Here is a 54,607-nt window from a genome sequence, read left to right as displayed (position 1 = left end):
AGGTCCCCTGCCGGGCCCGGCGCCGTCCTGACGGCGGTACGGCCTCGGCCCCCGCCATACCGGGCGGCAGCCCCCTGCCGTCCGTGGCCGGGCCGCCCTGGGCACCGCGTGCGGCGTCACCGTGCTGGGGGTGCGCCCCCGGGGTGCCGCCGTCCACCGCTCCCGGGCCCGCCGCACCCTGCGTGCCGTCGCCGGCGGCACCGTGCGGAACACCGGCTTCGGGGCCGCCCGGATGCGCGCCCTGCTCCGCACCCGAGTGCCGCGCCCGCCGCCGGCCGGTCGGCTGGGCCCCACCCGCCTGGTCCGGCACCGCCGCGCCGTGCTCGCCACCACCGCCGCCGAGCGGCTCACCGGACCCGCCGGTACCGCCCCCGCCGCCGGAGGGGCCCTCGCCGCCCTCGTGTCCCTCGTCGTCCGGCCCCTGGGAGCCGCTGCCCGGGTCCGCCGCATTGCCCTGGGTGCCGCGCGCACGCGCCGCCGGTACCGGCATCACCGTGGTCTCATTGCCGGTCGGCACGTCCGCCCCGGCCGTCGCACCGTCCGGGGACGTGCCGTCCGCCGCCACCGGCAGCTCCAGCACATACGAGCTGCCGCCCGCGCCGGGCCCGCCGCCGGGCACCTCATGCGTCTGCATCAGCCCGCCGTGCTGCCGCACGATGCCGCGGACGATCGGCTCATGGACCGGGTCGCCGCCACCGAACGGGCCGCGCACCTCGATCCGTACGACATCACCGCGCTTGGCCGCCGCCACCACGATCGTCGAATCGCCGGGGACCGGCCCCGAACGCCCGCCCGCGGCGGCCTCACCGGCCGGCATCCGGCCCGTCGAGTCCACCCCCGCGACATCCGCGATCAGATGCGACAGCGCCTGAGCGATCCGCTCCGCGTCGACCGTCGCCTCTATCGGCGGCGCATGCACCGCGAACTGCGCCCGGCCCGGACCGATCAGCTCGATCGCGCCCTCCACACCCGCCGCGACGACACCGTCCAGCGAAACCTTCGTGCGGTTGAGCTTCTCCTTGCCGGCGTCCAGCCGCTGATAGCTCAGCACGTTGTCCACCAGCGTCGTCATCCGGGCGTGCCCGGCCGCGAGGTGGTGCAGGATCTGGTTCGCCTCGGGCCAGAGCTGGCCCGCCGGGTCGGACGCGAGCGTGCCCAGCTCGCCCTTCAGCTCCTCCAGCGGCCCGCGCAGCGCCTGGTCGAGGACGGCCAGCAGCTGGGTGTGCCGGGCCGCCAGCGCGTCGAAGGCCCGGCGGTCGGTGAAGGTCATCACCGCGCCGACGAGCTGATCGCCGTCCCGCACCGGCGCCGTCGTCAGATCGACGGACACCGCCCGTCCGTCCTTCGCCCACAGCGCCTGCCCGCGCACCCGGTGCTTGCGCCCCGACTTGAGGGTGTCGGCCAGCGGGGTGTCCTCCCACGGCAGCGGTGAGCCGTCAGCCCGCGAGTGGTGGATCAGCGGATGCAGCTCCTTGCCGCCCAGCTCGCTCGCCCGGAACCCCAGGATCTGCGCCGCGGACGGATTGACGAGCACGACCTTGCCCTCGGCATCGACCCCGACCACACCCTCGGCCGCGGCCCGCAGAATCATCTCGGTCTGCCGCTGCTGGCGGGCCAGCTCGGTCTCGGTGTCCAGCGTCCCGGTCAGATCCCGGACGACGAGCATCAGCAGCTCATTGCCCGTATAGCCATTGCGGTGATCGGCGTACGCGGCCTCGAAGGCCGACTCGTACGGGGTGCGGCCGTCCTCGAGATTGGCACTGGTCACCTCGACCAGCAGCTCGGTCCCGTCCGTACGCCGCGCGACCATCCGCGTCGGCTTCGTCCGGCCCTCTGCCGTCTCCTCGTCCCGGCGCCGCATGGACCCCGGGATGCGCTTGGAGTCGAAGGACGGCAGCAGATCGAGCAGCCCGCGCCCCACCAGGGCCGTGCCCGGCGCCTCGAAGGTCTCCAGCGCGATGGTGTTGGCGTTGACGACCGTGCCGTTGCAGTTGACGAGCAACAGCGCGTCGGGGAGGGCGTCGAGTATGGCTGCGAGGCGAGCAGCGCCTCGGGATGGCCTGCTGCTCACGACGACGCTTCCTCCCTGTTACCGCACCTTGCCGACCCACCGTGGCAGGTCGCTGGAATGGAGTCTACGGGCACTTGCCCGGGACGCGGAGGCGGATGACGAGGAGGTAATGCCACGGCCCTGTGCGACTCGCCGCACGCCCGACATGTGCCCCATCGTCCTGACCTGGCCCGCTACTACGGCATGAACCGGGTCATGAACTCGTCGAAGGGAGCAGGGGTTCGAAGCTGCTCCAGCGGCTGATCTCACACCCATTGGTGCGTCGGAAGTCCGCGTTGACGGGGCGCCCCGCCCAGGTCCCGGTGACATGGGCGGTGGCCGGGCCCCCGTAAATCATCGTGCAGTTCACGCCCTGCGGCACGGGGGCGAAGGGGTCCCGGCCCCACCGCGTCATCCCGTCCAGCTTCTTGCAGGCCTTCTTGGCGTTGGGGTGGTTGCCGCGTGCGGGGTGGCAGTACAGCTCGAAGGTGCCGTCGGTGGCCGCCGAGCCGGTGCCGCGGACGGTGAGCGTGAGGTGATCGACGGAGGAGAGGTCCGGGGCCGGGGCGCCCTGGCGGGTCGGCGGGCGGTGGCTGGCGGGGGCGGGCTGAGCGGCGGGGCCACGTTGCCCGGCCGGGGCGTCGTTGCCTGCCGGGCCGGGCTGTGTGGCGGGGGCGTGGTGGCCTGCCGGCGCGGGCCGGGCGGCTGAGGCGTGGTGGCCCGCTGGGCTGGGTTGGGCGGCCGGGGCGTGGTTGCCGACGCCGGTGATGCCGTCGCCGGACCGGACGTGCGGCAGCGGGATCGGGGCGGCCGACGCGGCGGGCGCCGCCAGGGCCAGCGCGGTGGCGGCGGAGACGACGGACACGGCGGCGGTGGTGGCAGCGGCGGCGGAGAGACGGGCCACGGCCGTGGTGGCGGAGGTGGCAGGGGTGTCCAAGAGGCGGTTCACGGCCGTGCTGGCGGCGGTGGTGGAGAGACGGGCTACGGCCGTGCTGGCGGCGGTGGCGGCCGCGGTGAAGAGGGACGACGTCCGGCGGTACGGCATCACAGGCTCCAGAGGCGAGTGCGGGGCGGTACGCGGTACGTACACGCCGGGGGCGCACGACAACGCATGCCGTCGCGGCCCCGACACCTCTAACGCGCCGCCGCCCCCGACGTTGCGCTGCAGGAACGTCTTTGCCGGGTGGCCCACGCGCCTAGTACCGTAGGGGGCGATTGGTGACAGCCCTTGAGGCTGTGCCATTATCTGGACACGCCACAGCGTGCATGCGCGCGTGGGGTGTGTGGAGGCGTCGCCTAGTCCGGTCTATGGCGCCGCACTGCTAATGCGGTTTGGGGTTTACCCCCCATCGAGGGTTCAAATCCCTCCGCCTCCGCTCCTCTTCGTTCAGGCCCCGGTCTCCACCAGACCGGGGCCTGAACGCTTTCCGGGGTTCTGCCGGTGTGCGCCATCTGGTCCCTTGCTGGGGGCGGGGCAGCGGTCGGGCGGCTGGGTGGTGTGGGCGAGTGGCGGCGGGGCGATTGAGCTTCCCGATGATCCGGTGATCCGGTGTCTGGTCCCAGGCTCGGTGATCCGGTGTCCGGCACCAGGCCCGAAGATCTGGTGTCCGGCGCCAGGCTCGGGGATCTGGTGTCCGGTGTCCGGTGTCCGGTCCCAGGCTCGGCGACCCGGCGGCTAGCCCCACGCCTGGCGGCTGGCCCCACGCCCGGCGGCCGGCCCCACGCCCGGCGGCCTGCTCAGCCCTCGGTGTCGGTGCCACCTGGCCCCACGCCCTCCGCACCCCCGCGCCGCCCGGCCCCAGTCCTCGGTGTCGCCTGCCCCCTGTCGCCTGTCCCCGCGCCGCCCGCGCCGCCCGCGCCGCCCGCGCCGGTCACCCGACCGGCCCTCCGCGGTTCACACCGGCGGCACCTTCGCCGGTCACGTCGACGGAGGTACGCACGCCGGGCGGCGCACGGGCGGCGCCGTCCGCCGGACCGCGCGCCGACTGGCCGGGAAGCCACCGAACTCAACCGCGACGTCGCCGACGACCTGATCTACCACCACTCCCGCCACGTCAACCTCCTCGGCGCCCGCCACGGCCGCCACCACGGCTTGGACGTCGACCCGGAGCTGCTCTACGCGGGAGCCCTCTTCCACGACCTCGGCCTCCCCGGGAAGTTCCGCACCTCTCAGCTTCGCTTCGAGCTGGACGGCGCCGATGAGGCCCGCACCTGACCTCAGAAGTGGCGCGCGTCACAGCCGGCGACGAATTCGGCGTCGCGAAATCGGCTGCGACACCCTCCCCACGGAAACCCGCGACGCCATCGTCGCCACCCACCCGCGCCCCGACTTCAACCGCCGGATCCTCCACGCCTTCCACGCCGGCCTGACCCACCGCCCCCGGATCACGTTCGGCAATGTGAAGACCGATGCCCTGGACCGCTCCGAAGAGGGCTACACCCGCCCGAACTTCGTCCGGATCATCGAGGGCTTCCCCTGGCCCGAGTGCCCCCGAAACCCCCGCCACAAGGGCGTTTCCCCAGGTCAGAGGTGCTACGGGCAATGGATTTCGCCTCACGGCGCAGGTCATGTAATGTTGTTCCCGCAACGCCGACCGGCAAGAAAAACCGCCGGAAAGCCAAGCGCTCGTAGCTTAACGGATAGAGCATCTGACTACGGATCAGAAGGTTGCAGGTTCGAATCCTGCCGAGCGCACAGCAGGTCAAAGCCCCCGCCGGGTAATCCGGACGGGGGCTTTGTCGTGGCGTACAGCAGCGAAGTACAGCAACCGGGTCAGCCGGTGCCACCCATCGCTTCGGAGAGCTTGCCCAGGGCCGAGCGGACCTCTTCCTCACTCGCCTCGGCATAGACCTCCCTCGTCATCGCGATCTGCGAGTGCCGCAGGATGCGCTGAGCCACCTTGGGGTGCACGCCGAGGGCGACCAGGAGCGAGCTGCAGGTGTGCCGGGTGTTCCGCAGCGGAATGACCCCGAGGCCGGCGCGGCGGGCACGGAGAGCGAACATCCGCGTCAGGTTCCCCGGCTCGATCGGGGTGCCGTACTTCGTCGTGAAGACCAGCCCGTGACTGTCCTGCCAGAGATCACCGGACGCTTTCCGGTCCCCGATCTGCTGAGCGTGTCGCATCCGGAGGGCTTTGAGGCAGAGCGCCGGCAGTGGCAGGAAGTCGTCCGACTCCTCGGTCTTGGTCTCCCGGTGGAGGATCTGACGCCCCGCCCGCTGGATCTGGTGTTCTACGTACAGCTCGCCCGCCTCGAAGTCGATCGACTTCCAGGTGAGGCCCAGCACCTCCCCGCGGCGGAGCCCGAGGCACAGCACGAGGACCCATGCCGCGAACAGGGGATCTTCGTGGGCAGCCCCGTCAGCGAGGAACTTGCCGGCCTCGGCGACCGGCCACGGCTTGATGCGGCGGCGACGCGGCTTGGGCACCTTCACCAGGGAGGCCACCGTTCTTCCCGATCTCCTCTTCCTTGTTGGCCAGTTCCTGAAGACGGTCACCTCTACAGCTCAGCGGCTAGTAGGGCCCCGGCCCGGCTGGAGGTTGGTTTCGGCTCTCACCGTTGGGTGGCGGGAACCCGTGCGGCGCGAGCGGCACATGTGCGGTGCCTGGTGCGGTGGCAGGTGGCCACGAGATTGGCGATACGCCTCCGCGGTTAGCGTGCCGACGGCGACAATGAAGCCCTTGCTGGTGCGGCTACCGGGGGGCGACTCATGGTCGAACAGGTGTTAGCGATCCTCACGCAGATGGCGAGCGGAACAGCCGCAGTGGTCGGGGCCGAGGTGGGCCAGACCGTGTCGACGATCGTGCGCGATCGCCTCGGGACGACCGATCGGGGCCGTACGGCGATCAGCACCGTCGACACCAGCCCCACCGACCCGGCGGCCGTCGCGGAACTGAGGAACGTGATCGAGGCGGAGGTGGCCGCTGACCCGCAATTCGCCGAGCGGATTGCCCTGGCTCTGGTTGGTCCTCCGCCCGCGTCCGAGCCACGCATCAATGCGGGCATCTCGTTCGCCAACAGCCCGGTACGGGGCCGGCCCATCATCTCCATGGCGGGTGTGAGCATCAGCAATACCCGCAATGTCCGTTTCTCCCTGCTCGCCGCGGCTCTCGTGCTGGTCGCGCTGGTGGCCCTGGGGCTCTATGGCGGGGTGCGGCTCTTCAACGGCGACGGTTCCCTCGAACAGGGCGGAGCCGGGTCCGGAAACTCTGAGATGGCCATCAAGGACGCAGCGCTGGCCAAGAAGATCTTTCCCGGCCTGGACAGCCTGCCGACCGGCTGGAGCGTGCGGGCGGGAAATCCCAAAGAGGTGAAGTGTGGAAAGGGGCGTGCGATGTGCAAGGACTCGCTGCTCGACGTCCAGACTTCCTACACCCCGGGCTTCGACTTCGACCAGGCGCAGATCGAGGTGGTGACCTACAAGAGCGTCGGAGCCGCTACCGCCGGATACGCCGAAATCAAGCGGCAGAACGCGGACTTCGGGTCCACGCCGAAGCCGGTGGCCATGTCGAACGTCGGCGGAGACGAATCCGCCGCGGTCGAATGGGCCAACAGTCCGACGCCCGGTATCACCGAGGCGACCGGCGCGTTCGCGGCGGTCCGGGTGGGGACGGTCGTCATCAATGTCGTCATGCTGGACAACGGCGCCGGCGGTACGGACCTGCGCATCCTCCAATCCTTCGCCGCGACTACGACGGCCCGCGCCCAGCAGGCACAGAACGGTGAGGCTCCCAGTGCCGTCATGACGCACAACTAGCTGTTCTGTCCGGGGTGGTTGTGGACGGTGAGGCCGGTTTCGGCTGCGGGATCTTGAACGGGTGAGGGCCTTCCGGGTTCGGTGTGGATTACGACGTCTACACCGACCGAATGGCCCTCGTGCCCCGTCCACGTGGACATCACGCAGCTTGGCAACGGCTCCTGCTATAAGTCACGACTTCCCCCGAATCTCTTTGTGCCGATTGGTCGCGCCGGCGAATCGAAGCTACATGCGGGAATTTATGGAAGTGCGTCTGGTATGCCTGTTATTCAGATGGCTGTAGGGGGTCGTGCGAATCGAATGGCTGACACGGCGTGGGCGAACTTCGTCGAGCCGGGGCACCCGCATCGACGTAGTTTGCGGCTGTACCGACGTGGGTCGTGACCCTCGTCGATTGCGCTGCCCTGTCCGATCGAGTACGGGGCGATGCCTACCGACAGCCACAGTCGGCGAGGAATCGGCGGGGCTTCTGGTGTTTCTTGTGACGGCAGTGGTTGATGGCAATGCCTCCAGCGGGCGGAGTAAGACGGCTACCGGAACACCGGCCGTGGCGTCGTGGTCCTCCGGCCCGCTGAGGTCACCGTCGCCGGCCGGGGCAGTACGTGTTGTTGGGCGCTGTGTCCACGCTCCTGTGGTTCGGTCGGGAGGCGGCGGGGGGTTTGGGGCCGGGGCCTGAAGAGGGCTTCAGGGCTTCAGGTTGTGTTCAGGTTCGGGGCGGCACTGTGGTGAATGTCGGAAGGGCGCGACAGGGCCCGCCGACGGAACGAAACCGCGACACGATCCGGAGGAACGTCCTCATGAAGGCCACCGCCAAGCGCACGCTCACCCCCCGCGCCGTCGTCCTCGCCACGGCTGCCGCTGTCGCACTGATCGGCGGCACGGGTGCCGCGACCGCCTTCGCGGACGACGACGGCGGCCCGGCCCCGCAGTCCTCGGTCCAGCTCTCCCAGAACGAGCGCCACCTGGACGACACCGCCAAGGACCGCGCGCAGGTCAAGGCCGACAAGATCAGCCAGTCCGAGGCCACCGCCAAGGCTCTCCAGGCCGTCCCCGGCACCGCGACCTCTGCCGAACTCGACAACGCGGACCGCAACGGCTCCCTCATCTGGGAGGTCGACGTCTTCGGCAAGGACCACAAGAGCCACGACGTCACCATCGATGCCGGCAACGGCAAGGTACTGAACAAGCACACCGACCGTGACGACGACGCCGCCCAGGACGCCGCCGAGACCCAGGCTCTGCTCAAGGGCGACAAGATCGGCCACGACAAGGCCACCGACAAGGCCTTGAAGGCGGTGCCCGGCACCGTCGTCTCCTACAGCCTCGACGACAACGACCGCAACGGCTCCACCGTCTGGGAGGTCGACGTCCTCGGCAAGGACCACAAGAGCCACGACGTCACCATCGACGCGGCCAGCGGCAAGGTCCTCAACCAGCACGTCGACCAGGACGACCAGGGCGACAACGACGGCGACGACGGCGACGACGACTGATCAGGGACCAGATGCCTGGCTGAAGCCCGTTACTTCGAGGGTGATGCGACAACAACTTGTCACTGAGCCACCCCCTGAATCCCGCTGATGTCGTCACGCACAGAAGGCCGAAGCCCCCGCCGGGTCATCCGGGCGGGGGCTTCGGCGTGCCGTACGGCAGGGTTGGTAGTGGTCGATCAGGCCTGCGTGTTGGTTGGGCCGGGCGGCTCGGTGGGATTCGGCGTGGTCGAGCCGGGGGCGCCGTCCGTGCAGCAGGAAGGAGGCCGTGCGGGAGGCCAGACGGCTGAGGGGGGTCTTCATCGGTCCTCCGTTCGTAGTGCCCTGTACTTCGAGTACTTCGAGTACTTCGAGGGCACGGAAGGCCGGGCGAGCGTGTAGCGGTCTGAGCCAGACTTGAGGTGCACGGCGGGACTTGCTGATCGCTGGTGGTGCGTGCAGTGGGTCGGGGCGGGGGTGACTGGGTGACCGTGCCTGGCTGGCAGTCAACTTGGCGTTGTGGGTGTGTTCTTGTGCGGTGCCGGGGTGCCGCTGGGTGGTTTCGGGCGGGGCGTCGCGCGGGTCGGGAAGGGGGTGGCCGGGCCTGTGGAAAACCCGGTGGCCGGGGAGGTGCGCTTCTATGATGTGGGCCTGGAGCGGCGGCGACGGAAGGGGCCGGAGCGGGTGGAGGTCAACCTGTCGTTCGGAGGGGGCGCGGCGGATGCCGAGGAGGCCGGGCTCGCGGAGTCGGCGGCGTCCTTGTACCGCTGGCTGGTGGCCGAGCCCGAGCTGCGTGGTCAGGTGGAGGTGTCCCTCGGGCCGAGGCGGCCGGAGCCGGGGCACATGGGCGGGGCGCTGGACATCGTCAATGTCGTGCTCGCCAACAGCATTGCTCTGGGCAGCCTGATCACCGCAGTGGCCACCTGGCGGGGCTCGCGCCCCCGTCCGCCGCAGATCCGGCTTGAACGGGACGGTGTGGTGGTGACCGTGCAGGACGGCTCTCCCGAGACGGTCGAGCGGATTCTGCGGGTCTGGAACGAGAGCGGTGCGCCCGCTCCGGCACCGGCGGACACAGACAGCGAGTAGCCGTGGCCCTCTTGTCGGACCCGGCCCGCTCGGAGGCCGTATTGGTGGGCGTGCATGACTACGTCAACCTGGAGAAGCTGCCCGCGGTCGCCCGGAATCTGGTGGGGCTGCGGAAGGCGCTGACCGATCCCGCGGTGTGGGGGCTGCCTCCCGAGGCGTGCACGGTGCTCTCGCAGCCGAATAGTGCCGGGCAGGTGCTCGACACGGTGCGGGAGCGGGCCCGCACGGCCCGGGACACCCTGCTCGTCTACTACGCCGGGCACGGTCTCACGGACCTGCACACCGACGAGCTCTATCTCGCCCTGCCCGATTCGGACCGCGAACGCGAGTACACCTCGCTGCGGTACGAGTATCTGCGCCGGGCGGTGCTGGATCCGCAGGCGGGTGCCCGGCGGACGGTGGTGATCCTCGACTGCTGTTACAGCGGACGTGCCCTGCTCGGGAAGATGAGCGCCAGCGAGCACATCGCGGACCAGGCCGTTGTCGAGGGGACCTGCCTGCTGACGGCCTCCGCCGAGACCCGGCCGGCGCTGTCCCCGCCCGGGGAGACGTACACGGCGTTCACCGGTGAGCTGATCACGACGCTGACCGAGGGCGTTCCGGACCGGCCGGATCCGCTGGACATGGACACCCTCTACCGGCATCTTCGCGGGCGGCTGGCGAGCAGGTCCCGGCCGGTGCCCCAGCAGCGCAATCGCAATACCGGAGGCCGTATTGCGATCGCCCGCAACCGGGCCGTACCGGAGGGGGCCGTATCGGAGGGGGCCGCCGTGCCGCCGTCCCTGGCCGATGTGGAGAGCCTTGCTTCCCGGCGGAGTGAAGCCGAGAAGCGGATCGCGGAGATGGAGCGGCGCGCGGAGCTGTTACGCGTGGAGACCGAGGTGCTGCGTCAGGAGGCGGAGCGCCGAGCCCTGCAGACGGTGGAGACCGCGCAGCGGCTGGCGAACGCCCTCGCCGCCGCCCCCGACCGGGAGGTCCAGCCGTTCTGGTTCGCCGTCCCGGTATCCCGTCCGCTCATGGGCCAGGACGGCTCCCTGGAGCCGACGGGGGAACTGGTGCCGGGGATCTGGTACCTCGCCGTCGAGCAGCGGGGCAAGGCTCTCGTCGTGCAGACCGAGGACGGTTGTAGGGGGCTGTTGCTCGACGCGGACGGGATCGAGCGCGGGTTCTACGTGGACCACGGGGCGGCCGGGGAGCCGGGCTTCGAGCCGTTCTGGTTCGCGGTCCCGGTGGCCCGCGAGATGCTGAGCGAGGACGGTTCCCCGGAGCCGGTGGCGGAGCTGGCGCCGGGGCTCTGGTACCTCGCCGTCGGGCAGAGCGAAGGGGCCCTCGTGGTGCAGACCGAGGACGGTCGCAGAGGGCTGCTGTTCGAGACGGACGGAATGCAGCACGGGGGCAGCGACGTGGCGGAGAGCCATGCCCGGCAGACCCTGCGCAAGGCCAAACGTCTGGCCGGGGCCGTGGCGGCCTCGCCGGAGCCGGGCTTCCAGCCGTTCTGGTTCGCGGTCCCGGTGGCCCGCGAGATGGTGCGTGAGGACGGCTCCCTGGAGCCGGTGGCGGAGCTGATACCGGGGACCTGGTACCTCGCCGTCGAGCAGCGGGGACCGGCGATCCTCGCGCAGTCCGCGGACGGCCGCCGGGGGTTGCTGCTCGACACCGAGGGAATCCAGCGGGGCTGATCGTCGGTGCTTGGGCGGGCACGGGGCTGATCGTCGGTGCTTGAGTGGGCCCGCACCCCGGAGCGCGGGGGACGCCTGGGTGCCGCGAGTGTGAGCCACTGCGACCGCTGCTGCGGCCGCGACGTCTGGTGGGTGGCTGAGGGGTGCGGGTGCCCCGTGGCAGGGCCCATCGGCAGGGGCGTGCGTCGTCAGCCTGTGACGTCCAAGACGGCGGTCAGGTGGTCGCGGACGTGCTGGGCCGTGCGGAGGGCGTCGAGGTCGGCGACGTCCACGGTGAGGACGTGCCAGGGGGTGGCGGCGAGCAGGCGGTGGGTCAGGGCGGTTTCGTGGCGCAGGTGGGCTACGGCCGAGGGGAAGTCGTGGACGGAGCGGGTCCCAGGGGAGCCGGAGAGCTTGGTGAGATACCAGTTCTCCCAGTCGGGGCCCTCGCGGTCGACGGCGCGCCGGAGTGCGGTCGCGGGGTCGTCCGCCACGTAGACCACGGTCACCCGGGCCGGTTCGACGGCGGTGGCCAACTCGCGCAGGAACCGGGCGATGGCGGGCTCGTCGTGGCCCCAGGCCACCAGGGACGGGACGAAGGGGATCAGGGCGTCGGTGACCAGGACGTCGATACCGGCGGCGCGGGACTCGGTGACGTAGGCGCGGGTGGCGGCGATCAGGGTCTCGGGGCGGACGCTGTGGGCGCCGCCGGCGAACTCCTCGGCCACGGGTCGGAAGGCGGGACGGGTGAGGATGTCGGCCTCCTGGAAGTGGTCGACGGTGGCTCCGGTGCTCCTCATCCAGTCGGCCAGGGAGCGACAGAGGGTCGACTTGCCGACCCCCGGGCTGTTGCCGGCCACCGCAATCAGCTGGGTGCGGCCTTCCGGACGGGTGGGTGCGGTGGGGTCTGTGAGGCGTGTGGGCTGTGTGGGGTGTGTCGACGTCATGGGGTCAGTTTTGCAAGGGCGGGCCAACCACCGTGTGCCAGGCGGTAGTTGGGGGTCGGTGGGGTGACGGTCGGAGAAACGATTAGGCATTGACCGGGGAGTCGCGTAGTGTTCATTTCACCGACGCGGGGTGGAGCAGCTCGGTAGCTCGCTGGGCTCATAACCCAGAGGTCGCAGGTTCAAATCCTGTCCCCGCTACTGACGCCGTAGGCCCAGTGGAATCACTTCCACTGGGCCTACGGCTTTTTGTGCGTGCGGTTCATCCGTGGACCGGTGGCGGCGGGGCCGTGTAGTGGGCGGCCGGGCCGGTGCGCGGCGGGGGCAGCTGGGCCAGGTCGGGGTGGAGGAGCAGCTCGTCGTCGTAGTCGCTGCTGTTCTGGTGGCGGAACGGGAGCGGCTCGGTGGTGGGGAGGGTGCGAAGGCGCTCGCGCAGTCGGGTGGCGGCGGTCGCGTAGGCGGTGGGGGTCATGCGGTCCGCGCCGGGGACCAGGAGGGGCGGGACGACGGAGATCCCGGTGTACCAGAGGGTGCCGTGCTGGAGGGGGAAGAGGAGGTCGTTGAGGTCTCCGTTGACACCGCGCGGGCCGAGGGTGGCGGCGCGGGCGCCCGCGGTGGTGATGACCATGGCGCGCTTGCCGGCGAGTTTGCCGTCGCCGTAGCGCTGGGGGCGGCCGGTGGCGGGGTCGGTGATGCCGAAGGCGAAGCCCTTGACGAAGACCCGGTCGAACCAGCCCTTGAGGATGGCCGGCATTCCGTACCACCAGAGGGGGAACTGGATGATCAAGGTGTCGGCCCAGGCGAGCTTGTGCTGTTCGGCGCGGATGTCGGGGGCCAAGTGGCCGTCTGTGTAGGCGAGTTCCGAGGCCTCGCCGACGAGCAGGCGATCGGCCGGGTCGTGGTCGTAGTCGGCGGCGTCGACCACCGGGTTCCACTTCATGGCGTACAGGTCGGAGACGCGGTGCTGGTGGCCCTGGGCGTCGAGGGCACGGAGACCCTCGGCCTTGAGGGCGCCGCTCAGGGAGCGCTGGTCGGGGTGGGCGAACAGCCAGAGGACCTTCATGCAGTCCACTCTCCGCGGGGGCGGTGCCCCGTACGAGTGGCCCGATGGCCATAGTGTGCAAGGATCGGGCCATGGGTGGAGTGGAGAGCGGGAGCAGTCATGGCGGTAGTGGTGGGTCCGGGCGGATGCGTGCCGTACCGGGGAGCGGGCGGCGGCACCGGGTGGCGGTGCTGGTGCGGGACGGGATGCTGCCGATCGAGGTGGGCATCGTGCACCGGATCTTCGGGGAGGCCCGGTCGGCGGACGGCGAGCCGCTGTACGAGCTGGTGACCTGCGCGTTGGAGCCCGGTGAGGTGCGGACGGACACGGACTTCACGGTGAATGTCGCGCACGGGCCGGAGGCGCTGGCGGAGGCCGACACCGTGGTCGTACCGGCGTCCGGGACGGACTACGACCTGGGTGCGGAGCGGAGTGCCGGTCGGCTGAGGCCGGCGATGGCCGAGGCGCTGGGCCGGATCCGGCCCGGGGTCCGGATCGCGTCGATCTGCACGGGGGCGTTCGTGCTGGCCGCGGCCGGGCTGCTGGACGGGCGGCGGGCAACTACACACTGGCGGTCGGTGGACGACTTCCGCCGGTTGTTCCCGGCCGTCGAGCTGGATGCGGAGGTGCTGTACACGGACGAGGGCGAGGTGCTGACGGCAGCCGGGGTCGCCTCCGGGATCGATCTGTGTCTGCACATGGTCCGGTGCGACCACGGTGCGGCGGTGGCCAACGATGTGGCGCGGCGGACGGTAGTGCCGCCACACCGGGAGGGCGGGCAGGCACAGTACATCCGGCGGCCGATGCCGGAGCCGCAGATCTCGTCCACGGGGGCGGCGCGGGCCTGGGCGCTGGAGCATCTGGACCGGCCGCTGAGCCTGCGGGAGCTGGCGGCGCGGGAGTCGATGAGCGTACGGACCTTCACCCGGCGGTTCCGGGAGGAGGTCGGCATCTCGCCGCTCCAGTGGCTGACGCAGCAACGGATCGAGCGGGCCCGGCAGTTGCTGGAGGAGACGGATCTGACGGTGGACCGGATCGCGGCGGAGGCGGGCTTCGGGACGGCGGCCTCGCTGCGTCAGCATCTGCAGTCGGCGTTGGGGGTGTCGCCGCGGGCGTATCGGAGCACGTTTCGGGGGCCGGGGGGTGGGGGCGGGCTGGCGGCTTGAGGGGAGAGGGGAGTTGGCGGTCTGAGGGGGCGGTGGCCTGAGGGGGTGGGCGGGGCGGTGGTGGCCCGGCCCGTGGGGGCTCGTTGGTGGGGCGGGGGATGGTGCTTGGGGGCGCGGGACCCGGGTGGGTGTGGGTCCCGAGCTGTCGCGGAGAGCCGGAGAGCCGGAGAGCCGGAGAGCCGGGGGCTGGGGGCTGAGGGGCGTGGCGGTGCCGGGTGCGGGCGGGTGGGGTTGTCAGTGGGTGGTCGTACGCTGGCGGTGTGTGGCGATGTACGGGACCGCGCTGGTCGGGCGGCGGGCCGGGGTCGGGGCCGGAGGGGCGGTTCGGACAGCGGCTCGGCTGGCATTGCGCCGAGCGGGGCGAGGAGCGGGTGAGCCTGCTCCCCGCGGGCAAGCGGCTGGCCTTCGCCGCGCAGGGCGAGCGGCTGTGTCTGGGGGTGCGGCGGGCCGGCCGCTGGATCGTGTGCCCGTACAGTGCGGTGCTCGACGGTGCGAGTGCCAAGGATCAGTGTGCGCGGTGCGCCCAGTTGGACCGGTCGCGTTCGGTGGCCGCGGACACCATGGCCGACGATCCGCGTCCGTACGGCGTCTATCTCGCGTACTTCGGTCCCGGTCTCCTCAAGGTGGGGATCACGGCCGCTGAGCGCGGTCCGGCCCGGCTGGTGGAGCAGGGGGCGGTGGCGTACGCATGGCTGGGGCGGGGGCCCCTGATGGCGGCGCGGCGGGCGGAGGCGCTGCTGGGGAGTGCGCTGTCGGTGCCCGACCGGTTTGCGAAGGCGGCCAAGCGAGCGGCGCGCGGGGCGCTGCCCCCGGTGCCGGAGCGGGCCGCCGAGCTGGCTCAACTGCATCGCACAGCACGGGAATTGCCGGGCTGGCCGGAGACGCTCGAACCGGTGGAGTTCGCCTGTGCCGACCATACGGAGCTGTTCGGGCTGGACCGGATTCCGGGTGAGGTGGCGGAGCTGGGCGGGATGACGCCCGGGGCGGAGATCGTGGGGGAGGTGCTGACCGGGGTGGGGGCCGATGTGTATCTGCGGTTGGCCGGGGCCGGGGTTGAGGCCGGTGCCGGTACCGGGGCCGGGGAGCGGGAGAGGGGTGCTGGAGCTGGTGGGGTTGCCGGTGTGGTGGCGGTGATGGATGCGCGGCTGTTGTCGGGGTGGGTGCTGGGGCCCGCCGTGGGAGAGGCGACGACGGTGCCGGTGCGGGCCGCGGCGCGCGGGGCGGGGGAGCGGGAGGGGAAGGGGGGCCAGGAGGGGTTGTTCTGAGGTGGCTGCATGGGGGGCATCTGCCGGGCCGGCATTGTCCGGCTTGCCGGGGCCCTTGCCGGGGTCCTTCGGGGCCCTTCGGGGCTGGTGGTGCGGTCGGCGTTGCGCGGAAAGGGGCTGAGAGGGGTTGTTCCGGGCCGGGCGGGGGCGTTTGGATGCCAGGGTGCAGGTAGAGGGTGGGCTGGTGGGCTCAGCGGGCCGCTGCGTGGGCGAAACGGGTCCGTGGGACATGCGGGTGCGTGGGCATGCGGGCGCGCTGGTCGTATGAGCGGGCGGGACATACGGGCGCTTGTCATGCGGCGCGCGGGCCATACGGGTGTGTGGGCCACACGGGTGCGCGGGCCACACGGGCCGGGCGGCCCTCCGGGGTGCCGGGTTGCTCCGTTGCCGGTTGCCGGTGTTGGGTGCCGTGTGCCGGGGGCGCGTTCGGCAGGGAGGCGTCGGATCCGGATATCTGCGATGGGTCGGGCCGTGCCGGTCGGGGCCGTAGGGGCGAGGCCGTAGTGGTCGAACCGTAAGGGAGGGGCCCGGCGTGGCGGAGGGTGATGAGCGGGTCGGCGCGTTCTGGCGGGAGTTGGGGCTGCCGGGGCTGATCGATGTGCATACGCACTTCATGCCCGAGCGGGTGATGGCGAAGGTCTGGGCGTACTTCGACTCGGCCGGGCCGCTGGTGGGCCGGGCGTGGCCGATCACGTACCGGTTCGAGGAGGACGAGCGGCTGGCGGTGCTGCGCGGCTTCGGCGTACGTGCCTTCACCTCGATGATCTATCCGCACAAGCCGGGGATGGCGCAGTGGCTGAACGGCTGGGCGGCCGACTTCGCGTCCCGTACGCCCGACTGTCTGCGGACCGCGACATTCTTCCCGGAGGACGGCGCCGCGGAGTATGTGCGTGCCGAACTCGCCGACGGGGCGCGGGTCTTCAAGGCCCATGTGCAGGTGGGCGGGTACGACCCGGCCGATGTGCTGCTCGACCCCGTATGGGGAGCGCTCGCGGAGGCCGGGGTGCCGGTCGTCATCCACTGCGGCTCGGGCCCGGCCCCGGGCAAGCACACCGGACCCGAGCCGATCGCACGGCTGCTGGCCCGCCACCCCCAACTGCGGCTGATCGTCGCGCACATGGGGATGCCGGAGTACGCCGACTTCCTGGACCTCGCACAGCGCTATCCGGGCGTGTATCTCGATACGACCATGTCGTTCACGGACTTCGCCGAGCGGATCGCGCCGTTCCCGCGGGCGGAACGAGGCCGGCTCATGGACCTCGGTGAACGGGTGCTGTTCGGCAGCGATTTTCCCAACATCCCCTACGGGTACGCGCATGCGCTGGAGGTGCTCGCCGGGCTGGAGCTGGGGGAGGACTGGCTGCGCGGGGTCTGTTACGGGAACGCGGCGCGGTTGTTCGGCGTGTGAGCGGGGCGGCGGGCTGTGCGGGCCTCCTTCAGGGTGCCGTGAGGGGTGGGAGGGCTGTGGTGGACGCCTCATGTTCAAGGTGGCGTGCGCGATGGAGGAGTTGAAAGCCGCTCAGTAGGTGCAGGACGGGAACTTCAGGGTGCGGGTGGGGCCGCGGCCGCGGCCAGATGAGACAGGGCCACGCCCAGATCGGCGAGGGTGGCCTCGTCCGACACACGTTCCGTAGCGGGGTCGATCTTCGGGCCGATAGCGGGGATTTCACGGCAGGCCGACGCCACGACCTCGCCGGACACCATCCGCAGGACCTCGCGCAGTTGGGCGTTGGCGTGGTCACCGCCGGTGGGGAACGGTGAGGCGGTGATCACCGCGACCGGTTTGCCGACGCATTCGCCGCTGCTGACCAGCCAATCGAGGGCGTTCTTGAGGAAACCGGGGACACCGTGCGCGTATTCGGGGCTGACGAGGAGCAGGGCGTCGGCGCTCGCAACGGCGGTGCGCAGGGCGGCGACCGGGGCGGGGGGTGTGGCGTCCTCGCCGTCCAGGTCAGGGTTGAAGTGCGGGAGCGCGGCGATGTCCGCGGTGGCGGCCGGGCCGTCCCAGAAGGTGAGAGCGGAGCGCAGCACCGCACCGTTGGAGGAGCGCGCACGCAGACTGCCGGAGAGGGCGAGGAGTCTCATGGAGCGACAGTACGTGGTCCGGGGCGGGGCGGGATGGACGCACCGGACGGGGCGGGATGGACGCACTGGTGGGGGCGGGGCGGGCGCACCGGAGGGGCGGGGAGGGTCTCGCGGAGGGCGTCCGCGGGGGTTTGGCATGGGGTCAGGGGAACCAACGAACGTGCAGGTCAGGCCGATTGTCAGTGGCAGGTGCGATGCTTAAGAAGTGGTGATCGACCTGGGCCGCGCGGGGGGCGGCCCAGGTCGGCCCACGGCCCACAGCCCACGGCCCGCGGCTGACGGGGACGGGGACGGGGACGGGGGGACTGGCTCGGTCGGGGGCGGGGGGGAAGTCCGGCAGGGGGGCGGGCCGCCTCGGGGGGAGGGGCGGCGCTGGACGGCGGCAGGCGGCGGGCCGGGTGCCCGCTAGCGGTTAGCGACTGGCGGCGGGTGGTTGGCCGTTGGCTGGTGGTGGTGGGCAGGGGTGGGGCGGGGCGGGGGCCCGGGGAGGGGGAGAGGCACACGGGGCTTTCTCAGGAGATTCACAGAAAGGCGCAAGGGAGCTCTCACAGGGGCGGGTCAGGCTCCGGGCATGACCGTGACTTCCTCGTCCTCAGTGTCGTTCCGTATGCCGGCTCCGGCGTCGTCCTCCAGCGGCGCGCCAGGGAAGCAGCCGGAGCTGTTGCGGGCCGACGGCAGCCCCGTGCGGGTGCTGGTCGTGGACGATGAGTCCTCGCTCGCCGATCTGCTGTCGCTCGCGCTGCGCTACGAGGGCTGGGACATCCGCGCGGAGGGGGACGGCGCCGGTGCGTTGCGCTGCGCCCGTAGTTGGCGGCCGGATGCGGTGCTGCTCGATGTGATGCTGCCGGACATGGACGGGCTGACGGTGCTCGGCCGGCTGCGGCGTGAACTGCCGGATGTGCCGGTGCTGTTCCTCACCGCCAAGGACGCGGTCGAGGACCGGATCGCCGGACTGACGGCGGGCGGCGACGACTACGTCACCAAGCCGTTCAGCCTGGAAGAGGTGGTCGCCCGGCTGCGGGGGCTGCTGCGCCGGGCCGGGGCGGCCGCCGCGCGGAGCGCATCGCGGCTGACGGTGGGGGATCTGGTGCTCGACGAGGACAGCCACGAGGTGTGGCGGGACGGCCAGGAGATCCATCTGACGGCCACCGAGTTCGAGCTGCTGCGCTATCTGATGCGCAATCCGCGGCGGGTGCTGAGCAAGACCCAGATCCTCGACCGGGTCTGGAGCTATGACTTCGGCGGTCAGGCCAATGTCGTGGAGCTGTATATCTCGTATCTGCGGCGGAAGATCGACGCGGGGCGGGCGCCGATGATTCACACCCGCCGGGGCGCGGGCTATCTGATCAAGCCGGGTGGGTAACGGGCCGTGAGCGGGAAGCCCCCCGCACCTCCGTCAACGGCACCCTCCCCAGGCCCCACGACCTCCCCGGCCCCCACGACCTCCCCGGCCCCCGTGACCACCCCCCGCCGCTGGTCGCTCCGGACCCGGCTCGTGGTGTCCGCGGTGGCGCTGATCGCCGTCGTCGGGGCGGTCATCGGGACGGTGACTGCCATTGCGCTGCACTCCTATATGCAGCGGCAGTTGGACGGGAAGGTGCACGAGTTCGTGGTACGGGCCCAGCTCCCGCGGCCCCATGAACCGAGCCCTGTGCCGGGCAACCTGGACTTTGTGGCGATGGGTGGTCAGCCCCTTGGCGCGGTGGGGGCGCGGGTCGGGCCCGGAGGAACCGTCGAGGCCGGGGCGAAGCTGGACAACCCGAGCGGCCCGCTGTCCGAGCGGCTGGCGGGTCTGACCCGAGCGCAGGTCGCGGCGCTGAAGAAGGTGCCGCGGGACGGCCGGTCGCACACCGCCGAACTGCCCGGACTCGGGTCCTACCGGGTGGAGTCCGCCAAGGACGGCAGCCTGGTGCTCGGCCTGCCGCTCGACTCCGTGCAGAAGACGGTCGGCACGCTCGTCCTCATCGAGGCGTGTGTGACGGTCGCCGGTCTGGTCGCGGCCGGGATCGCGGGGTCCGCCATGGTCGGGATCGCGCTACGCCCGCTGCGCCGGGTCGCCGCGACCGCCACCCGGGTCTCCGAACTCCCGCTCCATCAGGGCGAGGTGGCACTGCATGTCCGGGTCCCGGCGTCCGAGTCGGACGGGCGTACGGAAGTGGGGCAGGTCGGTGCGGCGCTCAACTGGATGCTGGGCCATGTCGGTTCGGCGCTCGCGGCCCGTCAGGAGAGCGAGACGCGGGTACGGCAGTTCGTCGCCGACGCCAGCCATGAGCTGCGTACCCCGCTCGCGTCGATCCGGGGCTACGCCGAGCTGACCCGCCGCGGGCGGGAGCAGCCGGGACCGGAGACCCGGCACGCCCTGGGGCGAATCGAGTCGGAGGCGGAGCGGATGACGGGGCTGGTGGAGGACCTGCTGCTGCTCGCCCGGCTCGACTCCGGGCGCCCGCTCGCGTATGAGCGCACCGATCTGTCGCCGCTGGTGATCGATGCGGTGAGCGATGCGCGGGTGGCCGGGGCCGGGCAGCGGTGGCGGCTGGAGCTGCCCGAGGAGCCGGCGGTGGTGTACGGCGATGCGGGACGGCTGCACCAGATCCTGGTGAATCTGCTGGCCAATGCCCGTACGCATACGCCGGAGGGGACGACGGTGACCGCGCGGGTACGTGCCGCCGCAGGCGCTGCCGCCGGTCGCCAGGGGGGCGTCCAGCTGGAGGTGGAGGACGACGGGCCGGGGATTCCGGCGGCCCTGCTCCCGCATGTCTTCGAGCGCTTCGCCCGCGGTGATGCCTCGCGTTCGCGCGCCGCCGGCAGTACGGGGCTCGGCCTCGCCATCGTGCAGGCGGTCGTGGCCGCGCACGGCGGCACGGTCGGGGTCGGCAGTGTGCCGGGACGGACGGTCTTCACGGTGACGCTGCCGACGGCGGCGGCCAATGCGACGGTGGCAGACGATGCGACCGCGGTGGCCAATGCGACGGCGGCGGCCACCTCGGCGGTGTGGGATGCGGCGGGCCGGAAGCCGCCGGTCATGGGCCGGGAGGCACGGCCCGTCGGCGGGGAGGCACCGTCCGCCGGCCGGGCGACACCATCCGCCGACTAGGACGCACCGCCCGCTGACCAGGCCGCACCGCCCACCGCCACGGCCGCACCGCCCCGGCCGCACCGCCCCGGCCGCCCCGGCCGCACCGTCCACTCCCCCCGCACCGCCCACCGACCCAGCCGCACCCCCCGCCGCCCGGCCGAACCCGCGCCCTCGCCCGCGGGCCCGTCCCCGCCCCCGCCCGCGCCCAAGAATCCCCAGGTCACGCTACCCTCCGCGGACTCACAGGCAGGCTCACAGCCCGGCCACAGGCTCAGCACACCGCCATGACAGCGGGGGTGGCGAATGTCGTCGCATGACGACGACACAGCCGCCCGGCACACCGCTGGGCTCCCTGCCACCGCGCGAGCATCTGCGGCTCGGCCAGATCGCGACCGTTCTCGATGTGGTGATCCCGGTCTACAACGAGGAGCGCGACCTGGAGCCCTGCGTGCGGCGGCTGCGTGAGCACCTCGCCCGCACCTTCCCGTACGGGTTCCGGATCACCATCGCCGACAACGCGAGCACGGACCGGACGCCGGAGGTCGCCGCCCGGCTCGACGATGCGCTCGAAGAGGTCACCGCGGTACGGCTGGAGCAGAAGGGGCGCGGGCGGGCGCTGCGCACCGTGTGGTCGCTGTCCGAGGCGCCGGTGCTGGCCTATATGGACGTCGATCTGTCCACCGACCTCAACGCGCTGCTGCCGCTGGTGGCGCCGCTGATCTCCGGGCACTCGGATCTGGCGATCGGCTCCCGGCTCCGCCGTGGCGCACGGGTGGTGCGCGGGCCGAAGCGGGAGTTCATCTCGCGGATGTACAACCTCATTCTGCGGGGGTCGCTGGCCGCACGGTTCTCCGATGCGCAGTGCGGGTTCAAGGCCATCCGCGGCGAGGTCGCCGAGCGGCTGCTGCCGATGGTCGAGGACACCGGGTGGTTCTTCGACACCGAGCTGCTGGTGCTCGCGGAGCGGGCCGGGCTGCGGATCCACGAGGTGCCGGTGGACTGGGTCGACGACCCCCACAGCACCGTGCGGCTCGTGCGGACGGCCACCGACGACCTCAAGGGCGTCTGGCGGGTGGGGCGGGCGCTGGCGACCGGCGCGCTGCCGCTGGACCGGCTCGCCCGGCCGTTCGGGGACGATCCGCGGGACCGTGAGCTGTCCGGGGTGCCCGGCGGGCTGGCCCGTCAGCTGGTCGGCTTCTGTGCCGTCGGCGGGCTGAGCACGCTGCTCTATCTCGGTCTCTACTCCCTCTTCCGTCTCGGAACGGGCGCCCAACTGGCCAATGCGACGGCGCTGTTGCTGTCGGCGGTCGCCAATACGGCCGCCAACCGGCGGCTGACGTTCGGGGTACGGGGCCGGGACCGGGCGGTCCGTCATCAGGCCCAGGGGCTGGTGGTCTTCGCCATCGGGCTGGTGCTGACCAGCGGCTCGCTCGCGGCCCTCGACGCCGCCAGCGGCACGCCCTCGCACGGCACCGAACTCGCGGTGCTGGTGTCCGCCAACCTCGCGGCGACGGTGCTGCGGTTTCTGCTCTTCCGCGCCTGGGTCTTCCCGGACCGCGCGGGCCGGGACGACCTCGCCACCCCGCCGTACCCCTCGCACGACCGGAACGATCTCCCCAGGAGCACGCGATGACCCCGCAGCACCGGCCCGGCCCCCCGGCCCAGTTGCCGTCCACCTCACCGGAGGGTCCGCCGGCGTCGGTCACCGCTCTCCCGGCGCCCGTGGCACCGGAGCCGACAGCGCGCTGGGCGCGGCCCGCTTTGCTGGCGTTGTTGCTGGTCACGGCGGTTCTGTACCTCTGGAGCCTGTCCGCCTCCGGGTATGCCAACCAGTTCTACTCGGCCGCCGTACAGGCCGGCAGTGAGAGCTGGAAGGCCTTCTTCTTCGGTGCGTCCGACGCGGCGAACTCCATCACCGTCGACAAGCCGCCGGCCGCGCTGTGGCCGATGGCGCTGTCCGTACGGCTCTTCGGGCTCAGCTCCTGGGCGATCCTGGTGCCCGAGGCGCTGATGGGGGTGGCGACGGTCGGGCTGCTCCACGGGGCCGTACGGCGACGGTTCGGTGCGGGCGCCGGGCTGCTGGCGGGCGCGGTGCTGGCGGTGACGCCGGTCGCGGCGCTGATGTTCCGGTTCAACAACCCCGATGCGCTGCTGTGCCTGCTGATGGTGGGTGCGGTCGCCTGTGTCCTGCGGTCCCTGGAGGAGGGCCGGACGAAGTGGCTGGTGCTGGCCGGGGTCTGCTTCGGGCTCGGGTTTCTCACCAAGACGCTGCAGGCGTGGCTGATCCTGCCGCCGCTCGCCGTGGTCCATGCCTGCTGTGCGCCGGTGGCGGTGCGCCGCCGGTTCGGCCAACTGCTGCTCGCCGGGCTGGCGCTCGTGGTGTCCGGCGGCTGGTGGGTGGCGATCGTCGAGCTGTGGCCGGCGGCCTCGCGCCCGTACATCGGCGGCTCGCAGACCAACAGCTTTCTGGAGCTGACCTTCGGCTACAACGGCTTCGGGCGGATCAGCGGCAACGAGACCGGCAGCGTCGGCGGGGGCGGTGGCCGTCCCGGTGGCGACGGTGGCGGCTGGGGGGAGACCGGAATCACCCGGCTGTTCTCGTCCGACATGGGCGGGCAGATCTCGTGGCTGCTGCCCGCGGCGCTGATCCTGCTGGTCGCGGGGGTGGCGGTGCTGTGGCGGGCGCGGCGGGCGGTCGCCGCCGAACAGGCCGGTCAGCGGGCGGAGTTCCTGGTCTGGGGCGGTGCGCTGCTGATGACCTTCACGACCTTCAGCTTCATGTCCGGGATCTTCCATCAGTACTACAACATCGCGCTGGCCCCGTACATCGCGGCGCTGGTCGGGATGGGGGCGGCGCTGCTGTGGCGGCGCGGCGGGCGGCCCGCCGCGCTCGTCCTGGCCGGGACGGTGGCGGTGACCGCCGGATGGTCGTTCGTGCTGCTGAACCGGTCGCCGGACTGGCTGCCGTGGCTGCGCTGGACGGTGGCGGCGCTCGGTCTCCTGGCGGCGCTGGGCCTGCTGCTGCCCGTGTGGGAAGGAGGGGCGGCTCGTAAGGCTCGTAAGGCTCGTAAGGAAGCAGCGACGGCCGAGGGCGTGCCGGGAGGGGACGGAGTGCCGGCACCCGGCCGGGCGCCGGCACCGGGCGGAGTGACGCTACGGGCGAGCCGGCGGGTCGTGGTGCTCGCGGCCGGGCTCGCGGTGGTGACGGCGCTGGCCGGTCCGGTCGCGTACACGCTCAATACGGTCAACACGGCCAAGGGCGGCTCGATCATCACGGCCGGTCCCTCGGTACGGGGCGGTATGGGCGGCCCCGGCGGCTTCCCGGGCGGCCGGATGCCCGGCCGTATGGGCGGCGCACCGGGCGCAGGCCAGGGCGGGGCCGCCGGCCAGGCCCTTCCCCCCGGCCAGGGCGGCCAAGGCGGCCAGGGCCGGGCTCCGGGCGGCAATCAGGGCAATGGGCAGGCCGGGAAGCAGGGGCCGTTCCCCTCGCCGGGTGCCCAGGGGCGGCCGGGCGCCCGGCCGGGCTTCCCCGGCGGCCGGGGCGGCTTCGGCGAGGGCGGTGCCGGCCGGATGCGCGGCATGGGCGGGCTGCTCAACGGCAGCAAGGTGAGCGACCGGGCCAAGGCGCTGCTGGAGAAGGACGCGGACGACTACACCTGGGCCGCCGCGGCGATCGGCTCCCAGAACGCGGCGAGCTACCAACTCGCCACCGGCAAGCCGGTGATGGCGATCGGCGGCTTCAACGGGAGCGACCCGTCGCCGACTCTCGCCCGGTTCAAGGAGTACGCCGCGGACGGGAAGATCCACTACTTCCTCGCAGGCGGGCAGGGCGGCCCCGGTGGCGGCCGGGGCGGCTCGTCGGAGATCACGTCCTGGGTGGCGAAGACCTTCCGGAAGGTCACGGTCGGCAGCGCCACCTTCTACGACCTGACCCGGAAGGTGTGACCGAGGAGGTGTGATCCGGAGGGGCGCGCCCCGCGAGGCGCGCCCCGGACGGGAAGGCCGGCAGACGCGCCCCGGACCGGAAGGCCGGCAGGCGCGGCCCGGACGGGAAGGCCGGCAGGCGCGCCCCGGACGGGAGGCATCACCCGGACCGGAAGCCGCGCCCCCGACCGGCATGCACGCCCCCGCCGGCGCAGCCGAATCCGCCCCCGCTTCCCCCCGCCCCACCGGACGGCCGAAAACAAAATGTACGGCGTATAAGACTCCCTGTACGGTGTATGTCATCCGCTCACACCGTCCAGGGAGCCCGTATGTCCCCTGTGGCCTCCGACGCCACCACCACACTCCAGCCGCCGGGCCGGACCGCCGCCCGCTGGCTGATCCTCGCCGTCATCTGCCTCGCCCAGCTGACGGTCATCCTCGACAACACCGTCCTCAACGTCGCCATCCCCTCCCTCACCGAGGACCTGGGCGCCAGCACCGCCGACGTCCAGTGGATGATCAACGCGTATTCGCTGGTCCAGTCGGGCCTGCTGCTCACTGCGGGCAATTCCGCGGATCGCTACGGCCGCAAGAAGATGCTCGCCGTCGGCCTGGTGCTCTTCGGGGTCGCGTCGCTCGGCGCGGCGCTCGCCCAGTCGCCCGGTCAGCTGATCGCCGCCCGCGCCGGGATGGGCGTCGGCGGCGCGCTGCTGATGACCACCACCCTCGCCGTCGTCATGCAGATCTTCGACGACGACGAGCGCCCCAAGGCCATCGGCATCTGGAGCTCGGTCAACTCCCTCGGCTTCGCCGCCGGACCGCTGATCGGCGGGGTGCTGCTCGACCACTACTGGTGGGGTTCGCTGTTCCTGGTCAACCTCCCCGTCGCGATGGTGGCGCTGGCCGCCGTCCTCACTCTCGTCCCGGAGTCCAAGAGCCGCGCGGGTGAGCGGCCGGACCTCCTGGGTGCCCTGCTGTCCATGATCGGCATGGTCGGAGTGGTCTTCGCGATCATCTCCGGGCCGGTCACCGGCTGGCTGTCCGGCCGGGTGCTGGTCTCCGCCGCCATCGGCCTCGTCGGCCTCGCCGTCTTCGCGCTGTGGGAGCTGCGTGTCCCGTATCCGATGCTGGACATGCACTTCTTCCGCAACCGCCGCTTCATCGGGGCCGTCTCCGGCGGCATCCTCGTCGCCTTCGGGATGGGCGGCTCGATGTTCCTGCTCACCCAGCATCTGCAACTGGTCCTCGGTTACGGACCGTTGGACGCCGGGCTGCGGATGGCGCCGCTCGCCGTCACCGTCATCCTGCTCAACTTCACCGGCGTGAGCGCGCGTCTGCTGCCCCGGCTCGGCACCCCCGGAATGATCGTGTCGGGGATGTCGCTGCTCGCGGCCGGCCTCGCCGCGATCTCCCTGCTCGGCGGCGAGAGCTATGGCGGCATGCTGACCGGCCTGATCGTGATGGGTGTCGGTGTCGCGCTCGCCATGCCGACGATGGCCAACGCCATCATGTCCGCGATCCCGCCGGCCAAGGCCGGAGTGGGGGCGGGCGTCAACGGCACCCTGATGGAGTTCGGCCAGGGGCTCGGCGTCGCCGTCCTCGGCGCGGTCCTCAACTCCCGCTTCGTCGCGCTTCTTCCGCTGGTCGCCGCGGGCGCCGGCTCACTGCCCGCGGCGCTCGCCAGGACCCGTACGGACGCCGAACGCACGGCCGTCCATGACGCCTTCGCCGCCGGAATCGGCACCAGCCAGCTGGTCGGCGCGGCCGCGGTGTTCCTCGGCGGGCTGGTCGCCGCCGTACTGCTGCGCCGGGCGGAGCGCACCGGCCAGGACACCGAGGCGCCTGCCACGCCCTCCGGTGCGGAACCGGCGGCCGCCGCGGCGGAATAGCATCGTCGGGTACGTGATCGTGAACGGCACGTACACACGGCACGTATGAGAACCCGTACGTGCCGTGCACCGACGAGGACACCGACGACGACACCGACGACGACACCCAGGACGTCGAAGACGCTCAGGGCAAGGAGGGGCGCCATGGCAGCGACGGACGGCCGCACCGGGAAGCGGCCGAACAGCGTCTGGCTGACCGAACGCCCCCCGCTCAAACGGAAGGCGGACCAGCCGGCCGGACTCGGCCTCGACAAGATCGTCGCGGCGACGGTCCGGCTGCTGGACGCCGAGGGCCTGGCGAAGTTCTCGATGCGCAGGCTCGCGGCCGAGCTCGGCGTCACCGCGATGTCCGTCTACTGGTACGTCGACACCAAGGACGACCTGCTGGAACTCGCCCTGGATAGCGTGATGGGCGAGATGCGGCTGCCGGACGAGTCCGACACCGACCGGGACTGGCGGGACCATCTGCGCTCCCTGGCCGACGAGTACCGCACCCTGCTGACCGGCCACGCCTGGGTGGCCCGGTTGCTGGGCACGTACATCAACATCGGCCCGCACTCGATCGCCTTCTCCAACGCCAGCATGCGGGTGATGAAGGAGAGCGGGCTGTCGCTCCAGCAGATCACCGGCGGGCTTTCCGCCGTCTTCCAGTTCGTCTACGGCTTCGCCACGATCGAGGGCCTGTTCAACGACCGCTGCGCGGAGGCGGGGCTGCCCGTCGACGAGTACTTCCAACAGGTGATGACCGCGGTCGAGAGCCGTCCGGAGTTCGCGGAGACGCTGGAGAACACCACCAAGGTCATGGAGGCCCGCGGCGGCAGCACCGTACGGGAGATGCGCGACCGCGACTTCGCGTTCGCCCTGGATCTGCAGATCGCGGGCATCGAGGCGATGCGCGACCGGCCGGGGGGCTGACACGACCGGCCGGGGCGCCGACGTGACCGGCGGGGCCTGACGCGACCGGCCGGGGGCTGACGTGACCGGCGGGGGCTGAACGCCGTGGGCCCGGGGGGACCGACCGGGCGTGGGCGGCCCGGGGGAGACCGGAGGGCCTCACCCCATCGGCAGGCTCTCCCCCTGCACGGCCTGGATGTCCAGCTCGACCTTCAGCGTGGTCCCGATGGCCGCGATACCGGCCGCCACGACCTGGTTGTAGTTCATCTTGAAGTCCTCGCGGCGCAGCTCCGCGGTGGCCCGGAACGCGGCGCGCACCCCGCCCCACGGGTCGGGGCCGGTGCCGAGGTAGCTCAGATCGAGGTCCACCGGCCGTACGACGCCGTGCAGTGACAGCTCACCGTGCACGGTCCAGCGGTCCGGGCCGGCCGGTGCCAGGCCCGAGCTGCGGTAGGTGATCTCCGGGTACTCCTCGACGTTCAGGAAGTCCTCGGAGCGCAGATGGCCGTCGCGCATCCCGTTGCCGGTGTCGATGGAGGCGGCCTTGATGTCCGCCTCGACCCGCGAGGCGGACAGGTTCTCGGCGATCTCGATCCGGCCGCTGAACCCGGTGAACCGGCCGTGCACGCTGGAGATCCCCAGGTGCTGGGCGACTGCGGCCACCGTCGAGTGCATCGGGTCGATGGTCCAGGCACCGGGCGGCGGCAGCTCGGCCCCGCCCTGCCGTGCCAGCACGACACCGCCCACGTCCATCCGGCCGCTGGCCGTCACGATCGCGCTGGAGGCGACCGGTGCGTAGCCGACGGCCGTCACGATCACCGTGTACGGGCCGGCCGGCAGCGGCTCTGCGCTGCGGATGGTGCCTTCGTCGTCCGCCGAGGCCCGCAGTACCTGCGCGCCGGTCATGTCGGTGACGGTCAGTACGGCGTGCTGGACCGCCCAGCCGTCCCGTGTGCGGACCTGCGCCCGCAGTCCCGCGGCTGCCGCGCCCGTCGAAGTCATTGCCTCTCCCGTTTGTTGCCTGGTGGTGTCCCCTGCCCCTGCGGTCTCTCTCCTGATCGAAGCCGAACGGGGGAGGAGCCGGGAGCGTGGGGAAGTGTTCGGGCTCCGGACGGCGGCGTGCAGGCCGTCCCCTGCCTGTGCGCAGCGCCGCCGCCGGAGCCCTTGGGTCCGGTCCGGGGCGCGTGTCCGCTCAACGCGCGCCCCGGACCGGGGTATTGCTCCCGGGTGAGATCCCCGGGCCCGGGGGATTTCAGTCCCCGGGGTGCGCGAGTTCGACGTCGTAGCCGTCGACCCCGCGTGCATCGACCGCGAGGCCGGTGGCGACGGGCGGGTAGCCGCTCGCGATGACGGTGTAGTCGCCGGCGTCCAGGTCGGTGAAGGCGTAGGCGCCGTCCTCCCCGGTCGTCGAGGTGGCCACCACATTGCCCGCCGCGTCCACCAGCGTGACCCGTGCGTCGGGCAGCGGCCGGCGGTGCGCACCGGCCCGCACGACGCCCTGCACCCGCGCCCCGGACAGCAGCTCGATCTCGATCCGGGTGGTGCCCTGGCCGCCGATCTCGACCGGCAGTGCGGCCGGGCGGTGGTCCGGGGCGTTCACCGCGACGGTGAAGGTCCCGGGCGCCAGCTCGTCGAAGGCGAAGTGGCCCTCGGCGCCGGTCTTTCCGGTGGCCAGCACCTCGCCGCGGACGTCGGTGACGACGACCATCGCCCCGTCGACCGGTGCGCCGGTGGTCGCGCTGCGGACCTGGCCGCCGAGGCCGCTGGTGCCGCTGAGCAGGATGTCGTAGGCGTGCGGCTGGTCGCCGATGACGACCGTGGACGCCTGCGGCTGGTGGCCGTCGGCCGCGGCGATCAGCACATACGAGCCGGCGCCGGGGGCGCTGAGCACATATGAGCCGTTGGCCTGGGCGACCGCGCGGCCCAACTGCCGCCCGCCGAGCGAGATCAGCGTCACCGCGGAGCGCGGTACGGGGTGCCCCTCCGCGTTGCGGACGAAGCCGTGGACCGCGGAACCGGCCGGGGTGCCGTCCCCGCCACCGGCCGACGCGTACGCCGCCGGCGGCTGGGTGGCCGTCGCCACGGCCGGCCGCGCCCAGGAGGGAGTGTGCGCCTCGTCGTCCGGGGCGACCGGCGCGGCGCCCACCAGGGCGGGCTCCCGCTCCTCGGCCCGCGCCGGGACGACGGCCTTCGACGAGGCTTCCGACGGGGTGGCGGACGGGGTGGCGGACGGGGTCGCCGCGACCGGTGCGTCCTCCGAGCTCTGGGACAGCCCGCCACGCGTCTTCAACGGGACCTCCTTGATGAACAGGGTGAACAGGAAGGCGAGCAGCGCGCAGGGCGCCGCGTAGAGGAAGACATCGGCGACACCGTGGCCGTAGGCGCTCTCCATGACGGTGCGCAGCGGCGCCGGGAGGGCGTCCAGGTCGGGGATGCCGCCGCCGCTGTTGCCGGCGTGGGCGGCGGCCTTGGCGGCCTTGGGGCCGAGGTCGGCCAGACCGTCCTTGACGTAGTGGTCGACGCGGTTGGCGAGCACCGCACCGAGGGCCGAGACGCCCACCGCACCACCGAGGGAGCGGAAGAAGGTCACGACGGACGAGGCGGAGCCGAGGTCCTCGGGGGCCACCTGGTTCTGCGTGGCGAGCACCAGGTTCTGCATCATCATGCCGATGCCGAGACCCATCAGGGCCATGTAGATCGCGATGTGCCAGTACTCGGTGTCGTAGCGGATGGTGCCCAGCAGCCCGAGTCCCGCGGTGACCAGCACACCGCCACTGACCAGCCACGCCTTCCACTTGCCGGTCTTGGTGATGACCTGGCCCGAGACGGTGGACGAGATGAACAGGCCACCGATCATCGGAATCGTCAGGACGCCGGACATCGTGGGTGACTCGCCGCGCGCCAGCTGGAAGTACTGGCTGAAGAAGACGGTGCCGGCGAACATCGCGATACCGACGAACAGCGAGGCCACCGACGCCAGGGTGATCGTCTTGTTGCGGAACAGCCGCAACGGGATGATCGGCTCCTTGGCCTTGGTCTCGACGAACACGAAGATCGCGCCGAGCACGACCGCGCCGCCGACCATCGCGGCGGTCTGCCACGACATCCAGTCGTACTTGTCACCGGCGAGCGTCACCCACACCAGCAGCAGCGAGACCGCCGCGCTGATGAAGAACGCGCCCGCCCAGTCGACCTTGACGCCCTCGCGCTTGACGACGGGGAGCTTCAGGGTCTTCTGCAGCACGATCAGCGCGATGACGGCGAACGGGACGCCGACGTAGAAGCACCAGCGCCAGCCGAGCCAGTCGGTGTCGGTGATGACGCCGCCGAGCAGCGGGCCGCCGACGGTGGCGACGGCGAAGGTGGCACCGAGGTAGCCGCTGTAACGCCCGCGCTCCCGCGGCGAGATCATGGCGGCCATGACGATCTGAGCCAGGGCGGACAGACCGCCCACGCCTATGCCCTGCACCACGCGGCAGGCGATCAGCATGCCGGTGTTCTGCGAGAGACCGGCGACGACCGAGCCCGCGACATAGATGACCAGCGAGATCTGGACCAGCAGCTTCTTGCTGAACAGATCGGAGAGCTTGCCCCACAGCGGGGTGGTCGCGGTCATCGCGAGCAGCGAGGCGGTGACCACCCAGGTGTAGGCGCTCTGCCCGCCGTCCAGATCGTGAATGATCTCCGGCAGCGCGTTGGACACGATCGTCGACGACAGAATGGCGACGAACATGCCGAGCAGCAGCCCGGACAGCGCCTCCATGATCTGTCGGTGCGTCATCGGGGCCCCGTCGGAGGCGTGCTGTCCGCCTCCGTGTCTGGCGTGGCCGCCCCGCACACCGGCTGGTGTGGTCGTAGCCATGTAGTTCCTTTTCATCCTGCGGGTGTACGGGTGAGGGAGTCGTGATGCGCCCGGGTGCGGCAGTCGCCGAAGCTCGTGCGGAGCCTGGCGAGGAGTTCGACGAGGTGCCCGACGTCGGCGTCGGACCAGTCGTCCAGGTACCGGGCGAGCGCCGCCGTGTAGCGCTCGGCGAGCTCCTCCAGGAGCGCGGTGCCGCTCGGGGTCAGCCGCAGCAGCCGCGACCGCTTGTCCGCCGGATCGGGCTTGCGCTCGATCCAGCCGCGCTCGGCGACATGGGCGACATGCCGGCTGGTCACCGACATGTCGATCGCGAGCAGCTCGGCGAGCTGGCTCATCCGCATCTCACCGTGCCGGTCGAGGAGGGTGAGCACACCGGCCGACGCGGGCGGGCAGTCCTGGGGCAGCATCCGCCCCATCTCGCGCTTGACGGCACCGATGGCGCTGAGTTGCCTGGCCAGCTCCTCGTACTGACTGTGAGCGGCCACCGGCTCCTCCAAGCGTCGTTCGCACTCTTCGCATCTTTTGTTGCTTGGGGCAACCATAAGCAATGTTGGTTGCTGAAGGCAAACGATTCGTCCAGCCTTGAAGTAAAGGGAGCCAAAAGTCTGGGCCGCGGATCGGTCAATGAAACCGGCGCGGCCCACAAATCCGCAGGTCGGAGGCGGGATGGCGACCGCCGGCCGATACCGGTCGCTAGCAGGACACCCCCAGACGAGCCGCCCGCACCCTCGCCCACGCCCCGTCCGCGGTCCGTGCCCGCTCCGTAGGCGCCCCGCGGGTGCTGCGCAGGCGCCCCAAGGGTGCCGCTCCGCCCCCGGTTCGCTAGGGTCCTTCCCCATGGCGACCAACCCGCAGAACCAGGCCGGCGGCAACTACGACCCGGCGGGCAGCACGCAGATGTTCCGCGCCTTCGTGGACGAGGGCGGCACCCCGCAGACCGGCGGCCGCCGCGCCCCGGCCCCGCAGCAGTCGGCCGGCCCCCGCGTGGGCGTCATCGTCGGCGTGATCGTCGCGATCCTGGTCGTCGCGGGCGCGGCGTGGCTGGCGCTGTCCTGACGCACCTCTTCACAACTGCCTTCATGCGCACGGGGCCCGGCATTGCGATGCCGGGCCCCTGATCGTTTGCCGCTGCCCGCTCTCCGCCCGTTACGCCAGGCGCTGGCCCCTGCTCTCCGCGACCCGCAGGGCGTCCCGCAGCGCTTCACGCAGCCTGTGGACGCAGAAGCGGAGTTCCCGGGCGCTCGCCTCCGCCGGCCCGTTGAGCAGCTCGGCCGTCTGCTGAAGCAGCTCCTCGCCGGTGTCGAGCTGTACCTCTTCCATGTCGTCGGCGAGCTGGGACAGATACCCGCCCTCCTCGTTGGTGGAGAGATGGCAGCGCTGCCCGTCCGGCCCGTTCCAGGGCAGCAGCCGCATCCCGCCGCTCATGAGGCGACCGCCATCTCGCGCAGGAACGCCTCCTCGCGCCGCGCCTCTTGGCGCTCGTGCGCGAGGAGGTAGGGGCGGACGAGAAGGGTGGCCTCACCGTCGAGGGGGGATTCGGGGCGGTGCAGGGGGAGGGGGCGGTGGCGCGGCCACTGTGGCCGGTACGTGACGGTGGGGGCGGGGCGAGTCCGGCGCTTCCTTAACCGGGCGAGGAGGCTGCGCATAAGGTTTTGCACGTCGACCTGCTTTCTCCAGGTTGGCCATGCCCCGGGGGTGTTGGAGCACCCGCCGGGGTCTTTACTGTGCCACCGTAGGCGCTCCTGTTAGCCCCTGTCTATAGCTATAGCCCTCTATGCCTGTCTAATTACCCGTGCGTACAGTCCCGTTCGTGATGGAGTTCGACCCGACGTTGCCCAAGTGGACGCAGATCGCCGACGTGATCCGAGCGCGGATCGCGGACGGCACGTATCCTCCACGCCAGCTCATCTCCGAGGTGCGGATGGAGCAGGAGTTCGGCGTCGCGCGCGTGACCATTCGCAAGGTCACCGCCGCTCTCCGGGAGGAAGGGCTCATCGTCACCACACCTGGTATGGGCTCCTTCGTGACGGAGCGGCGACCGGACGCCTGACACCATGAAGTTCGCCCAGGTGCGGCCCCAGCGGACGCGGATCGCCGGGGCCGTCTCAAGACCGTTGCGTGATCAAGGGCGAGACCCTCTTATACACAGCTGATGGGCCCCCCGGGCGACGGCTGGTACAGGTACCAGACCACGAAGAACTGCAGCGCCACCAGCAGGACGTCGATGACGACAGCAACAATCGCGAGCTTGCCCGGCCAGCTGTCGCCCACCCATGTGCCGCGTCGCCGGGCGCGCCTGGCGAGCCACCAGAACAGCGCGAGAGCGACTATCCCGCAGGCCAGCGCGCCGTAGGCGCTGAGGTAGATCTGCCAGGTCAGCGGGAGGTCCCCGCAGTGTGCCCACTCCGCGGCGACATGTGCGTCGTCAGCCTTGCTGTAGGCAGTGAGACCGCCCACGCCGAGCAGCGCGAACAGCGGGACGAGCAGTGGGGAGCGTCGGGTGCTGGTGGAGGTGTCCGTCATCAGTACCAATCCGGGTGTGGGCGCACGATGCGCACCCGCTGCTGTCCCTCGCCCTTCTCCACTGCCGGGAGACGGCCTTGCAAACTCGCGTTCTGATACGGGTCGCTGTGCTGGGTGTACTTGATCTCGCCGTCCGGCATCACCCCGGTGACGATCGCGGCGTGGTGCGCCGCCCCCTTCTGGAGCCCGTCGTTCGGGCCGGCCTGGTCGTAGTAAATGATGTCGCCGGGCCTGGCCTGTGAGCGGTCAACCTCTTCGCCACCGTGCCCGAGCATGAAGCTCTTCTGGTTCTCGGCACCGGCCCATGTTTTGGAGTGCCCGAGAGAGCGGTCAATCTGCTCGAAGCCGGGAAGGGGAATTCCGGTCGGGTTGCCCTTCATCCAGGTGTCGTCTCCGCGAGTTCCCTCCCAGAAGGAGGTCTTCTCCTGCATCCCGGCATGGGCCAGGGCGTTGGACACGAAATTGGTGCAGTTGTTGCCGAAGTCGACGGGATCCTCTTTGTTCCAGTTCTCCAGCGCGTACTCCACCATCTTCACCCGGTCGAACTTCCCGTCCGTGCCGCGCATTTCACGCTTGGTGCTCTCGGGAATGCCGTCCAGCTGCGCGAGTTTCACGGGTTCGGCGCGCGCCAGGTCGTACTGCTGCTTCTCGCTCAGGCCGTTCCACCAGGCACGTACCGCGGCCGGGTCGGTGTTCGGCTTCGGGATCTCGGCGGCGAGGATGTCCATCTCGACATGCGAGGCGCGGTTCTGTTCCTTGAGGGCCTTTTCCGGGTCGCTGATGCCGACCGTGCCTGCCAGGCGGTACAGCTCGGCCGCCGTCTTTTCGTCCGCTTCCGTCGCCTGCCGCAGCGCGTGTTCGCGCAGCGCGACGATGTCGTTGTACGCCTGCTGTGTGTCCGCGCCCGCGTTCGGGGCGGGGCATTGCAGCGGCATGCCGTCATCGCCGAGGGGAAGGTCGTGGGCCCGGGAGAGATCGGTGATCTGGCATGCGGTGCTCATCGCCGTTTCCAGGCTGCTGTGCATGCCTTCCATGACCATTTTGACGCTGAGCAACAAGTCGTACGCCGACTCCAGTTGATCCGCCAGCTTCACGAAGTCGCCGGCCGCCGCCGCGCCGACCTCGTCGGCCCAGTTGTCGGCGAGGGGCTTGGCTCCCTGCTCACGTACGTCGTTCGCGGCGTTCAGCGCGTACTTCGCCAGCGCCGCCCAGTCGTCCGCGGCGTCCTTCCACTTCTGGGGGTGGGCGCTGATGAGTTCCGCGTAGGTGACCACGGTCAGTGCCTCCCCAGGTCCTGCATGCCGGCCCTCAGCCGTGCGACCGCTTCCTGGTCCGCGGCGTCGTAGCCGTCGGCGGAGTCCTGCAGCCGCTGCCCCAGTTCGCCCATCTTCTTGGCGAGCTCGATCATGTGGTCCTGCCAGGCGGTGCGGCACGACATCACAGCGTTCCCGCTCTTCCAGAACAGGGCGTCGAAGTAGACGTCCTGAGAGCTGTCGAGACTGTGTGACAGGCGCCGTTGGGTGTCGCTCGACAGCGCCTTCATGTCATCGCCGGTGCTGCGGACCTTCGCTGTGTCCACCCGTATGTCACCCACTGGTGACCCCCGTTGTGTGTGATCCCCCTGCGCGCATGGCCATGGGCATGACCAGTGCGCCGTACATCCAACACCGTAGGAGGGGGTGGAAGGAGCACGCTGAAGGGGTGCTCACCAGGCGTTTCTGCCCGAAAGTGGGTCAGATCAGGAGGGGGGCAAGGGTGCGCGAGTCGTCCGGCGAGGCCGAGGGGCGCCGGCTTCGACGCTCGGTCTCCCCGTACGGGGCCCGGCGCTCCGGGCTCCCGTACGGGTGGCGGGCCTCAGCCCGCCGCCACCAGCCGCTCCGCGGACCGGTGTGCCGTGTCCAGTACGCCGCCCAGCGCTCCGTAGACCAGCTGCCCCGCGCGCTTGACCGGGCGGCCGTCCACCAGGACCGTGTCGATGTTTCCGGGGTGGGCGGCGGTCACCACGGCTCCGATCGGATCGTGGGCCACCGGGGCGAGGTTGAGTGCGTCGGCGCGCAGAAGCACGAGGTCGGCGCGTTTGCCGATGCCCAGTGAGCCGACCTCGTCGGCCAGGCCGAGGGTCTGGGCGCCCTCCGCGGTGGCCATCCGCAGCACATCGGCCGCCTTGACCGTGGAGCTCCCGGCCTCGCCGTCACCGTCGCCGTCGAAGTGGCTGCTCATCAGTGCGGCGCGCATCTGGGAGAACATATCGCCCGGTGCCGAGGTCACCGCGTCCGCGCCCAGACCCGTCGGGATGCCTGCCCGGCGCAGCCGTCCGGCCATCGGTGCGCCGAACCGCATCGAGGCCTCGATCGCCGGCGTGATCGCCACCGCACCGCCGGACTCGGCGATCAGCCGCAGCTCGGAGTCGGGCAGCGAATTGCCGTGCACGTAGAGGGTGCCGGCGGTGAGCAGTCCCTGCTCCTGGAGGGCGGTGATCGGCCGCATCGCCACCGGGCCGGCGGTCACATGGACGGCGATGGGCAGCCCCAGCTCGCGGGCGAGCAGCCAGTCCTCCCGGACGGTCTCCGGTGGGGCGAAGGAGGGGCCGACGGGGGCCAGGGCCATCGTGAGCAGTGCATCGCGCGAGGGGAAGTACCGGGTGCGGACCTGCCGCACCCAGTCGGCCTGCCGGGCGGTGTCGTCGAAGACGGGGTAGCCGTAGCCGAAGACGGCGCGGATGCCCGCCTCCTCCAGCGCCTCGACGGCGGCCGCGCTGTGCTCCGGCGTGTACTGGACGTGCGAGAAGTCCTGCACGGTGGTGACACCCGAGTCCAGGCACTCCAGCGCGCCGAGGAGGTTGCCGGTGTACACATCGGCGGGGGTGAAGCGGCCGGAGAGGTCGCCGAGGATCCGGCCGAGATAGCTGTCGAGGCTCTCGTCGACCGCGGCGGACCGCAGTACGGCCTGCCACAGATGCCGGTGGGTGTCGACGAAGCCGGGCAGCACGATCAGGTGGCGGGCGTCGATCACCTCCAGGCCGGTATCGGCCTCGTCGAAGGGCAGCGCGCGGCCCACGGCGGCGATCCGGCCCTCCTCGACGAGGACATCGGTGTGCGGGTGGACGACGGGGTGGGGGGCGGTGTCGATGACCAGGCCGCCGCGCAGAAGCAGGCGCGGTGAGTGGTGGCGCTCGATTCCCATGGCAAGTCACCCTCTACACGTTCGGAAGAAAGCTTTATAGAAAGCTATCATGGTGCTGATCTATCCTGCCGACGTGACTGCACCACCCGGACCGCGCCCTGACCCCGTCGACGCGCTGATGGACGCCTGGCACACCGAGCTGCCGGACGTGCTCCGCCCGACGACGGAACTCTCGAAGCGCATAGCCCAGCTCGCCCGCGCCCTGGACCAGGCCACCCGCGGTGTGCTGCCCGAACTCGGCCTGACCGTCGCCGAGTTCGACATCCTGGTCGCTCTGCGCCGGGCGGGTGAGCCGTACCGTATGAAGCCGAACGAACTGGCCCGCGCCCTGCTGCTCTCCTCCGGCGGCATCAGCAACGTCGTCAACCACCTCGCCGGCCGCGGCCTCGTCCGCCGCGAGCCCTCACCGGACGACGGCCGGAGCACCATGATCAGCCTGACGCCGGAGGGGGTGCGGACCGCCGAGCGGGCCGTCCGCGCCAACGCCGACGCCCACGAGGCCGTCTTCGCCGAGGCCTCCGCCACGTCCGTGGACGCCGCCACCCGGGCGCTGCGCGAAGTGGACATACGGCACAGCCCCGCCCCGCGCCCCCTGCGGACCGGACGGAATCCCAGCCGGTCCTGAGGTCGCGGCCCGGGCCGCGGCGGCGAGCCGGTTCGGGGGCCGATGATCCGGGTCGGGGCGCGGCGACGAGTCCCGGACCACGGGCGGCCCGGGACTCCCGTGAGGCGCGGGCAGCCGCCGGAAAGCGGCCGCCTAGGCCTGGTCGGCAGCGGCCTGGAGAGCGGCGATATCGATCTTCTTCATGCCGAACATGGCCTTCATGGCACGGGCCGCGCGCTCCTGGTCCGGGTCGTTGAGCATCTCCGACATACCGCCGGGTGCCACCTGCCATGACAGCCCGTACTTGTCCTTCAGCCAGCCGCAGGGGCCCTCCTCGCCGCCCTCGGAGAGCTTGGCCCAGTAGTAGTCGATCTCGTCCTGGTCGGCGCAGTCGATCATCAACGAGATCGCCTCGCTGAAGGTGAACTCCGGCCCGCCGTTGAGCGCGAGGTACTCCTGGCCGTCGAGCTCGAATTCCACCGTCAGCACGGTGCCGGCCGGCCGCGGGCCCGCCTCGTTGTAATAGGTGACGGTCTTGATCTTCGAGTTCGGGAACACCGAGCAGTAGAACTCGGCGGCTTCCTTGCCCTGGGTGTCGAACCAGAGGTTGGGGATGATCTTGGGCATGGTCTTCTCCCTGAGACGGGGTCGCGGCCGGTGGCTGCGTCTGTGCCTCTATAGACCGTCGCACCGCTCGGAAGTCATCGCTATCCAGAGACGTGTTTCGCGGGCCGACGGGGGGAGCGGAACGGCCCGGCCCGGGGGTATGACGGCCTCCCCGGCGGCCTCACTTCCAGGTGAAGGTCACGTCCTTGGTGTCGATGTGCATGCCCGCCGGCACCCGCCAGCCGTCCACGCACACCCGCCAGCTGCCCGTCTTCTTCCTTCCCGGGGCGAGCGGCAGCGGAAGCTTGTGGGTGGAGGTGACCGTGGCCCAGTCGATGCCGAGGGCGCCGATGATGTGGGTCCCGAAGGTGACCGTGCCGGCGGTGACGGGCCGGTCGCCGGTGTGCAGGAAGTCGAGGGTGACCCGCTCGCACCAGCGGACGTCGGTGCCGGACCGGCCGGGCATGCCGATCAGCAGGCCGTCGGGGGCGTCCGGGCCGGCCGGGAGGGTGGGGGAGGGCGGTTCGGGGGCGGGGGAGCCGTGCGGCGGGGAGGGATCGCCGGGGCGCGAGGGGGAGTTGGGCGAGCCGGGCGACGACGGGGGTGTGGTGCCGCCGCCGTGGCCGGGGCGCGTGCCCGTGGGAGGTGCGGAGGGGCCGGATGGGGTACCGGAGGCGCCGGGGGCCCGTGCGCCGTCTGCCGCATCCCCCTTGCCGGAGCCGTCGGACGCCCCCGCACCGGGCCGGCCGGCTTCCCTGCCGCCGCCACTGCCGTCTCCTCCGTCGCCGCTTCCGTGCCGTTCACGGCCCCGGTCGCCGTCCAGCGGAGTCAGCTCGACGCCGTCCTCGGGCGGTACGGCCCGGTTCGGCACCCGGCCGTCGGCGGGGCCCGCCGCGCCCACCGCGGCATGGCCGGCGCCGGCCGCGCTCCCGCAACCGGTCAGCAGGACACCCAGACACAGCACGGCCGCGGAGGCCGAGGCAACAGTCGTCGTCCGTCGCATCGGGCCAGTGTTGCTGACGGTGCGTCAGGTGTACAGGGTGGCCGAACGCCCGGTTCGGGTATGGCCGGATGGTGACCCTGGCACGAGCGCCACGGCGACGGGACCTTCTCCGCCGGGGCCGGCTCACCGCCGACGGCGCCGGGCGGCTGAGACGCTCACGGACGGCGGGCAGGCGGCCAAGGCCCGTATCAAGTCCCTGATCGACGGGCTGCGTTCACAGATTCACGAGGGCATCACGGACGAGGAGTACGCTGTCGCGCTGACCGTTCTCCAGCGCATGATCCGCCATGTCGGCGGTGCGGCGGCACCCCGCTGATGCCGCGAGGGCGGGGCCACGGAACACGGACGGGGCACACGAGCCGCGTACGGCCCGGACGGGGCACACGAGCCGCATACGGCCCGCGCAGGCACTCCGGGCAGCCGGGACGCGCATCTTCCGTGCGACGCCCCCGCGTTCCTCCTGCTCCTCTTGCAACTGTCCGCCGAGCGGCACGAGCGCAGCACAGCCCCTCGGCGGACCGTTCCTCAGTCGGAGATGAGGCCCTCGCGCAGCTGCGCCAGGGTGCGGGTGAGCAACCGGGAGACATGCATCTGGGAGATGCCGACCTCCTCGCCGATCTGGGACTGCGTCATGTTGGCGAAGAAGCGCAGCATGATGATCTGGCGCTCACGGGCCGGGAGTTTGGCCAGCAGCGGCTTGAGGGACTCGCGGTACTCCACGCCTTCCAGGGCGCTGTCCTCGTAGCCGAGGCGGTCCGCGAGGGAGCCCTCGCCGCCGTCGTCCTCGGGGGAGGGGGAGTCGAGCGAGGAGGCGGTGTAGGCGTTGCCGACGGCCAGCCCGTCGACCACGTCCTCCTCCGACACCCCCAGGCACAGGGCCAGTTCGGGAACGGTCGGGGAGCGGTCCAGCTTCTGGGAGAGCTCGTCACTGGCCTTGGTGAGGGCGAGCCGCAGCTCCTGGAGCCGGCGCGGGACCCGCACCGACCACGAGGTGTCGCGGAAGAAGCGCTTGATCTCGCCGACCACGGTAGGCATCGCGAACGTCGGGAATTCCACGCCGCGTTCGCAATCGAAACGGTCGATCGCCTTGATCAGGCCGATGGTGCCGACCTGGACGATGTCCTCCATCGGCTCGTTGCGGCTGCGGAATCGGGCGGCCGCATAGCGGACGAGCGGAAGGTTCAGCTCGATGAGCGTGTCGCGTACGTACGTACGCTCCGCGCAGTCCTTGTCGAGCGAGGCCAGCCGCAGGAACAGGGAGCGGGAGAGCGTGCGGGTATTGATGGCGTCGTCGTCATGCACGTGCGGTGCGGGCGCGGGAATCGCGGGAAGCACCTTCGAGCTGCCCAGTTCTACGGACATGCCACCCCCTTGAGGTCGCGGTCGGGTCGCTGCGGCGTCCTCGGACCGGGGCGGACCGAGGAGTTATGCCTCCACCTGAATACCGGAGGCAGCGCCGTGGCAAACGCGGTTCCTGCAGAATGTCACATGTCGGCAACACGCTGTAGCGTCATGTCGACATATCTGTGCAGGCTGTGCGGGCCGGGTCGCTCGTCCCGGTTAGGCGTCGATCCTGTTTGCGGATCGCAGCCGGGCGAAGCTCCGCGACAGTAGCCGCGAGACATGCATCTGCGACACCCCTAGTTCCGCACTGATCTGTGACTGCGTCAGATTGCTGTAGTAACGCAGCAGGAGGATCCGCTGCTCGCGCTCGGGCAGCTGGACGAGGAGGTGCCGTACGAGGTCGCGGTGCTCGACGCCGGCCAGCTCCGGGTCCTCGTATCCGAGGCGGTCGAGCAGGCCGGGCAGGCCGTCGCCCTCCTGTGCGGCCTCCAGCGAGGTGGCGTGATACGAGCGGCCCGCCTCCAGGCAGGCCAGTACCTCGTCCTCGCCGATCTTCAGCCGCTCGGCGATCTCGGCGGTGGTGGGGGAGCGGCCGTGCAGCACGGTCAGGTCCTCGGTCGCGCCGTTGACCTGGACCCACAGCTCGTGGAGCCGGCGTGGCACATGGACCGTGCGGACATTGTCTCGAAAGTAGCGTTTGATCTCGCCGACGACAGTAGGCATCGCGAAGGTGGGGAACTGGACGCCGCGGTCCGGATCGAACCGGTCGATCGCATTGATCAGGCCGATGGTGCCGACCTGGATGACGTCCTCCATCGGCTCATTGCGGCTGCGGAAGCGCGCCGCGGCATAGCGGACCAGCGGCAGATTGGCCTCGATCAGTGCGGCGCGGACCCGTGTGTGCTCCGGCGTGCCGGGTTCGAGGTCCGTCAGTTCCGCGAACAGCACCTGCGTGAGCGCCCGCGTGTCCGCGCTTCGGCTCTCGCGGGATGGAGCCTTGGGCGCAGTACGGGCCGTCACGGTCACGCCACCCTTCACAGTGCATGTATCCGGCAAAAGCGGTCATAGCATCACAAGACATGTGCACTGTGTGCAAGCACCCCATAACGCCGTGTTGAACAGAGAGTTGAGTGGGCGTGGGGCGGCGTGCGGGCGGTCGGGTGGCGGCGGGGCCCGGGGTACGACAAAGCCCCCCGCCCACGAGGGGCGAGGGGCCCGGCGGGACCGGCCGGGGGTGTGCCGCGGCTCAGAATGCGTAGTCGGCGATCACCCAGGTGGCGAATTCGCGCCACTGGGCAGCGGCCGCCTGGTGGGCCGGGTGCTCGATGTAGCGCTTGAGGGCGTCCTGGTCGGCCACGGCCGAGTTGATCGCGAAGTCGTAGGCGATCGGGCGGTCGGTGATGTTCCAGGCGCACTCCCAGAACGCCAGCTCCGGAATCTCGCCCTCCAGCGCCGCGAACGCGCGGACGCCGGCCTGCACCCGCTCCTCGTCGCGGGAGACACCTTCGTTGAGCTTGAACAGGACCAGGTGGCGGATCACGGGAGCCTCCGTGCGGCGGACGGGGCGCAGCCGGTCCGGTCGTCGGGCGGCTGGGCCGGGGCTGGGGCACCGGCCGACCGTGGGCCGGTCCGGTCGCCGGGCGGCCCCCAGGGCCTGCCGGCCGCGGCGGGCGGTCCCTAGTTGATCAGCTGGGTCATGAACTCGCCGACGCCCTGAGCGGCGGACGAGATGCCCTCGAAGCCTATCTGCACCATTTCGGCGGCCCGCTGCGGGGAGGTGATGATCGTGTACAGCACGAAGACAATGATCATGTACAACGCGATCTTCTTCGCCTGCGCCATCAGTCCCGTCTCCCCTACGCAGTCCCCTACGGCAGTGCCTGCAGTTCCCGTTTGCAGTCGGGCGAGTGTAACCACACGTGTTCGATCTCGGGAGTCGAGGTCGCGGGCCCGGTAGCGGGGCAGGTCCGGCGCCGTCCGGCGCTGATCAGGACTTTATGGACCAAAGGCCCACCAAAGGGGGCCCTTCGGCTGCCTGTTGAACGGCTCCCGGGAGGCACCCTGAGAAGTGGGCCGGTGGATCTGGCAGGAATCCACGGCCCCGGGACCGAAGCCTCGCTGCGGGGCCCGCGCCAGGACCGTCCCCGGACGGTGGCGTGGACTTGAGGCGCGGTCCTGCTCGGGGGAAGCGGCCGTCCCTTACGCCGCCTCCCCCGGCCGAGCAGGAGCCCCGCCGCCGAGCCGCCCCTGGGCACCACGGGGGACACCAGGAAACGGCCGGCAGCGGGGCTCCGTCGTGTGCGGCGACAGCCGCCGGGCCGCGGCACATAATGGCGGGACGTCGTCCCAAGGGGGAACCGAAGGATGCCCATGAACTCCGCCTCACCCGCGCCCGATTCGTCCCACCGAGCTGCCCGGCCGGCCCGGAGCGGCCCCCGCTCGCCCCTGACACGGCGGCGGCCGGCCGTCGTGCTGGCACTGCTGGCCGGCCTGCTGGCCGCGACCGTCGCCCCGGCAGCGGCGGCGGGCCGCGGCACGGCGGACACCGCACGGGCGGTGGCCACCTCGGGCGCTCCGAGCCGGGGCGCCGATGCCTCCGTACGGCTCGCCGCCGCCCCCGCGCAGCCCGCCTCGTACCGCCATCACCGTGCGCAGCGCGCGCCGCACTTCTCGACGGTCGCCAAGTCCAAGGTGTCGAAGTGGAAGAAGAAGGCGAAGAAGAAGGGCAGCTTCTTCAAGAAGCTCGGCATCGTCCTGATCGTGCTGTTCGTCCTCTTCCTGGCGCTCGTGGTCGTGGCGGTCTGGCTGCTCGTGCGCTTCCTCCGCCGCTCGCGCAACAGGCGTAGCGCCCAGTAGACGCCCTACCGGCCACTCCGGCCCCGCGGCGCGCCCGTCCCGGCGGGCGCGCCGTCAGGACATGGGTGCGGACGAAGGCGTCGGCGCTCTCGACGGACCGGTCGACATACGGCTCGGCGGCGAAGCGCACGATCTGATCGTGTGCGGCGACGAGTTCGCCCACCAGCAGCGGATCGCACACCAGAATTCCCTGCGGGGTCATGGCGGCACCTGCACTGCGCTGTCGGTCGTCGCGGCCCCGGACACGACGAAGGCCCCGATCCTTGTGTGGATCGGGGCCTTCGCCCTCTGAGCGGTAGCGGTGGGATTTGAACCCACGGAGGAGTTGCCCCCTCACGCGCTTTCGAGGCGCGCTCCTTCGGCCGCTCGGACACGCTACCGAGAGAGAGCTTAGCCCAAGGGTGGCCGTGCGCCGAAATCGGATTCCGGAGTGCGGCCGCCGGGGGCGCCGGCGGCCGGTCAGCGCTCGCGGAAGAAGGCGGTGAGCAGGGCCGCGCAGTCGGCTTCGAGGACGCCGGTGATGACTTCGGGGCGGTGGTTGAGGCGTCGGTCACGGATGACGTCCCAGAGGGAGCCGGCCGCGCCCGCCTTGGCGTCACGGGCGCCGTAGACGACCCGGTCGACCCGGGAGAGCACGCTCGCACCGGCGCACATCGTGCACGGTTCGAGGGTGACGACGAGCGTGCAGCCGGTCAGCCGCCACTCTCCGACCGCTTGGGCCGCCGCCCGCAGCGCGAGGACCTCGGCGTGGGCGGTCGGGTCGCCGGTGGCCTCGCGTTCGTTGTGGCCGGTGCCGAGGACCGTGCCGTCCGCGGACAGCACGACGGCGCCCACCGGGACATCGCCGGTCCCGGGGGCGCGGGCGGCCTCGCCCAGCGCCTGCCGCATCGGCGCGATCCACGGATCGCGCAGCGGGTCGGGCGCGGGGGAGGGAAGAGAGGCGGATGGGGGGACGGTCATGTCCCCAGTGTCGGGGACGTGACCGGGGCGGGGCCGGCAGGCCCCGGGGCAGGAGCCCGGCCGGGCCGGCTCAGCGCACGGCTTCGAGGACCTCCGTGCAGCCCAGCGAGTCCGCGATGGTGCTCAGCGCATCACCGTCGAGGGCCAGCAGCTCCTTCTCGCTGACCCCCAGGTCGGCCAGCAGGGCGGCATCGCCGAGCGGGCCGTGCGGCGGGCCGTCCGAGCCGTTCACCGCCTCCAGGGGGTCGTCGTCCTCCACGTTGTTGTCCGATTCGGGTTCGCCGTCCTCCGTGCCGTCCAGGTCGAGGCTGTCGAGGTCGTCGGTCGCGTCGTCATCGTCGCGGCCGAGCAGCTCATCGGTCAGCATCGCGCCGTACGAGCTTTTGGCGGCGATGGCGGCGTTGGAGAGGAAGACCCGGGGGTCGTCCTCGCCGTCCACCCGGACGACGCCGAACCAGGCGTCCTCCTGCTCGATGAAGGCCACCACCGTGTCGTCGTCGACCGCCGCCTCTCGGGCCAGATCGGCCAGATCGGTCAGCGTCTCCACATCGTCGAGCTCCTTGTCGCTCGCTTCCCACCCGTCTTCGGTGCGCGCGAGCAGTGCGGCGAAGTACACCGTGACTCTCCCACTGGTCATAGGCGTGCCGGGCCGGGCGGGGCGGCGCTGCACGCCGTTGGTCCCGCCCCCTTCGGAATCGTGGCAGAAACAACGCGTTCGCGCGGGGTCTTCGGCGCTGCGTCGTGCGGAGGTTGTGAGAGATGTCGCTCACGTGCCGCAGTGCGAGCGGGGGTGCGAAGGTGTTCCGCTACCGGCGCAAAGGGCTCCGCTACCAGCGGAATGTGCGCATCCGCATGGCCTGGCGCATCCGCTCGGCCCGTGCGCGGCGCGGCTGGACGCGGTCCCGCAGCTCCTTGGCCTCATGCAGTTCCCGCAGAAATTGTGCGCGGCGCCGTCGGCGCGCCGCTTCGTTCCCGGCGTCCGGGGACAGGCCCTGGTTGCCGGAGACGGCGTCGTTCGTGTCATCGGTCCGCTTACGGTCGGGCACACGCACACCACCTCGGGCGAGCTCTTCGCCTGATCACGGAACGGCCAATCGGGCGTACGTGCCCACTTTCCCTCCTTTCGGTGGTTTGATGCCGGCCACCTCGCGCTGCCGCGTCCGTCTGCCGGGCGGTGCACGGCGGGCGCCGGGGCCTTCCGGCTCGGTTACTGTCGATGTCATGCGGATCCACGTCGTCGACCACCCGCTGGTGGCGCACAAACTCACCACTCTGCGCGACAAGCGCACCGACTCCCCCACCTTCCGGCGGCTCGCCGACGAGCTGGTCACCCTGCTCGCCTACGAGGCCACCCGCGATGTGCGCACCGAGCAGGTCGACATCGAGACCCCGGTGACGGCGACCACCGGTGTGCGGCTGTCGCACCCGCGCCCCCTGGTCGTCCCGATCCTGCGGGCCGGTCTGGGCATGCTCGACGGCATGGTCCGGCTGCTGCCCACCGCCGAGGTCGGCTTCATGGGGATGGTCCGCAACGAGGAGACGTACGAGGCGCACACGTACGCCACGCGGATGCCCGACGACCTCTCGGGCCGTCAGGTGTATGTCGTCGACCCGATGCTCGCCACCGGCGGCACGCTGGTCGCGGCGATCCGTGAGCTGATCAAGCGCGGTGCGGACGATGTCACCGCGATCTGTCTGCTGGCCGCGCCGGAAGGCGTCGAGGTCATGGAGAAGGAGCTGGCCGGGACCCCGGTGACGGTGGTCACCGCGGCGGTCGACGAGCGGCTGAACGAGGCCCGCTACATCGTGCCGGGCCTCGGCGACGCGGGCGACCGGATGTACGGCACCGCCGGCTGAGCGGTCCCGCCCTTTCCACCTGATCATTGTCCGGGCCCTGCACCACGGTTTGGTGCAGGGCCCGTTTGTGTGCGGTCAGCACTTGGCGTCGCCGGCGGGGGCCGGGGACGGACGGGTCAGCAGGGACAGGGACTTGGTGGCGTCCTGCTGGGTGGCCAGCGCCTTGAAGGCGTCGCCGATGATCAGGTCGAGCTCGGCGCCCTTGCGGGTGTCGGTCTTCTGCTGGGCGCCGGTGAGCTGGGTGGCGAGCACCTTCAGCGGGCCGTCGACCGCAGCCTTGGGGCCGAGCAGTATCCCGGCGCCCTTGATCTTCTTGTCGTAGGCGGCGGGGGCGTTGCCCACCTTGCCGATCTTGAAGCCGCGCTTCTGCAGTTCGTCGGCGGTGCGCTTGGCGAGCCCGGAGCGCGGGGTGGCGTTGAAGACATTGACGGTCAGCGTGCCGGGCGCGGGCAGCTTGCGGGCGGCGGTCTTCGCCTGGGCGGCGTCCGCCCCGGCGCCGTCCGGGCACTTCTGTTTGTCCTGACCGGCGTGCGCGGTGTTGCTCCGGCCGCCGAAGACGTCGATGAGCTGCAGGGTCCCCCAGCCGGCCAGGCCGAGGGCGCAGGCGGCGGCGACGAGGGAAAGAACGATCCGGCGACGGTGGCGGGGACGGCGCATCCGCGGATACCTGTCGCCCGTGATGCGGTACTTCTTACCGCCCATGCCTGGGGGCGTCAGCATGCTCATGGGCGCAGCGTAGTGCGGGCGGAGGTCCGTGCCTACTAGATGATCAACGCGTGGCGCGAGAGCCAACCCAAAAGGGTCAATTCGGGCAGGGTGGGTTGGGTGGCGCCGGGTGGTAAAAGGCGATTTCCCGCCTGTTGGCCAGGGAGGCCCGGGGCGTCAGTCCAGTTCGAGCACGCGGGCGTGCAGAACCTGGCGCTGCTGAAGGGCCGCGCGTACCGCGCGGTGCAGCCCGTCCTCCAGATAGAGGTCGCCCTCCCACTTCACGACATGCGCGAAGAGGTCGCCGTAGAACGTCGAGTCCTCGGCGAGCAGCGTCTCGAGGTCGAGCTGCTGCTTGGTCGTCACCAACTGGTCGAGGCGTACCGGGCGCGGGGCGACGTCCGCCCACTGGCGGGTGCTCTCCCGGCCGTGGTCCGGGTACGGCCGGCCGTTTCCGATGCGCTTGAAGATCACACGGAAAGCCTACCGGGCGAGCGGCACCGGGCGCAGCCATGCCGCAGCAGTGCAAAAGGATCATTGACGGCAAATTTGGATCATTGGGGAGTGGAGGTCCGGCGGATATGGCCGGATGCGACCCGAACGGCCTAGGGAATGGCCTGCCGCGGCGGGCGCCGGCCCGCTCTTCGGGTCCGGGCGTCACCACTTCGCGGTGGCCGCCAGACTCGACTGCCAGTACGTGACGGTGGCGGTGCGCGGGTCGATCCGGACCGGGGCGCGGCCGTCCAGGCCGACCTGGGTGGGGGTGGCACGGGCCGTCAGGGCGACGCCGAACTGGGAGATCTTCCGGCCCCGGTGGTGCTTGGCGTCCGGCCCGTCGGCGGCGGAGGTGGCGATCAGGGCGTAGGCGGTCCTGTTGGGCGGCAGGGAGACCACGGCCGGCGGTTCGCTGGCCTCGATCGCCGGGAGGGGGGCCTGCCGGTCGTCGCCGAACCGCAGCAAGGGGTAGGGCTGGGCGGCGAAGGTGCAGGTCCGGTCGGAGAAGTTGGTGACCGTCAGCAGCATGCGGTGGGTCCGCCGCGGCATCGCGCCGGCATGGAACCTGAGCATCTCGGGGGTGCAGACGAGCTGGCCGTCCGGGCCGGGGGGCGGGTCACCGCCGTCGTTCGCGGAGGGCGGGGCGGGGGCCGGCGAGACGGCCGTGGCGGCGCGTTCGGCCTTGTTGCCGACGCCGTCGTGGCAGCCGGCGGTCAGGGCCAGCGTGGCGGTGGTGAGGAGAGCTGCGGCGGCGGCCCGGCGGGTGGTGGCGGTGACAGTGATGGGCATGGGGCTCCCCGGACGATGGCGTGTAACCGACCTTGGGCGCGGGTGCTGGCGATCCGCTAACGCCTGGCTAACGCGCCCGGCGTGCGGCCCGCCGATCCCGGAACTGGACGAAAGTCGGGGGTCGTTCCTGCCGAACGGCAGCGGCGACGGGGGAGCCGTCGCTCCTAGCGTCCCGGTAGGCATCGAGCGATGCGTACGGGGAGGACGAGAGGAGAGCGGCGTGCTCGGGATACGGGAGCGCAGGAGAGAGGGAGCGGGAGAGAGGAAGGGGGAGGCCCGGGGAAGGGGGCCGGAACGGGGGAAGAGGACGGCGCGGGTCCGTCCGGCCGGGCGGTGGCTGTGGGGGGCGGGCACCGTGCTGCTGGTGCTCGCCGTGCACAGCAACTGGCATCTGGCGTCGGCCGCCTGGCTGTTTCCGGTCCTTCTGCTGCGCTACTCCCGGCTGCGGCCGGCCCGTCGGGGGCTGCTGCGCGTCGGCTGTGCGCTGGGCCTCGGCCAGTTGGTGTGGCTGATCTCGACGGGGATGGTGTTCGTGCCGTCCGTCCTGGCGGTGTTCGCGGTGCTCGCCGTGGTGCAGACGCTGCCCTTCGCCGCCGACCGGCTGGTCGCGGCGCGCTCCGGCTCGGTGTGGTCGACGCTGGTCTATCCGGTGGTGCTGGTCTGCGGTGAATACCTCTTCACGCAGCTGGCCGGCTTCGGCGACTACGGGGTGCTCGGCTTCACCCAGCACGGCTTTCTGCCGCTGGTCCAACTCGCCTCCGTCACCGGAGTGTACGGAGTCAGCTTCGTGGTGGCGTGGACGGCCTCGGTCGCGCACTGGGCATGGGGGCGCGGCTTCCGGTGGCGGGAGATCCGGCGCGGCGCTCTGGTGTGGGCGGGGGTGACGGCGCTGGTGCTGGGCGCCGGTGGCGTACGGCTGGTGTGCTTCGCGCCGACGACGGACACCGTACGGGTCGCGGGCATCAGCGCCGGCCGCGCCGCGGAACGGGCCACCGAACGGGCGCTGCACACGGCCGGGCAGGAGCTGTGGCGGCCGCGGAACCTGGTGCGGGCCGATCCGCGCCGGGTCCGCGCCGCGCTGGCGCCGGTGGCCGACGACCTGGTGGCGGCCACCGACCGGGAGGCGCGGGCCGGTGCGCGGATCGTGGTGTGGCCGGAGACCCAGGCGCGGGTACTGGCGGACGGCCAACAGCGGCTGCTCGGCCGGGTCGCCGAGATCGCCCGCAAGCGCCAGGTCTACGTCAACACCGCCTTCGCCCTCTCTATCCCGCAGCCGCCCTACGTGCGCAATGTCGCCGCCCTGGTGACACCGGAGGGGAAGGTCGCCTGGACCTACGACAAGACGCACCCCACCCCGATGGAGCCGATGACGCCCGGCAAGGGGGCGGTGCCCGTCACCGGCTCGCCGTACGGGCGGCTGGCCACGGTGATCTGTTACGACGCCGACTTCCCCGGGCTGATGCGGCAGGCGGCGGACCGGGACACCGCCCTGATCATGGTGCCCGCCAACGACTGGGCGGGGTTCGAGTCGCTGCATGCGCAGCGGGCCGTCTTCCGGTCCGTCGAACACGGCTATGCCATGGTCCGCCAGTCCGTGCACGGCGTCGCCACCGCGGTGGACCACCAGGGCCGTATCCGGGGCAGGGCCGACTACTTCACCGCGGACCGGCAGACGCTGGTCGCCGAGGTGCCGGTGCAGCCGCGGACGGACACCCTCTACAGCCGGACCGGTGATCTGTTCGCGCTGCTGTGCGCGGGCGGGACGCTGCTCGTGGTGGCGCTCGGGGTGCGGGGGCGGCGGGCCCGTGCCGGTGTGCCCGGAGCAGGCGACGACCGTCCGTGACATCCTCAACTCGACGATGCCGTAGGGGAGTTGCTCTTGTCGCCGCCTTGTGGGGCGGGGGTGGTGGCGGACGGGGTCGCGGAGGACGGCGGGGTGGTGCCGGAGGGACTGCCGTCCGGCTGCTCCGACGGCGGGGCCGTGGGGGTGTCCGTGGGGCGGTTCCGCGGTGGCCGTGGCGAGCCGGTGGCGGGGGGCGGCGAACCGGAGGGCGTGGAGCTGCGCCCGCCGCCCGCCGACGGCTCGCTCCGCGACGGCGCGGGGGTCGGTTCCGTAGGCGTCGAGTCCGGTGACGGGGTGACGGAGTGCGGCGGCCGCGCGGGCACCGGCCGGTCCGGCGGGCCGTCGGGGGCGGTCACCAGATAGCCGATCGCGACGGCGGCGGCCGCGCCGGCCGCCGCCAGCGGCAGCCCGAAACGGCGCAGCCAGGGCCGCCGCGGACCGGACGGCCGGCCGCGGCGCAGGGCGGGCCCGGGGGGTGCGGCGGGCCGCAGGTCCCGGATGCCGATGCTCTCGGCGCGCGCGGCGAAGGCCCGTCGCAGCCGGTCCTCCACGGGGCGCCCGGACACGCCGCCCTCGGAGCCGGACCCGATGCCGCCCCCACCGCCTCCCGGTCCGTCTCCGGTGCGGCCGATACCCGTGCCGGGGCCGTTCATGACCGCGCCTCCAAGATCTTCTCCAGCGAGTCCAGGGCGCGGCTGGCGAGGGACTTCACCGAGCCGCGGCTGATGCCCAGTGTCGTCGCGATCTGTGCCTCCGTCAGATCGCCCCAGTAGCGCAGCACGAGCACCTCACGGCGGCGGGCGGTCAGTCCGCTCAGCGCGGCGAACACCTCCCGGTGCTCCTCGTCCAGCACGACCCGCTCCTCGGCGGACGGTGCGTCCGCCTCGTACGGCGGGGTGTACTCCCGCGCGGTCCGCCGGCGCCGCAGCACCGAGCGCGCGGCGTTGACCACCGCGGTGCGCAGATAGGCGAGCGCGTTGTCGACCTCGTCGAGCTGTTCGCCGTGCCGTTTGTAGAGCGCGGCGAAGGCGTCCTGGACGACGTCCTCCGCGGTGGCGCGGTCGTCGACGAGCAGGACGGCCAGCCGGACCATGGTCAGCCGGTGCGCGTGGTACAGCTCGCTGATCGTGGGCGGGGGATCGGGCGGCGCGGCGCCCTCGCCGTCCGGCAACCAGGGCCGGGAGCCCGCCGGTTGACCGTATGCGGCGGGCCGGTGCGGGTGGCCGGGACGCGGCGTCTCACGGCGGGCGGCGGCCGGGCGGACGGTGCGCAGCAGCCACCGCCACAGGGCAGGCCGGAGCCCCGGCAGGGCGAACCGTACCGGGGCGTGGTGCGGGGCGGCGGAGTACTCCATCGCTTCCTCGGGCGAGCGGGGGGGGGAGCGGCTCAGCCGCGGCGGCGGCGGACCGCGTAGACGGTGCCGCCACCCGCGGCGATCAGGGCAGCGGCGACGCCGCCGAGCGCCATGGTGGTCGCGGAGGAGGCCCCGGTGCGGGCGAGTTCCTTGTCGCCGCCCTGTCCGTTGGCGGGGGCGGGGGTGGCCTTGTCGGGGGAGGAGGGCGTGGCGCTGGGCGGCTGCGTTCCCGGGTGGGTGGGGCTGGCACTGGGCCGGGGGGTGCCCGGAGGGGTGGGCGGCGCGGTGGGCTCCGGGGAGGCGCTGCTGGGCGGTGTGGGCTGCGCACTGGCGTCGGTCGGGGAGGGCGACGGGGTCGACGACCGGCCGGAGGAAGGGTGCTGCGACGCGGTCGTGTGGTCGTCGGCGTGCGCGGTACCGGCCGACAGCGCGGCCAGGGCGAGCGCCGCGGCCACCCCGGCGCCGGCCGCACCGCGCAGACGGGGACGGGCGGCGTACGGCCGGGCGGCGGAGGGGGTGCGGAAGGTGCGGGTGGACTTCACGGTCGGCTGCTCCACGTTCTTCGACGGGGCGGCGCCGGATGGCGCCCTCACCCCTGACGACGTGCGGCGCGGGCGGGGGTTGCCGGGCGGAGCAGAAATTCTTCCGCCGGCCCGCGCCCGCCCCCCCGAACGGCCCTCAGCCCACGCTCTGCAGCAGCTTCTCCACGGCCTTGACCCGGTCGCCCAGCTCGGCCAACTGGGCGCTCATCGTCTCCTGCTGGGCGGCGACCCGCTCCGCGAGCCGGCGGTACTCGGCGAGCGCCGCGGCATCCGCGCGGTGCCGCTGCAGCTTGAAGTACGACGCCACGATCGTGGTGACCGAGGCAAAGATGATCACCAGGACGGCTATCGGGATGATGATGCTGCCGTTCATCGTGTCTCCTTGGTGGGTGTGCCCGGCTTTAGCCGGGTGAGGAAACGAAGCTCCCGCGCGAGAGGGGCAGGGAAGGCCGATGCGCCGTCGGGGCGGATCGGTGTCCACCGGCAACCGTGGCGAGGTGGCCCACTTGGGCCAGGAGCTCTCAACTGTCAGTCCTCGCGGGTAGGTTGCTGTTCATGGCGAGGGAAGCGAAGGCAGCAGGGGGCGGGCATGCCCGGTTCGCCTACCGGCTTCGTGTGTCGTCCACGGCCCGCGCCGCACTTGAAGCGGAGTGGGACCGGTGCCGGTGGGTGTGGAACGAGTGCGTGGCGAAGTCCAGGCAGGTCGGCGCTTGGAACAAGACCCGTCCTGACGGGGTGGAGAAGCGTACGTGCGTTCCGGTGCAGCTGGCCGCGATGCTGACCGAAGCCCGCGCCCGGATCCCGTGGCTGCGGGAGGGTGCGTGTGTGCCCCAGCAGCAGTTGGTTCGGGACTTCGGCAGGTCCCGGGCGAAGGCGCTCAAGGACATCAAGGCCCGGTTGCCGGTGCGGCAGCGGGCGGGGATGCCGAAGTACAAGAAGAAGCGCGAAGCGCCCCCCACCCTCGAATACACCAGGCGGGGTTTCTGTCTCAGGGATGGCCGCCTGCACCTTGCGGGCGGCACTGTGGTGAGGGTGGTGTGGTCGCGGGACTTGCCCAGGCCGCCGTCCTCGGTGCGTGTGTACCGCGACAGTACCGGCGCCTGGTACGTCTCCTTCGTCGTCCCCACCGTGCCCGAGAACCTGCCGACCACTGGGCGTGTGATCGGGATCGACTGGGGTGTCAAGGAGACTGCGACCACCACCAGCGGCGACCATGACCTTCCCCATCCGCAGTACGGGAAGGGGGCCGCCCAGCGCCTTGCGAAGTACCAGCGGATGATGGCGCGCCGCAGACCCGCGAAGGGGCAGGCCGCGTCGAAGGGCTATCGCGAAGCGAAGCGGCAGACCGCGAAGCTGCACAAGAAGGTGGCGCGGCAGCGTCAGGACACCGCCCGCAAGTGGGCCAAGCGCGTTGTCCGCGAACACGACTCCCTGGCGGTGGAGGACTTCAAGCCGAAGTTCCTTGCCAAGTCCTCGATGGCCCGCAAGGCCGCCGACGCCGCGATCGGCGCCACCAAGCGAGCGCTGGTCGAGATGGCTCGCAAGCATGGGCGGGCGGTGCACCTGGTGCACCCCGCGCACACCACGATGGACTGTGCGCAGTGCGGAGCGAGAACCAAGCACGCACTTCCTCTTTCCGAGAGAACCTATGCCTGCACCGCGTGCGGAGCCGTATCCCCCAGGGATAAGAACTCCGCCCGCGTGATGCTGGTCCGGGCTGGTCTTCAACCCGGCTGGTGCTGATCGTGTAAGACCTGTCGGCCCGCCGGGCCGCAGGCGACGTGAGCTAGGAATCCCCCTCGTTCACGAGGGGGAGGAGTCAAGTACGCGTCCCCCTAGGGTCGTTCGGTCCCTTTGCGGACGGCGGCTCCACCGCGCCGCCCGGGTCCCCGGTCTCTTCGGGCGGCGCCGCCCCGGACCGGTCCTCCTGGAGGGCGGCGAGGACGGTGGCCACGTTCAGCTTCAGCTCGAACGGCGCCAGTTCGAAGTACTTCAGTGCCTTGCCGTCCTCGGACAGCTCCAGCCGGCCCACCACCAGACCGGCCTTCTCCAGCCGGTCCAGGTGCATGTAGAGCAGCGGCCGGGACATCTCCAGCCGGCGGGCCAGCTCGCTGACGTACAGCCGGCCGTCGGCCAGTTCGCCGATCACCCGCAGCCGCTGCGCATGGCCGACGGCGGACAACAGGGCCAGCAGCTCCTCGCTGTTCATGGCCCACCTTCTTGCCGTTCCGGTCGTCTGTCAGCGGAGGTTTTCGCATGGCACGACGGACTGTCAAAACAGCCCGGCGCCCTCCGGCCACCACAATCTTACGGTTGACGCCTTGGGTAGACACCTGTAATTCTCGACTTACATGCGTACCAGTGGGGGGCGCGACGTGCGGTCGAAGGAGCTGGGCAAGTGAACGTGGCGGTACGGATGCGGCCGGTGGAGCCCCGGCCGAAGGAAAAACGGCCGGTCACGGTGCGGGTGGCGGTCTGGAGTGCCCGGCATCCCTGGCGCGCGCTGGCCGGATGGCTGGCGTTCGTGGTGCTGTGCCTGGGGGTGGGTCTCGCGATGGGCACCCACAAGGCCACCGGGGAGGACTACCGCGTCGGCGAGGCGGGCCGGGCCGAAACCCTGGCCGCCGAGGCCCGGCTGGACCGCGAGCCGGTCGAACAGGTGCTGATCTCCGCCCGGTCCGGCCCGCTGACGCAGGCCGCCGCCGACCCGGCCGTCCGGGACGTGACCGCCCGGATGCGGAAGCTGCCCGAGGTGGCGCGGGTGGCGCCCCCGGTGC

Annotated in this window: 53 protein-coding genes, 4 tRNA genes and 6 pseudogenes (2 of these 63 running past the window's edge); 29 read left to right on the top strand and 34 right to left on the bottom strand. The window is 71.6% G+C overall.

What is annotated here, in order from left to right; translation table 11 throughout:
* Together SLV14N_RS19250 and SLV14N_RS38830 are read right to left on the bottom strand one after the other, a co-directional pair.
* On the bottom strand, positions 1 to 2,071 hold the 5' end (the start) of the coding sequence (locus SLV14N_RS19250; RefSeq protein ID WP_263270307.1) for a PAS domain-containing protein. The gene continues 2,231 nt to the left of window position 1, outside the view; 2,071 of the gene's 4,302 nt are visible here — the first part of the coding sequence; its start codon is at positions 2,069 to 2,071; its stop codon lies beyond the left edge, outside the window.
* A gap of 193 nt (positions 2,072 to 2,264) precedes the next feature.
* Positions 2,265 to 3,095, bottom strand: a complete 831-nt coding sequence (locus SLV14N_RS38830; RefSeq protein ID WP_317633713.1) for an SSI family serine proteinase inhibitor — start codon at positions 3,093 to 3,095, stop codon at positions 2,265 to 2,267.
* A gap of 240 nt (positions 3,096 to 3,335) precedes the next feature.
* Here SLV14N_RS38830 and SLV14N_RS19240 point away from each other — a divergent pair.
* The 3 genes from SLV14N_RS19240 (at position 3,336) to SLV14N_RS19230 (ending at position 4,745) form a co-directional block, all read left to right on the top strand.
* Positions 3,336 to 3,426: transfer RNA gene (locus SLV14N_RS19240), tRNA-Ser, on the top strand.
* A gap of 716 nt (positions 3,427 to 4,142) precedes the next feature.
* Entirely contained in the window at positions 4,143 to 4,265 is a 123-nt protein-coding gene (locus tag SLV14N_RS38825) for a hypothetical protein (protein ID WP_317633712.1), read from the top strand.
* Between the two features lie 407 nt (positions 4,266 to 4,672).
* Positions 4,673 to 4,745, top strand: a tRNA-Arg gene (locus tag SLV14N_RS19230).
* A 78-nt stretch (positions 4,746 to 4,823) separates the two neighbouring features.
* Here the strand turns inward: SLV14N_RS19230 and SLV14N_RS19225 are convergent.
* A pseudogene (locus SLV14N_RS19225) lies at positions 4,824 to 5,504 on the bottom strand (site-specific integrase); the annotation flags it as partial.
* Between the two features lie 255 nt (positions 5,505 to 5,759).
* Here SLV14N_RS19225 and SLV14N_RS19220 point away from each other — a divergent pair.
* A complete protein-coding gene (locus tag SLV14N_RS19220) occupies positions 5,760 to 6,806 on the top strand; it encodes a hypothetical protein (RefSeq protein ID WP_263270304.1) in 1,047 nt (348 codons plus the stop codon).
* Positions 6,807 to 7,603: 797 nt separating this feature from the next.
* The gene (locus SLV14N_RS19215; protein ID WP_259670418.1) at positions 7,604 to 8,299 is read left to right on the top strand and encodes a PepSY domain-containing protein; all 696 of its coding nucleotides are present in this window, start codon (positions 7,604 to 7,606) and stop codon (positions 8,297 to 8,299) included.
* A gap of 93 nt (positions 8,300 to 8,392) precedes the next feature.
* On the opposite strand, the gene SLV14N_RS19210 is transcribed toward SLV14N_RS19215, so the two are convergent.
* The gene (locus SLV14N_RS19210) at positions 8,393 to 8,599 is read right to left on the bottom strand and encodes a hypothetical protein (protein ID WP_208682194.1); all 207 of its coding nucleotides are present in this window, start codon (positions 8,597 to 8,599) and stop codon (positions 8,393 to 8,395) included.
* A gap of 195 nt (positions 8,600 to 8,794) precedes the next feature.
* Here SLV14N_RS19210 and SLV14N_RS19205 point away from each other — a divergent pair, with 195 nt between their 5' ends.
* The 5 genes and pseudogenes from SLV14N_RS19205 to SLV14N_RS19185 form a co-directional block, all read left to right on the top strand.
* Positions 8,795 to 9,361: a hypothetical protein gene (locus SLV14N_RS19205; RefSeq protein ID WP_259670417.1), complete on the top strand. Its 567-nt coding sequence runs from the start codon at positions 8,795 to 8,797 to the stop codon at positions 9,359 to 9,361.
* 2 nt (positions 9,362 to 9,363) lie between these two features.
* Positions 9,364 to 10,035: pseudogene (locus SLV14N_RS19200) on the top strand (caspase domain-containing protein); the annotation flags it as partial.
* A 306-nt stretch (positions 10,036 to 10,341) separates the two neighbouring features.
* Positions 10,342 to 10,527: pseudogene (locus SLV14N_RS19195) on the top strand (hypothetical protein); the annotation flags it as partial.
* Between the two features lie 24 nt (positions 10,528 to 10,551).
* Positions 10,552 to 10,755 (top strand): annotated as a pseudogene (locus SLV14N_RS19190) (hypothetical protein); the annotation flags it as partial.
* Positions 10,756 to 10,845: 90 nt separating this feature from the next.
* Positions 10,846 to 11,040, top strand: a pseudogene (locus tag SLV14N_RS19185) (hypothetical protein); the annotation flags it as partial.
* Between the two features lie 188 nt (positions 11,041 to 11,228).
* On the opposite strand, the gene SLV14N_RS19180 reads toward SLV14N_RS19185, so the two are convergent.
* Positions 11,229 to 11,966, bottom strand: a complete 738-nt coding sequence (locus SLV14N_RS19180) for a hypothetical protein (protein ID WP_259670416.1) — start codon at positions 11,964 to 11,966, stop codon at positions 11,229 to 11,231.
* Between the two features lie 124 nt (positions 11,967 to 12,090).
* Here SLV14N_RS19180 and SLV14N_RS19175 point away from each other — a divergent pair.
* Positions 12,091 to 12,164, top strand: a tRNA-Met gene (locus tag SLV14N_RS19175).
* 61 nt (positions 12,165 to 12,225) lie between these two features.
* Here SLV14N_RS19175 and SLV14N_RS19170 read toward each other — a convergent pair.
* Positions 12,226 to 13,026, bottom strand: a complete 801-nt coding sequence (locus SLV14N_RS19170; protein ID WP_208682192.1) for an NAD(P)H-dependent oxidoreductase — start codon at positions 13,024 to 13,026, stop codon at positions 12,226 to 12,228.
* Between the two features lie 125 nt (positions 13,027 to 13,151).
* On the opposite strand from SLV14N_RS19170, the gene SLV14N_RS19165 reads away from it, so the two are divergent.
* The 3 genes from SLV14N_RS19165 to SLV14N_RS19155 all read left to right on the top strand — a co-directional run bounded on the left by SLV14N_RS19165 (position 13,152) and on the right by SLV14N_RS19155 (position 16,844).
* Positions 13,152 to 14,171, top strand: a complete 1,020-nt coding sequence (locus SLV14N_RS19165; protein ID WP_208687976.1) for a GlxA family transcriptional regulator — start codon at positions 13,152 to 13,154, stop codon at positions 14,169 to 14,171.
* 260 nt (positions 14,172 to 14,431) lie between these two features.
* The gene (locus SLV14N_RS19160) at positions 14,432 to 15,436 is read left to right on the top strand and encodes a DUF2797 domain-containing protein (protein WP_259670415.1); all 1,005 of its coding nucleotides are present in this window, start codon (positions 14,432 to 14,434) and stop codon (positions 15,434 to 15,436) included.
* Between the two features lie 532 nt (positions 15,437 to 15,968).
* Positions 15,969 to 16,844 (top strand): amidohydrolase family protein, encoded by an 876-nt coding sequence (locus tag SLV14N_RS19155; protein ID WP_208682190.1) that lies wholly within the window; start codon positions 15,969 to 15,971, stop codon positions 16,842 to 16,844.
* A gap of 134 nt (positions 16,845 to 16,978) precedes the next feature.
* Here the strand turns inward: SLV14N_RS19155 and SLV14N_RS19150 are convergent, their stop codons facing one another.
* Positions 16,979 to 17,521, bottom strand: coding sequence for an NADPH-dependent FMN reductase (locus SLV14N_RS19150; RefSeq protein WP_208682189.1), 543 nt, complete (start codon positions 17,519 to 17,521; stop codon positions 16,979 to 16,981).
* A 607-nt stretch (positions 17,522 to 18,128) separates the two neighbouring features.
* Between SLV14N_RS19150 and SLV14N_RS19145 the strand changes: the two genes are divergently transcribed.
* The 6 genes from SLV14N_RS19145 to SLV14N_RS19120 all read left to right on the top strand — a co-directional run bounded on the left by SLV14N_RS19145 (position 18,129) and on the right by SLV14N_RS19120 (position 27,325).
* Positions 18,129 to 18,884 carry a response regulator transcription factor gene (locus SLV14N_RS19145; protein ID WP_269470895.1) on the top strand — a complete coding sequence of 252 codons (756 nt, stop codon included), beginning with the start codon at positions 18,129 to 18,131 and terminating at the stop codon, positions 18,882 to 18,884.
* A gap of 93 nt (positions 18,885 to 18,977) precedes the next feature.
* On the top strand, positions 18,978 to 20,615 hold the full coding sequence (locus SLV14N_RS19140) for a cell wall metabolism sensor histidine kinase WalK (protein WP_208682188.1): 1,638 nt from the start codon (positions 18,978 to 18,980) through the stop codon (positions 20,613 to 20,615).
* A gap of 295 nt (positions 20,616 to 20,910) precedes the next feature.
* Positions 20,911 to 22,230 (top strand): bifunctional glycosyltransferase family 2/GtrA family protein, encoded by a 1,320-nt coding sequence (locus SLV14N_RS19135; RefSeq protein WP_208682187.1) that lies wholly within the window; start codon positions 20,911 to 20,913, stop codon positions 22,228 to 22,230.
* A complete protein-coding gene (locus SLV14N_RS19130; RefSeq protein ID WP_263270303.1) occupies positions 22,227 to 24,542 on the top strand; it encodes a glycosyltransferase family 39 protein in 2,316 nt (771 codons plus the stop codon). The genes SLV14N_RS19135 and SLV14N_RS19130 overlap by 4 nt, the downstream gene beginning before the upstream one ends.
* 308 nt (positions 24,543 to 24,850) lie before the next feature.
* Positions 24,851 to 26,410: an MFS transporter gene (locus tag SLV14N_RS19125; protein ID WP_208682186.1), complete on the top strand. Its 1,560-nt coding sequence runs from the start codon at positions 24,851 to 24,853 to the stop codon at positions 26,408 to 26,410.
* A 144-nt stretch (positions 26,411 to 26,554) separates the two neighbouring features.
* On the top strand, positions 26,555 to 27,325 hold the full coding sequence (locus SLV14N_RS19120; protein WP_263270302.1) for a TetR/AcrR family transcriptional regulator: 771 nt from the start codon (positions 26,555 to 26,557) through the stop codon (positions 27,323 to 27,325).
* Between the two features lie 138 nt (positions 27,326 to 27,463).
* Here the strand turns inward: SLV14N_RS19120 and SLV14N_RS19115 are convergent, their stop codons facing one another.
* The 3 genes from SLV14N_RS19115 to SLV14N_RS19105 form a co-directional block, all read right to left on the bottom strand.
* Positions 27,464 to 28,306, bottom strand: coding sequence for a YceI family protein (locus tag SLV14N_RS19115; protein ID WP_263270301.1), 843 nt, complete (start codon positions 28,304 to 28,306; stop codon positions 27,464 to 27,466).
* A 250-nt stretch (positions 28,307 to 28,556) separates the two neighbouring features.
* Complete coding sequence (locus tag SLV14N_RS19110) at positions 28,557 to 31,166, bottom strand: MFS transporter (RefSeq protein WP_208682183.1); 2,610 nt, start codon at positions 31,164 to 31,166, stop codon at positions 28,557 to 28,559.
* 11 nt (positions 31,167 to 31,177) lie between these two features.
* Entirely contained in the window at positions 31,178 to 31,651 is a 474-nt protein-coding gene (locus SLV14N_RS19105) for a MarR family winged helix-turn-helix transcriptional regulator (RefSeq protein ID WP_208682182.1), read from the bottom strand.
* Between the two features lie 352 nt (positions 31,652 to 32,003).
* Here SLV14N_RS19105 and SLV14N_RS19100 point away from each other — a divergent pair, with 352 nt between their 5' ends.
* A complete protein-coding gene (locus tag SLV14N_RS19100) occupies positions 32,004 to 32,222 on the top strand; it encodes a hypothetical protein (RefSeq protein ID WP_208682181.1) in 219 nt (72 codons plus the stop codon).
* A 90-nt stretch (positions 32,223 to 32,312) separates the two neighbouring features.
* On the opposite strand, the gene SLV14N_RS19095 is transcribed toward SLV14N_RS19100, so the two are convergent.
* The gene (locus SLV14N_RS19095) at positions 32,313 to 32,591 is read right to left on the bottom strand and encodes a hypothetical protein (RefSeq protein WP_263270300.1); all 279 of its coding nucleotides are present in this window, start codon (positions 32,589 to 32,591) and stop codon (positions 32,313 to 32,315) included.
* Positions 32,588 to 32,824 carry a hypothetical protein gene (locus tag SLV14N_RS19090; protein WP_263270299.1) on the bottom strand — a complete coding sequence of 79 codons (237 nt, stop codon included), beginning with the start codon at positions 32,822 to 32,824 and terminating at the stop codon, positions 32,588 to 32,590. Before SLV14N_RS19090 ends, SLV14N_RS19095 begins: the two co-directional genes overlap by 4 nt.
* 152 nt (positions 32,825 to 32,976) lie before the next feature.
* On the opposite strand from SLV14N_RS19090, the gene SLV14N_RS19085 reads away from it, so the two are divergent.
* On the top strand, positions 32,977 to 33,216 hold the full coding sequence (locus SLV14N_RS19085; protein WP_263270298.1) for a GntR family transcriptional regulator: 240 nt from the start codon (positions 32,977 to 32,979) through the stop codon (positions 33,214 to 33,216).
* 89 nt (positions 33,217 to 33,305) lie between these two features.
* Here SLV14N_RS19085 and SLV14N_RS19080 read toward each other — a convergent pair whose 3' ends face one another.
* The 4 genes from SLV14N_RS19080 to SLV14N_RS19065 form a co-directional block, all read right to left on the bottom strand.
* Positions 33,306 to 33,689, bottom strand: coding sequence for a hypothetical protein (locus tag SLV14N_RS19080; RefSeq protein ID WP_263270297.1), 384 nt, complete (start codon positions 33,687 to 33,689; stop codon positions 33,306 to 33,308).
* The gene (locus tag SLV14N_RS19075; protein WP_263270296.1) at positions 33,689 to 34,963 is read right to left on the bottom strand and encodes an amidase domain-containing protein; all 1,275 of its coding nucleotides are present in this window, start codon (positions 34,961 to 34,963) and stop codon (positions 33,689 to 33,691) included. The genes SLV14N_RS19080 and SLV14N_RS19075 overlap by 1 nt, the downstream gene beginning before the upstream one ends.
* Before the next feature lie 2 nt (positions 34,964 to 34,965).
* Positions 34,966 to 35,268 (bottom strand): type VII secretion target, encoded by a 303-nt coding sequence (locus tag SLV14N_RS19070; protein WP_208682176.1) that lies wholly within the window; start codon positions 35,266 to 35,268, stop codon positions 34,966 to 34,968.
* A gap of 275 nt (positions 35,269 to 35,543) precedes the next feature.
* Positions 35,544 to 36,872: an amidohydrolase family protein gene (locus tag SLV14N_RS19065; RefSeq protein WP_208682175.1), complete on the bottom strand. Its 1,329-nt coding sequence runs from the start codon at positions 36,870 to 36,872 to the stop codon at positions 35,544 to 35,546.
* A 73-nt stretch (positions 36,873 to 36,945) separates the two neighbouring features.
* Here SLV14N_RS19065 and SLV14N_RS19060 point away from each other — a divergent pair, with 73 nt between their 5' ends.
* On the top strand, positions 36,946 to 37,497 hold the full coding sequence (locus SLV14N_RS19060; protein ID WP_263270295.1) for a MarR family winged helix-turn-helix transcriptional regulator: 552 nt from the start codon (positions 36,946 to 36,948) through the stop codon (positions 37,495 to 37,497).
* Between the two features lie 132 nt (positions 37,498 to 37,629).
* Here SLV14N_RS19060 and SLV14N_RS19055 read toward each other — a convergent pair whose 3' ends face one another.
* The 6 genes from SLV14N_RS19055 to SLV14N_RS19030 form a co-directional block, all read right to left on the bottom strand.
* Positions 37,630 to 38,103, bottom strand: a complete 474-nt coding sequence (locus tag SLV14N_RS19055; protein ID WP_208682173.1) for a VOC family protein — start codon at positions 38,101 to 38,103, stop codon at positions 37,630 to 37,632.
* Between the two features lie 160 nt (positions 38,104 to 38,263).
* Positions 38,264 to 39,085, bottom strand: a complete 822-nt coding sequence (locus SLV14N_RS19050) for a hypothetical protein (RefSeq protein WP_263270294.1) — start codon at positions 39,083 to 39,085, stop codon at positions 38,264 to 38,266.
* Positions 39,086 to 39,610: 525 nt separating this feature from the next.
* A complete protein-coding gene (locus tag SLV14N_RS19045; protein WP_026169669.1) occupies positions 39,611 to 40,447 on the bottom strand; it encodes an RNA polymerase sigma factor SigF in 837 nt (278 codons plus the stop codon).
* Between the two features lie 198 nt (positions 40,448 to 40,645).
* Positions 40,646 to 41,455 (bottom strand): RNA polymerase sigma factor SigF, encoded by an 810-nt coding sequence (locus SLV14N_RS19040; RefSeq protein WP_026169670.1) that lies wholly within the window; start codon positions 41,453 to 41,455, stop codon positions 40,646 to 40,648.
* Between the two features lie 220 nt (positions 41,456 to 41,675).
* Positions 41,676 to 41,969 carry a Dabb family protein gene (locus SLV14N_RS19035; RefSeq protein WP_018089849.1) on the bottom strand — a complete coding sequence of 98 codons (294 nt, stop codon included), beginning with the start codon at positions 41,967 to 41,969 and terminating at the stop codon, positions 41,676 to 41,678.
* Positions 41,970 to 42,106: 137 nt separating this feature from the next.
* The gene (locus SLV14N_RS19030) at positions 42,107 to 42,271 is read right to left on the bottom strand and encodes a hypothetical protein (protein ID WP_018089850.1); all 165 of its coding nucleotides are present in this window, start codon (positions 42,269 to 42,271) and stop codon (positions 42,107 to 42,109) included.
* 528 nt (positions 42,272 to 42,799) lie between these two features.
* Between SLV14N_RS19030 and SLV14N_RS19025 the strand changes: the two genes are divergently transcribed.
* Together SLV14N_RS19025 and SLV14N_RS19020 are read left to right on the top strand one after the other, a co-directional pair.
* Positions 42,800 to 43,285: a hypothetical protein gene (locus SLV14N_RS19025; RefSeq protein WP_263270293.1), complete on the top strand. Its 486-nt coding sequence runs from the start codon at positions 42,800 to 42,802 to the stop codon at positions 43,283 to 43,285.
* A 61-nt stretch (positions 43,286 to 43,346) separates the two neighbouring features.
* Positions 43,347 to 43,577, top strand: coding sequence for a hypothetical protein (locus tag SLV14N_RS19020; protein WP_263270292.1), 231 nt, complete (start codon positions 43,347 to 43,349; stop codon positions 43,575 to 43,577).
* A gap of 1 nt (position 43,578) precedes the next feature.
* On the opposite strand, the gene SLV14N_RS19015 is transcribed toward SLV14N_RS19020, so the two are convergent.
* From SLV14N_RS19015 to SLV14N_RS19000, 4 genes are all read right to left on the bottom strand, one after another.
* Positions 43,579 to 43,665: transfer RNA gene (locus SLV14N_RS19015), tRNA-Ser, on the bottom strand.
* A gap of 79 nt (positions 43,666 to 43,744) precedes the next feature.
* Entirely contained in the window at positions 43,745 to 44,245 is a 501-nt protein-coding gene (tadA, locus tag SLV14N_RS19010) for a tRNA adenosine(34) deaminase TadA (protein WP_263270291.1), read from the bottom strand.
* Positions 44,246 to 44,315: 70 nt separating this feature from the next.
* A complete protein-coding gene (locus tag SLV14N_RS19005) occupies positions 44,316 to 44,861 on the bottom strand; it encodes a hypothetical protein (RefSeq protein ID WP_208687973.1) in 546 nt (181 codons plus the stop codon).
* A gap of 211 nt (positions 44,862 to 45,072) precedes the next feature.
* Positions 45,073 to 45,291: a hypothetical protein gene (locus SLV14N_RS19000; RefSeq protein WP_208682171.1), complete on the bottom strand. Its 219-nt coding sequence runs from the start codon at positions 45,289 to 45,291 to the stop codon at positions 45,073 to 45,075.
* Between the two features lie 175 nt (positions 45,292 to 45,466).
* Here SLV14N_RS19000 and upp point away from each other — a divergent pair, with 175 nt between their 5' ends.
* The gene (gene upp, locus SLV14N_RS18995; RefSeq protein WP_018089855.1) at positions 45,467 to 46,102 is read left to right on the top strand and encodes a uracil phosphoribosyltransferase; all 636 of its coding nucleotides are present in this window, start codon (positions 45,467 to 45,469) and stop codon (positions 46,100 to 46,102) included.
* A 75-nt stretch (positions 46,103 to 46,177) separates the two neighbouring features.
* Here the strand turns inward: upp and SLV14N_RS18990 are convergent, their stop codons facing one another.
* From SLV14N_RS18990 to SLV14N_RS18980, 3 genes are all read right to left on the bottom strand, one after another.
* Positions 46,178 to 46,828, bottom strand: coding sequence for a LytR C-terminal domain-containing protein (locus SLV14N_RS18990; RefSeq protein WP_263270290.1), 651 nt, complete (start codon positions 46,826 to 46,828; stop codon positions 46,178 to 46,180).
* 156 nt (positions 46,829 to 46,984) lie between these two features.
* Positions 46,985 to 47,281 (bottom strand): type II toxin-antitoxin system VapB family antitoxin, encoded by a 297-nt coding sequence (locus tag SLV14N_RS18985; RefSeq protein WP_006604254.1) that lies wholly within the window; start codon positions 47,279 to 47,281, stop codon positions 46,985 to 46,987.
* Positions 47,282 to 47,464: 183 nt separating this feature from the next.
* Entirely contained in the window at positions 47,465 to 48,091 is a 627-nt protein-coding gene (locus SLV14N_RS18980; protein ID WP_263270285.1) for a DUF4232 domain-containing protein, read from the bottom strand.
* 355 nt (positions 48,092 to 48,446) lie between these two features.
* Between SLV14N_RS18980 and SLV14N_RS18975 the strand changes: the two genes are divergently transcribed.
* Complete coding sequence (locus tag SLV14N_RS18975; RefSeq protein ID WP_263270283.1) at positions 48,447 to 49,934, top strand: nitrilase-related carbon-nitrogen hydrolase; 1,488 nt, start codon at positions 48,447 to 48,449, stop codon at positions 49,932 to 49,934.
* Positions 49,935 to 49,939: 5 nt separating this feature from the next.
* On the opposite strand, the gene SLV14N_RS18970 is transcribed toward SLV14N_RS18975, so the two are convergent.
* The 4 genes from SLV14N_RS18970 to SLV14N_RS18955 all read right to left on the bottom strand — a co-directional run bounded on the left by SLV14N_RS18970 (position 49,940) and on the right by SLV14N_RS18955 (position 52,203).
* Entirely contained in the window at positions 49,940 to 50,587 is a 648-nt protein-coding gene (locus SLV14N_RS18970) for a hypothetical protein (RefSeq protein ID WP_263270282.1), read from the bottom strand.
* Positions 50,584 to 51,288, bottom strand: a complete 705-nt coding sequence (locus SLV14N_RS18965; protein ID WP_263270280.1) for an RNA polymerase sigma factor — start codon at positions 51,286 to 51,288, stop codon at positions 50,584 to 50,586. The genes SLV14N_RS18970 and SLV14N_RS18965 overlap by 4 nt, the downstream gene beginning before the upstream one ends.
* Positions 51,289 to 51,320: 32 nt before the next feature.
* A complete protein-coding gene (locus SLV14N_RS18960; RefSeq protein WP_208682166.1) occupies positions 51,321 to 51,830 on the bottom strand; it encodes an LAETG motif-containing sortase-dependent surface protein in 510 nt (169 codons plus the stop codon).
* Positions 51,831 to 51,966: 136 nt separating this feature from the next.
* Positions 51,967 to 52,203: a hypothetical protein gene (locus SLV14N_RS18955; RefSeq protein ID WP_018089860.1), complete on the bottom strand. Its 237-nt coding sequence runs from the start codon at positions 52,201 to 52,203 to the stop codon at positions 51,967 to 51,969.
* Between the two features lie 182 nt (positions 52,204 to 52,385).
* On the opposite strand from SLV14N_RS18955, the pseudogene SLV14N_RS18950 reads away from it, so the two are divergent.
* Positions 52,386 to 53,586: pseudogene (locus SLV14N_RS18950) on the top strand (RNA-guided endonuclease InsQ/TnpB family protein); the annotation flags it as partial.
* A gap of 63 nt (positions 53,587 to 53,649) precedes the next feature.
* Here the strand turns inward: SLV14N_RS18950 and SLV14N_RS18945 are convergent.
* Positions 53,650 to 54,039: a winged helix-turn-helix domain-containing protein gene (locus tag SLV14N_RS18945; protein ID WP_018089861.1), complete on the bottom strand. Its 390-nt coding sequence runs from the start codon at positions 54,037 to 54,039 to the stop codon at positions 53,650 to 53,652.
* A 207-nt stretch (positions 54,040 to 54,246) separates the two neighbouring features.
* Between SLV14N_RS18945 and SLV14N_RS18940 the strand changes: the two genes are divergently transcribed.
* Positions 54,247 to 54,607, top strand: the beginning of a protein-coding gene (locus tag SLV14N_RS18940; RefSeq protein WP_263273213.1) for an MMPL family transporter. It continues 1,862 nt past the right edge of the window; 361 of the gene's 2,223 nt are visible here — the first part of the coding sequence; it begins with the start codon at positions 54,247 to 54,249; the stop codon falls past the right edge of the window.

The sequence above is a fragment of the Streptomyces sp. Je 1-4 4N24 genome (assembly GCF_026239515.1).
Classification (GTDB): Bacteria; Actinomycetota; Actinomycetes; order Streptomycetales; family Streptomycetaceae; genus Streptomyces; species Streptomyces nigrescens.
This window is presented reverse-complemented; position numbering and strand designations above follow the sequence as displayed.

Bases quoted from the DNA above. Each gene is read 5' to 3' on its own strand.
- SLV14N_RS38830 (WP_317633713.1), bottom strand. From the start codon at position 3,095: ATGCCGTACCGCCGGACGTCGTCCCTCTTCACCGCGGCCGCCACCGCC.
- SLV14N_RS19220 (WP_263270304.1), top strand. From the start codon at position 5,760: ATGGTCGAACAGGTGTTAGCGATCCTCACGCAGATGGCGAGCGGAACA.
- SLV14N_RS19215 (WP_259670418.1), top strand. From the start codon at position 7,604: ATGAAGGCCACCGCCAAGCGCACGCTCACCCCCCGCGCCGTCGTCCTC.
- SLV14N_RS19210 (WP_208682194.1), bottom strand. From the start codon at position 8,599: ATGAAGACCCCCCTCAGCCGTCTGGCCTCCCGCACGGCCTCCTTCCTG.
- SLV14N_RS19180 (WP_259670416.1), bottom strand. From the start codon at position 11,966: ATGACGTCGACACACCCCACACAGCCCACACGCCTCACAGACCCCACC.
- SLV14N_RS19170 (WP_208682192.1), bottom strand. From the start codon at position 13,026: ATGAAGGTCCTCTGGCTGTTCGCCCACCCCGACCAGCGCTCCCTGAGC.
- SLV14N_RS19165 (WP_208687976.1), top strand. From the start codon at position 13,152: ATGCGTGCCGTACCGGGGAGCGGGCGGCGGCACCGGGTGGCGGTGCTG.
- SLV14N_RS19150 (WP_208682189.1), bottom strand. From the start codon at position 17,521: ATGAGACTCCTCGCCCTCTCCGGCAGTCTGCGTGCGCGCTCCTCCAAC.
- SLV14N_RS19145 (WP_269470895.1), top strand. From the start codon at position 18,129: ATGCCGGCTCCGGCGTCGTCCTCCAGCGGCGCGCCAGGGAAGCAGCCG.
- SLV14N_RS19135 (WP_208682187.1), top strand. From the start codon at position 20,911: ATGACGACGACACAGCCGCCCGGCACACCGCTGGGCTCCCTGCCACCG.
- SLV14N_RS19130 (WP_263270303.1), top strand. From the start codon at position 22,227: ATGACCCCGCAGCACCGGCCCGGCCCCCCGGCCCAGTTGCCGTCCACC.
- SLV14N_RS19125 (WP_208682186.1), top strand. From the start codon at position 24,851: ATGTCCCCTGTGGCCTCCGACGCCACCACCACACTCCAGCCGCCGGGC.
- SLV14N_RS19120 (WP_263270302.1), top strand. From the start codon at position 26,555: ATGGCAGCGACGGACGGCCGCACCGGGAAGCGGCCGAACAGCGTCTGG.
- SLV14N_RS19115 (WP_263270301.1), bottom strand. From the start codon at position 28,306: ATGACTTCGACGGGCGCGGCAGCCGCGGGACTGCGGGCGCAGGTCCGC.
- SLV14N_RS19110 (WP_208682183.1), bottom strand. From the start codon at position 31,166: ATGGCTACGACCACACCAGCCGGTGTGCGGGGCGGCCACGCCAGACAC.
- SLV14N_RS19100 (WP_208682181.1), top strand. From the start codon at position 32,004: ATGGCGACCAACCCGCAGAACCAGGCCGGCGGCAACTACGACCCGGCG.
- SLV14N_RS19095 (WP_263270300.1), bottom strand. From the start codon at position 32,591: ATGAGCGGCGGGATGCGGCTGCTGCCCTGGAACGGGCCGGACGGGCAG.
- SLV14N_RS19080 (WP_263270297.1), bottom strand. From the start codon at position 33,689: ATGACGGACACCTCCACCAGCACCCGACGCTCCCCACTGCTCGTCCCG.
- SLV14N_RS19065 (WP_208682175.1), bottom strand. From the start codon at position 36,872: ATGGGAATCGAGCGCCACCACTCACCGCGCCTGCTTCTGCGCGGCGGC.
- SLV14N_RS19055 (WP_208682173.1), bottom strand. From the start codon at position 38,103: ATGCCCAAGATCATCCCCAACCTCTGGTTCGACACCCAGGGCAAGGAA.
- SLV14N_RS19050 (WP_263270294.1), bottom strand. From the start codon at position 39,085: ATGCGACGGACGACGACTGTTGCCTCGGCCTCCGCGGCCGTGCTGTGT.
- SLV14N_RS19045 (WP_026169669.1), bottom strand. From the start codon at position 40,447: ATGTCCGTAGAACTGGGCAGCTCGAAGGTGCTTCCCGCGATTCCCGCG.
- SLV14N_RS19030 (WP_018089850.1), bottom strand. From the start codon at position 42,271: ATGGCGCAGGCGAAGAAGATCGCGTTGTACATGATCATTGTCTTCGTG.
- SLV14N_RS19025 (WP_263270293.1), top strand. From the start codon at position 42,800: ATGAACTCCGCCTCACCCGCGCCCGATTCGTCCCACCGAGCTGCCCGG.
- SLV14N_RS19020 (WP_263270292.1), top strand. From the start codon at position 43,347: ATGGGTGCGGACGAAGGCGTCGGCGCTCTCGACGGACCGGTCGACATA.
- tadA (WP_263270291.1), bottom strand. From the start codon at position 44,245: ATGACCGTCCCCCCATCCGCCTCTCTTCCCTCCCCCGCGCCCGACCCG.
- upp (WP_018089855.1), top strand. From the start codon at position 45,467: ATGCGGATCCACGTCGTCGACCACCCGCTGGTGGCGCACAAACTCACC.
- SLV14N_RS18990 (WP_263270290.1), bottom strand. From the start codon at position 46,828: ATGAGCATGCTGACGCCCCCAGGCATGGGCGGTAAGAAGTACCGCATC.
- SLV14N_RS18980 (WP_263270285.1), bottom strand. From the start codon at position 48,091: ATGCCCATCACTGTCACCGCCACCACCCGCCGGGCCGCCGCCGCAGCT.
- SLV14N_RS18970 (WP_263270282.1), bottom strand. From the start codon at position 50,587: ATGAACGGCCCCGGCACGGGTATCGGCCGCACCGGAGACGGACCGGGA.
- SLV14N_RS18965 (WP_263270280.1), bottom strand. From the start codon at position 51,288: ATGGAGTACTCCGCCGCCCCGCACCACGCCCCGGTACGGTTCGCCCTG.
- SLV14N_RS18955 (WP_018089860.1), bottom strand. From the start codon at position 52,203: ATGAACGGCAGCATCATCATCCCGATAGCCGTCCTGGTGATCATCTTT.
- SLV14N_RS18945 (WP_018089861.1), bottom strand. From the start codon at position 54,039: ATGAACAGCGAGGAGCTGCTGGCCCTGTTGTCCGCCGTCGGCCATGCG.